The organism is Streptomyces showdoensis (assembly GCF_039535475.1).
Classification (GTDB): Bacteria; Actinomycetota; Actinomycetes; order Streptomycetales; family Streptomycetaceae; genus Streptomyces; species Streptomyces showdoensis.
In genome coordinates this window covers 1-57671 of sequence record NZ_BAAAXG010000004.1, presented here as the reverse complement: position 1 = coordinate 57671, position 57671 = coordinate 1, and the positions used below count along the sequence as shown (strand labels likewise).

The 57671-nt window shown below is 73.6% G+C and carries 45 protein-coding genes and 5 pseudogenes (1 of these 50 running past the window's edge); 25 read left to right on the top strand and 25 right to left on the bottom strand.

The window, feature by feature from the left end:
* Window positions 1-499, top strand: partial view of a GNAT family N-acetyltransferase gene (locus ABD981_RS02295; RefSeq protein ID WP_046908173.1) — the 3' portion only. 50 nt of this gene lie to the left of the window's left edge; the window shows 499 of its 549 coding nt (coding positions 51-549); its start codon lies beyond the left edge, outside the window; the stop codon is at window positions 497-499.
* Between the two features lie 45 nt (window positions 500-544).
* On the opposite strand, the gene ABD981_RS02290 is transcribed toward ABD981_RS02295, so the two are convergent.
* A complete protein-coding gene (locus ABD981_RS02290) occupies window positions 545-1690 on the bottom strand; it encodes a PP2C family protein-serine/threonine phosphatase (RefSeq protein WP_046908174.1) in 1146 nt (381 codons plus the stop codon).
* Window positions 1691-2105: 415 nt separating this feature from the next.
* On the opposite strand from ABD981_RS02290, the pseudogene ABD981_RS02285 reads away from it, so the two are divergent.
* A pseudogene (locus ABD981_RS02285) lies at window positions 2106-3321 on the top strand (S8 family peptidase).
* A 138-nt stretch (window positions 3322-3459) separates the two neighbouring features.
* On the opposite strand, the gene ABD981_RS02280 reads toward ABD981_RS02285, so the two are convergent.
* The 4 genes from ABD981_RS02280 to ABD981_RS02265 all read right to left on the bottom strand — a co-directional run bounded on the left by ABD981_RS02280 (window position 3460) and on the right by ABD981_RS02265 (window position 7332).
* On the bottom strand, window positions 3460-4068 hold the full coding sequence (locus ABD981_RS02280; RefSeq protein ID WP_046908176.1) for a GNAT family N-acetyltransferase: 609 nt from the start codon (window positions 4066-4068) through the stop codon (window positions 3460-3462).
* Between the two features lie 64 nt (window positions 4069-4132).
* Complete coding sequence (locus ABD981_RS02275; RefSeq protein ID WP_046908177.1) at window positions 4133-5404, bottom strand: sugar ABC transporter permease; 1272 nt, start codon at window positions 5402-5404, stop codon at window positions 4133-4135.
* Window positions 5401-6225: an ATP-binding cassette domain-containing protein gene (locus ABD981_RS02270; RefSeq protein ID WP_123954523.1), complete on the bottom strand. Its 825-nt coding sequence runs from the start codon at window positions 6223-6225 to the stop codon at window positions 5401-5403. The genes ABD981_RS02275 and ABD981_RS02270 overlap by 4 nt, the downstream gene beginning before the upstream one ends.
* Before the next feature lie 15 nt (window positions 6226-6240).
* On the bottom strand, window positions 6241-7332 hold the full coding sequence (locus ABD981_RS02265) for a sugar ABC transporter substrate-binding protein (RefSeq protein WP_046908179.1): 1092 nt from the start codon (window positions 7330-7332) through the stop codon (window positions 6241-6243).
* A gap of 352 nt (window positions 7333-7684) precedes the next feature.
* On the opposite strand from ABD981_RS02265, the gene ABD981_RS02260 reads away from it, so the two are divergent.
* The gene (locus tag ABD981_RS02260; RefSeq protein WP_046908180.1) at window positions 7685-9463 is read left to right on the top strand and encodes a B12-binding domain-containing radical SAM protein; all 1779 of its coding nucleotides are present in this window, start codon (window positions 7685-7687) and stop codon (window positions 9461-9463) included.
* Between the two features lie 15 nt (window positions 9464-9478).
* Here the strand turns inward: ABD981_RS02260 and yddG are convergent, their stop codons facing one another.
* Window positions 9479-10429, bottom strand: a complete 951-nt coding sequence (gene yddG / locus ABD981_RS02255; RefSeq protein WP_240495252.1) for an aromatic amino acid exporter YddG — start codon at window positions 10427-10429, stop codon at window positions 9479-9481.
* A gap of 164 nt (window positions 10430-10593) precedes the next feature.
* On the opposite strand from yddG, the gene argG reads away from it, so the two are divergent.
* The gene (gene argG / locus ABD981_RS02250; RefSeq protein WP_046908181.1) at window positions 10594-12048 is read left to right on the top strand and encodes an argininosuccinate synthase; all 1455 of its coding nucleotides are present in this window, start codon (window positions 10594-10596) and stop codon (window positions 12046-12048) included.
* Between the two features lie 133 nt (window positions 12049-12181).
* Here argG and fusA read toward each other — a convergent pair whose 3' ends face one another.
* The 3 genes from fusA to ABD981_RS02235 form a co-directional block, all read right to left on the bottom strand.
* Complete coding sequence (fusA, locus tag ABD981_RS02245) at window positions 12182-14215, bottom strand: elongation factor G (protein WP_046908182.1); 2034 nt, start codon at window positions 14213-14215, stop codon at window positions 12182-12184.
* A gap of 334 nt (window positions 14216-14549) precedes the next feature.
* Entirely contained in the window at window positions 14550-14990 is a 441-nt protein-coding gene (locus ABD981_RS02240) for a nucleoside deaminase (protein WP_046908183.1), read from the bottom strand.
* Window positions 14987-15784 carry an LLM class flavin-dependent oxidoreductase gene (locus ABD981_RS02235; RefSeq protein ID WP_046908184.1) on the bottom strand — a complete coding sequence of 266 codons (798 nt, stop codon included), beginning with the start codon at window positions 15782-15784 and terminating at the stop codon, window positions 14987-14989. Before ABD981_RS02235 ends, ABD981_RS02240 begins: the two co-directional genes overlap by 4 nt.
* Before the next feature lie 93 nt (window positions 15785-15877).
* Here ABD981_RS02235 and ABD981_RS02230 point away from each other — a divergent pair, with 93 nt between their 5' ends.
* The 8 genes from ABD981_RS02230 to ABD981_RS02195 all read left to right on the top strand — a co-directional run bounded on the left by ABD981_RS02230 (window position 15878) and on the right by ABD981_RS02195 (window position 25246).
* Window positions 15878-16324: an Lrp/AsnC family transcriptional regulator gene (locus ABD981_RS02230; RefSeq protein ID WP_046908185.1), complete on the top strand. Its 447-nt coding sequence runs from the start codon at window positions 15878-15880 to the stop codon at window positions 16322-16324.
* A gap of 147 nt (window positions 16325-16471) precedes the next feature.
* Window positions 16472-18751 (top strand): MMPL family transporter, encoded by a 2280-nt coding sequence (locus ABD981_RS02225; RefSeq protein WP_046908186.1) that lies wholly within the window; start codon window positions 16472-16474, stop codon window positions 18749-18751.
* A 173-nt stretch (window positions 18752-18924) separates the two neighbouring features.
* Window positions 18925-19833: an aldo/keto reductase gene (locus ABD981_RS02220; RefSeq protein WP_046905908.1), complete on the top strand. Its 909-nt coding sequence runs from the start codon at window positions 18925-18927 to the stop codon at window positions 19831-19833.
* A 50-nt stretch (window positions 19834-19883) separates the two neighbouring features.
* A complete protein-coding gene (locus tag ABD981_RS02215; RefSeq protein ID WP_046905753.1) occupies window positions 19884-20762 on the top strand; it encodes an N-formylglutamate amidohydrolase in 879 nt (292 codons plus the stop codon).
* Between the two features lies 1 nt (window position 20763).
* Window positions 20764-21009: a DUF6296 family protein gene (locus tag ABD981_RS02210; protein ID WP_046905754.1), complete on the top strand. Its 246-nt coding sequence runs from the start codon at window positions 20764-20766 to the stop codon at window positions 21007-21009.
* Between the two features lie 306 nt (window positions 21010-21315).
* Window positions 21316-21639, top strand: coding sequence for a hypothetical protein (locus ABD981_RS02205; protein ID WP_046905755.1), 324 nt, complete (start codon window positions 21316-21318; stop codon window positions 21637-21639).
* Window positions 21640-21689: 50 nt separating this feature from the next.
* On the top strand, window positions 21690-23861 hold the full coding sequence (locus ABD981_RS02200) for a protein kinase domain-containing protein (protein ID WP_046905756.1): 2172 nt from the start codon (window positions 21690-21692) through the stop codon (window positions 23859-23861).
* A 143-nt stretch (window positions 23862-24004) separates the two neighbouring features.
* The gene (locus ABD981_RS02195; protein ID WP_382747533.1) at window positions 24005-25246 is read left to right on the top strand and encodes a glycoside hydrolase family 64 protein; all 1242 of its coding nucleotides are present in this window, start codon (window positions 24005-24007) and stop codon (window positions 25244-25246) included.
* Window positions 25247-25347: 101 nt separating this feature from the next.
* On the opposite strand, the gene ABD981_RS02190 is transcribed toward ABD981_RS02195, so the two are convergent.
* Entirely contained in the window at window positions 25348-27171 is a 1824-nt protein-coding gene (locus ABD981_RS02190; protein ID WP_240495079.1) for a S8 family serine peptidase, read from the bottom strand.
* 222 nt (window positions 27172-27393) lie between these two features.
* On the opposite strand from ABD981_RS02190, the gene ABD981_RS02185 reads away from it, so the two are divergent.
* Window positions 27394-28359, top strand: coding sequence for an alpha/beta fold hydrolase (locus ABD981_RS02185; RefSeq protein WP_240495080.1), 966 nt, complete (start codon window positions 27394-27396; stop codon window positions 28357-28359).
* Window positions 28360-28393: 34 nt separating this feature from the next.
* On the opposite strand, the gene ABD981_RS02180 is transcribed toward ABD981_RS02185, so the two are convergent.
* Both ABD981_RS02180 and ABD981_RS02175 read right to left on the bottom strand, forming a co-directional pair.
* Window positions 28394-29047 (bottom strand): maleylpyruvate isomerase N-terminal domain-containing protein, encoded by a 654-nt coding sequence (locus ABD981_RS02180; protein ID WP_046905759.1) that lies wholly within the window; start codon window positions 29045-29047, stop codon window positions 28394-28396.
* Window positions 29048-29114: 67 nt separating this feature from the next.
* Window positions 29115-30110 (bottom strand): dihydrodipicolinate synthase family protein, encoded by a 996-nt coding sequence (locus ABD981_RS02175; RefSeq protein ID WP_123954121.1) that lies wholly within the window; start codon window positions 30108-30110, stop codon window positions 29115-29117.
* 71 nt (window positions 30111-30181) lie between these two features.
* Between ABD981_RS02175 and ABD981_RS02170 the strand changes: the two genes are divergently transcribed.
* Window positions 30182-31237 carry a LysR family transcriptional regulator gene (locus tag ABD981_RS02170; protein ID WP_046905760.1) on the top strand — a complete coding sequence of 352 codons (1056 nt, stop codon included), beginning with the start codon at window positions 30182-30184 and terminating at the stop codon, window positions 31235-31237.
* 79 nt (window positions 31238-31316) lie between these two features.
* On the opposite strand, the gene ABD981_RS02165 is transcribed toward ABD981_RS02170, so the two are convergent.
* Window positions 31317-32987, bottom strand: coding sequence for a phosphodiester glycosidase family protein (locus ABD981_RS02165; RefSeq protein WP_165590886.1), 1671 nt, complete (start codon window positions 32985-32987; stop codon window positions 31317-31319).
* Window positions 32988-33789: 802 nt separating this feature from the next.
* Here ABD981_RS02165 and mgtA point away from each other — a divergent pair.
* The 7 genes and pseudogenes from mgtA (at window position 33790) to ABD981_RS02130 (ending at window position 41727) form a co-directional block, all read left to right on the top strand.
* The gene (gene mgtA / locus ABD981_RS02160; protein ID WP_123954122.1) at window positions 33790-36528 is read left to right on the top strand and encodes a magnesium-translocating P-type ATPase; all 2739 of its coding nucleotides are present in this window, start codon (window positions 33790-33792) and stop codon (window positions 36526-36528) included.
* Window positions 36529-36607: 79 nt separating this feature from the next.
* A complete protein-coding gene (locus ABD981_RS02155) occupies window positions 36608-37393 on the top strand; it encodes a methyltransferase domain-containing protein (RefSeq protein WP_046905761.1) in 786 nt (261 codons plus the stop codon).
* Window positions 37394-37539: 146 nt separating this feature from the next.
* Window positions 37540-38304: a hypothetical protein gene (locus ABD981_RS02150; RefSeq protein WP_123954123.1), complete on the top strand. Its 765-nt coding sequence runs from the start codon at window positions 37540-37542 to the stop codon at window positions 38302-38304.
* Entirely contained in the window at window positions 38301-39488 is a 1188-nt protein-coding gene (locus ABD981_RS38740; protein WP_205628104.1) for a hypothetical protein, read from the top strand. The genes ABD981_RS02150 and ABD981_RS38740 overlap by 4 nt, the downstream gene beginning before the upstream one ends.
* A gap of 10 nt (window positions 39489-39498) precedes the next feature.
* Window positions 39499-40196 (top strand): annotated as a pseudogene (locus ABD981_RS02140) (ferritin-like domain-containing protein).
* A 13-nt stretch (window positions 40197-40209) separates the two neighbouring features.
* Entirely contained in the window at window positions 40210-40797 is a 588-nt protein-coding gene (locus ABD981_RS02135; RefSeq protein ID WP_046905762.1) for an SMI1/KNR4 family protein, read from the top strand.
* Window positions 40798-40968: 171 nt separating this feature from the next.
* On the top strand, window positions 40969-41727 hold the full coding sequence (locus ABD981_RS02130; RefSeq protein ID WP_046905763.1) for a dienelactone hydrolase family protein: 759 nt from the start codon (window positions 40969-40971) through the stop codon (window positions 41725-41727).
* Window positions 41728-41774: 47 nt separating this feature from the next.
* On the opposite strand, the gene ABD981_RS02125 is transcribed toward ABD981_RS02130, so the two are convergent.
* The 3 genes from ABD981_RS02125 to ABD981_RS02115 all read right to left on the bottom strand — a co-directional run bounded on the left by ABD981_RS02125 (window position 41775) and on the right by ABD981_RS02115 (window position 44174).
* Window positions 41775-42437 carry a helix-turn-helix domain-containing protein gene (locus ABD981_RS02125; protein WP_046905764.1) on the bottom strand — a complete coding sequence of 221 codons (663 nt, stop codon included), beginning with the start codon at window positions 42435-42437 and terminating at the stop codon, window positions 41775-41777.
* Window positions 42438-42669: 232 nt separating this feature from the next.
* Window positions 42670-43677: a hypothetical protein gene (locus ABD981_RS02120; RefSeq protein ID WP_046905765.1), complete on the bottom strand. Its 1008-nt coding sequence runs from the start codon at window positions 43675-43677 to the stop codon at window positions 42670-42672.
* Between the two features lie 89 nt (window positions 43678-43766).
* A complete protein-coding gene (locus ABD981_RS02115; protein WP_046905766.1) occupies window positions 43767-44174 on the bottom strand; it encodes a DUF5997 family protein in 408 nt (135 codons plus the stop codon).
* 58 nt (window positions 44175-44232) lie between these two features.
* Between ABD981_RS02115 and ABD981_RS02110 the strand changes: the two genes are divergently transcribed.
* On the top strand, window positions 44233-45075 hold the full coding sequence (locus ABD981_RS02110; RefSeq protein WP_123954126.1) for a LysR substrate-binding domain-containing protein: 843 nt from the start codon (window positions 44233-44235) through the stop codon (window positions 45073-45075).
* Window positions 45076-45116: 41 nt separating this feature from the next.
* Here ABD981_RS02110 and ABD981_RS02105 read toward each other — a convergent pair whose 3' ends face one another.
* Together ABD981_RS02105 and ABD981_RS02100 are read right to left on the bottom strand one after the other, a co-directional pair.
* Complete coding sequence (locus tag ABD981_RS02105; protein ID WP_123954127.1) at window positions 45117-45968, bottom strand: SDR family NAD(P)-dependent oxidoreductase; 852 nt, start codon at window positions 45966-45968, stop codon at window positions 45117-45119.
* A gap of 34 nt (window positions 45969-46002) precedes the next feature.
* The gene (locus ABD981_RS02100; protein WP_046905768.1) at window positions 46003-47457 is read right to left on the bottom strand and encodes an MFS transporter; all 1455 of its coding nucleotides are present in this window, start codon (window positions 47455-47457) and stop codon (window positions 46003-46005) included.
* 263 nt (window positions 47458-47720) lie between these two features.
* Between ABD981_RS02100 and ABD981_RS02095 the strand changes: the two genes are divergently transcribed.
* A complete protein-coding gene (locus ABD981_RS02095; protein WP_046905918.1) occupies window positions 47721-48140 on the top strand; it encodes a MarR family winged helix-turn-helix transcriptional regulator in 420 nt (139 codons plus the stop codon).
* 57 nt (window positions 48141-48197) lie between these two features.
* Here ABD981_RS02095 and ABD981_RS02090 read toward each other — a convergent pair whose 3' ends face one another.
* Complete coding sequence (locus ABD981_RS02090) at window positions 48198-49382, bottom strand: 4-hydroxybenzoate 3-monooxygenase (RefSeq protein ID WP_046905769.1); 1185 nt, start codon at window positions 49380-49382, stop codon at window positions 48198-48200.
* Window positions 49383-49583: 201 nt separating this feature from the next.
* Here ABD981_RS02090 and ABD981_RS02085 point away from each other — a divergent pair, with 201 nt between their 5' ends.
* Entirely contained in the window at window positions 49584-51236 is a 1653-nt protein-coding gene (locus ABD981_RS02085) for an IclR family transcriptional regulator domain-containing protein (RefSeq protein ID WP_046905770.1), read from the top strand.
* Window positions 51237-51393: 157 nt separating this feature from the next.
* Here ABD981_RS02085 and pcaDC read toward each other — a convergent pair.
* The 6 genes and pseudogenes from pcaDC to ABD981_RS02055 form a co-directional block, all read right to left on the bottom strand.
* A pseudogene (pcaDC, locus tag ABD981_RS02080) lies at window positions 51394-52509 on the bottom strand (bifunctional 3-oxoadipate enol-lactonase/4-carboxymuconolactone decarboxylase PcaDC); the annotation flags it as partial.
* On the bottom strand, window positions 52506-53909 hold the full coding sequence (gene pcaB, locus ABD981_RS02075; RefSeq protein WP_046905920.1) for a 3-carboxy-cis,cis-muconate cycloisomerase: 1404 nt from the start codon (window positions 53907-53909) through the stop codon (window positions 52506-52508). The gene pcaB and the pseudogene pcaDC, both read right to left, overlap by 4 nt.
* Window positions 53910-54040: 131 nt before the next feature.
* Window positions 54041-54616, bottom strand: coding sequence for a protocatechuate 3,4-dioxygenase subunit alpha (gene pcaG, locus ABD981_RS02070; RefSeq protein ID WP_046905771.1), 576 nt, complete (start codon window positions 54614-54616; stop codon window positions 54041-54043).
* 4 nt (window positions 54617-54620) lie between these two features.
* The gene (gene pcaH, locus ABD981_RS02065; protein WP_046905772.1) at window positions 54621-55397 is read right to left on the bottom strand and encodes a protocatechuate 3,4-dioxygenase subunit beta; all 777 of its coding nucleotides are present in this window, start codon (window positions 55395-55397) and stop codon (window positions 54621-54623) included.
* A 327-nt stretch (window positions 55398-55724) separates the two neighbouring features.
* Window positions 55725-56402, bottom strand: coding sequence for a CoA transferase subunit B (locus tag ABD981_RS02060; protein ID WP_046905773.1), 678 nt, complete (start codon window positions 56400-56402; stop codon window positions 55725-55727).
* 162 nt (window positions 56403-56564) lie between these two features.
* Window positions 56565-57185: pseudogene (locus ABD981_RS02055) on the bottom strand (CoA transferase subunit A); the annotation flags it as partial.
* Window positions 57186-57405: 220 nt separating this feature from the next.
* Here ABD981_RS02055 and ABD981_RS02050 point away from each other — a divergent pair.
* Window positions 57406-57671 (top strand): annotated as a pseudogene (locus ABD981_RS02050) (MarR family transcriptional regulator); the annotation flags it as partial.

Here is a 57671-nt window from a genome sequence, read left to right as displayed (position 1 = left end):
CCAGGACGAGTTCTGCGCCCTCGTGCGGGCCAGCGCCGAGCTGCACGGGCCCTGGATGCAGCTGCCCGGCACCGCGGAGGACTTCCGCGTGTGGATGCGCCGCTTCGACGACGACGCGAACCGGGGTTTCCTCGTCCGGGTGCGGGAGACCGGTGCGGCCGCCGGGATGGTGAACATCAACTCGATCATCCGGGGCCGCTACCAGGGCGCGTCCCTCGGCTACGCGGCCTTCGCCCCGTCCGCGGGGCGGGGGTACATGACGGAGGGCATCGCCCTCACCCTGGAGCACGCCTTCACCGACCTGCGGCTGCACCGGCTGGAGGCCAACATCCAGCCCGGCAACGAGCCGTCCCTGGCACTGGTGCGGCGGCTCGGCTTCCGCTACGAGGGGATGTCGCCCGGCTATCTCTACATCGACGGGGGCTGGCGGGACCACGAGCGCTGGGCCGTCAGCGCGCCGGAGCCGTGGACGCCCCACCCCTCGCTTCCCGAGGTCTGAGCCGTACGACTCGGCACTCGGTCGGGCGGGAGTTCCGGACACGGCCTACGGCTCGGGGGCGAGCCGTTCGACGGCGACGAGCGCCGCGTCGTCGCCGAGGTGGCCGCCCGCGTACGCCTGGAGGTCGGCGCGCAGCCGGCCGAGCAGGGTCGGCGGGTCGTCCCCGGTCCAGGCCTTCAGACGTTCCGTCAGCGGGTAGAAGGCGCGGGAGCTGTCGCGGGCCTCGACGACCCCGTCGGTGTAGAGCAGCAGCACGTCGCCGACGTCGAAGGGGAAGGTCTCCACGGTGACGGCCGGCGCGAGGACGTCGGACAGGCCGAGCGGCGGGCTCGCGTCGGCGGTGTCGAGGGGGATCACCCGGCCCTGTCGCAGGAGCAGCGGCGGCGGGTGCCCGCAGTTGACGAGCCGTACGACCGGTTCCCGGTCGGGGATGTCGAGGACCAGCGCGGTGACGAAGGCCTCGTCCGCGGTGTCGTCGGCCGCCTCGGCGCCGGCTCCCGTGCCCGGTTCGCCCTCGGTGACCTCGGCCGAGCCGACGCCCGCCTCCAGGTGTCCGATCAGGTCGGGCAGTTCCCGCTCGCGGCGGGCGGTGACCCGGAAGGCGCCGAGGACCAGGGAGGCCTCGCCGATCGCGTCGAGGCCCTTGCCCCGGGCGTCCCCGATGAGCAGCCGCGTCCCGTTCGCGGTGCGGGCCGCCGCGTAGAGGTCGCCGCCCATCTGGGCCTCCTCCTCCGCCGCGAGGTAGACCGAGGCGATGTGCAGCGGTCCGGCCCGGTGCGGCAGCGGGCGCAGGACGACGCTCTGTGCGGCGTGAGCGATGGAGCGGAGCCGCCGGACCCGGTTCTCGTCCCGCTCGCGCAGGTGGGCGAAGAAGGTCGCGATGACCGAGATCAGGACCAGCGCGATGATCTGGTACGTGTGGTTGAGGTCCGTGAGGCTGGTCCGCGCGACGGCCACGACGGACTGGGCGAGCACCGCGACGGCGCCCACGAAGGCGGTCATCCGCGCTCCCGCGAACGAGGCCGTCACGGCGGGGGCGGCGATCAGGAACGGCCCCAGGTGCACGTCGGGCGGCGACAGGACGTCCACGACCGTGATGACCGCGATGATCACGAAGGGGACGGCGAGCAACAGCCGGCCGCCGCGCCGGGTGAGGCGGGGGACGGCGGAGGCCTGCCGGTGGGGATCCATGTGAAAGGCATACATCAGGTGATGGGGTATGTCCCGTTTGCCGGGACCCACGGCGCGGCATGCGCCCGCGCCCTGTCGCCCGTCCCTCCCGCCCGGCCCGGAGCCCGGCCCGGAGCCCGGCCCGGGTTGCCGACGGAGGCCCGGCGGTCCCCGCCGCCTCCGGATCAGGCCATTGGCCGGGCTTCGACCTTTCGCTGTCCGGTTGATCCGCGTTCATCGCGAGTTCGATTGCGGCGGCATGGCGGATGCATGACAAGACCCCAACTCCCTTGAGCCACACCCCGAAGCGCGGCCAGGCTGCTGCTCACGCCGGGAACGGAACCCCCCGTCCCCGGCGATGCGTGCGAGCGCACGCAGCCCCCACAGTCGCGCCGCCCCGCCCAGGGCGCGCCGCCAAGAGGAGGACTCCCTCGTAATGGCACTTCTCAAGAACTCCAAGGCCCGCCTCGCCGTGACGGTCTCCGCCGCGACCGCGGCCGCCCTCCTGGGCACCTTCGCCGCCGTCCCCGCCCAGGCCGCCCCGGCCGAGGGCGTCGTGCTCGCCGCCGGTTCGGCCGACGCGGTGCCCGGCAGCTACATCGTCACCCTCAAGCAGGGCGCCGGGTTCGCGGCCGCCTCCGCCAAGGGCCGCGGGCTCATAGCCGGTTACGGCGGCACGGTCGGCAAGACCTTCGGCTCGGCGCTCAACGGCTACACCGCCCGGCTCGACGCCGCCGCGGCCCGCCGCCTCGCCGCCGACCCCGCCGTCGCGTCCGTCGAGCAGAACCAGGTGGTCCGCGCCGACGCCACGCAGACCAACGCCCCCTGGGGCCTGGACCGCATCGACCAGGCCGCCCTGCCGCTCTCCGGCACGTACACCTACCCCGACAGCGCGGGCGGCGGCGTCACCGCGTACGTCATCGACACGGGCGTCCGGATCAGCCACTCCGAGATCGCCGGGCGCGCCGTGAACGGCTACGACGCGGTCGAGGGCGACGCGGTCGCGCAGGACGGCAACGGGCACGGCACGCACGTCGCCACCACCATCGCCGGGAAGACGTACGGCGTGGCGAAGGCGGCGAGGATCGTGGCCGTCCGCGTGCTCGACAACAACGGCTCCGGGACCACCGCCGGCGTCATCGCGGGCATCGACTGGGTCACCGCGAACCACGCCGCGGGCGCGCCGGCCGTCGCCAACCTCTCGCTCGGCGGCGGCGCCTCCACCGCCCTGGACAACGCGGTGAAGACCTCCATCGCGGACGGCGTCACCTACGCGGTCGCCGCCGGCAACTCCGGCACGAACGCGTCCTCCACGTCCCCGGCCCGGGTGGCCGCCGCCCTCACCGTCGGCGCCACCGACAGCTCGGACGCCAAGCCGAGCTGGTCCAACTACGGCTCGGTGCTCGACCTCTTCGCCCCCGGCGTCTCGATCACCGCGGGCTGGAACACCGGTGACACGGCCACCAACACCATCTCCGGCACCTCGATGGCCACCCCGCACGTCGCCGGTGCCGCGGGCCGTCTACCTCGCCGGCCACACCTCCGCCACCCCGGCGCAGGTCGCCACGGCCCTGATCAACGGCTCCACGCCGAACAAGGTGACCAGCCCGGGCAGCGGCTCCCCGAACCGCCTGCTGCGGCTCGTCCCGTAGTCCCGCAGTCCCGGTAGCCGCACGACGGCCCGTCACCCCAGCGGCGCGCACGACGTGTCCGAGCCGGTGTACGGGAGCGCCCCGGAGGCCCACGAGGCCCCGGGGCGCTCCCCGTTCCCGCCGTTCCCGCCGTTCCGGCTACGCGCCGGCCGGGCGGCGCGGCTCGCGCCACATGCCCCAGAGCATCGGGCCGTCACCGGGCAGCGGCACCTCCTCGCGGACGGTGAAGCCGAAGTGCTCGTAGACCGGGATGTTGGACGCCTTGGAGGACTCCAGGTAAACCGGCATGCCCTCCGCGTCGGCCCGGGCCAGGCCCGAGCGCAGCAGCGCGGACCCGTGGCCCTGCCCCTGCGCGGCCGGGTCGGCGCCTATCAGCGACAGGGACCAGTGCGGCTCCCGGGGCGCGTGCGCGGCGGCGGTCTCGACGGCCGCGCCGAACTGCCCGACCCGGTCGCCGAGGATGCCCTTCAGCTCCTCGATGGTCTCCTCGTCGGGCACCGCCTTCTCCTGCGCCGCCGCGGGCACCCAGAACGAGACGGCCGCGTCGGTGCGCTCGCACACGCCGTGGTGGACGTACTGCCGGGTGAAGATCGTGGCGAAGTAACGGCCCAGCGAGGCCGCGCGGGAGGCGTCCTCCGGGAAGAACCAGCGCATCATCGGGTCGTCGTCGAAGGCGCGGGTCAGAATGCCGCCGATGAGTGCGGCGTCGTCGACCGTGGCCGTCCTGGGTGTGTTCGTCAGGGTCATACGGGTCATTCTGCACGCGATGATCTTGAACTCCGGGGCGGGCCCCCTTCCGGAGCGCGTCCCGTCAGGCCCGGCCCGCGGCCTTCTGGCTGCGCCGGGACAGCGAGTCGACGACCACGGCGGCGAGCAGCACCGAGCCGGTGATCATGAACTGGACGGCGTTGCTGACACCCATGATGTTCATGCCCGACTGGATCGAGCCGATGACGAGGGAGCCGAGCAGGGCCGACCAGACCGAGCCCCGGCCGCCGAACAGGCTGGTGCCGCCGATGACCGCGGCGGCGATGACGTTCATGAGCAGGTTGCCGCCGCCGGAGGTCTGGCTCGCGGACTGGATCTGTCCGGCCAGGAAGAGTCCGCCGACCGCGGCCATCAGGCCGGAGACCGTGAAGACGCTCATGCGGATGAACGGCACGCCGATGCCGGCCCTCCGGGCGCCCTCGATGTTCCCGCCGACCGCGAAGACCTGCCGCCCGTAGCGGGTGCGGCGCAGCACGAAGTCCACGACCACCAGCAGGATCAGGAAGACCAGCAGGGCCAGCGGGAGCCCCTGGTACTGGTTGAGGATGTACGCGGCGGCGAAGGCGATGGCCCCGATCACGACCGTGCGCAGCACGATCTCGGCGACCGGCCGGAACGGCACCCGGGCCGACCGGCGGCGCTTGGCGTCGAGCAGCGAGGAGAGCAGGAAGAGCCCGACGCCGACGCCCGCGGCCACGTAGGCGGCCGCGGGGCTGTGGAAGATCGTCGAGTAGAGCTTGGAGACGATGCTCTCGCTCGGGATGTTGACCGTGCCGCTGCTGCCGAGCACCTGGAGCATCAGGCCGTTCCAGGCGAGGTTGCCGGCCAGGGTGACGACGAAGGCGGGCACGCCGACCTTGGCGAAGAAGAATCCCTGGATGAGTCCGACGGCCGCTCCCCCGGCCAGGGCGACCAGCAGCGCCAGCCACTGGTTCATCCCGTTGATGACGTTGAGCACGGCGAAGAGGGCGGCGCACAGACCACTGACGGAGCCGACGGAGAGGTCGATCTCGCCGAGCAGCAGGACGAAGACGATGCCGACGGCGATCATGCCGGTGCCGACGATCTGCTGGCTGAGGTCGGAGAGGTTCTGCGCGGAGAGGAACGCGCTGTTGAGGCTGCCGAAGACCGTCCAGATGATGATGACGGCCACCACGACGGGCAGCGAGCCGAGTTCGCCGCTGCGCAGCTTGCGGCGGAACTCGCCCAGGTAGCCGCGCAGTCCCTCCTCGCGGACGATCAGACGGCTGTCGACGGCGGGCATCGCCTCGGGGGCGACGCGGTCGCGGTCGTCGGGGTCGCCGGCGCGCTTCATCGCTCCTCCTCCCGTCGCCCCGGGCCCCCGCGCTCGCCGCGGGCTTCCCGTTCCTCGCGGATACGGGCCTGGCGGCGGGTGACGGCGCTGTCGCTGGCGCCGGTGATCGCGGAGATGATCTCTTCGGTCGTGGTGGCGTTCTTGTCGAAGAACCCGTTGTTCCGGCCGAGCCGAAGGACCGCGATCCGGTCGGCGACGGCCATCACGTCGACCATGTTGTGGCTGATGAGGATGGTGCCCAGGCCGTGGCCGCGGAGCCGTTCGACCAGGTCGAGGACCTCGGCGGTCTGCTCCACGCCGAGCGCGGCGGTCGGCTCGTCCAGGATGACGACCTTGGGATCGCCGATCAGGGAGCGGGCGATCGCCACGGTCTGGCGCTGGCCGCCGGAGAGGGAGGCGACGGGGATGCGGACGCTCGGGATGCGGATGGACAGGGTGTCGAGCAGTTCGCGGGAGCGCTGCTCCATGCGGACCTCGTCGAGCACCCCGAAGCGGCGCAGTTCCCTGCCGAGGAAGAGGTTGCCGACCACGTCGAGGTTGTCGCACAGGGCGAGGTCCTGGTAGACGGTGGCGATCCCGAGGTTCTGGGCGTCGTGGGGACGGCCGATCGAGACCGGCCGCCCCTGCCATTCGATGACGCCCTCGTCGGGCGGGTTGACCCCGGCGATCGACTTGACGGCGGTCGACTTGCCGGCGCCGTTGTCGCCGACCAGGGCGACGACCTCACCGGCGTGGACCTCCAGGTCGAAGTCCGACAGGGCCTGGACCGCGCCGAACCGCTTGGAGATCCCCCGCAGTACCAGCACAGGTGCTTCCGGCAATTCCACCGCCTCCGACTACGTCAGGCCGGCTTGCTTGCACGCCGCCGCGTAGGCCGGGGTGCAGATCTCCTGGACGGTGTACATGCCGTCCTTGACGACCGTGTCCTTGATGTTGTCCTTGTTCACGACGACCGGCTTGAGCAGGTTGGACGGCACCTTCTCGCCGCTGCCGCTGGTCTTGGTGACGGGGACGAGGTCGGCGGGCAGCGACTTGCCCTGGGCGAAGTCGACGGCCATGGTCGCGGCGATGTCCGCCTCCGGCTTGTACGGCTTCTGGACGGTGATGGTCTGGGTGCCCAGCAGGATCCGCTGGATGGCGTCGAGTTGGGCGTCCTGTCCGGTCAGCGGCACCTTCAGGCCGGCCGCCTGGAGGGCGGTCGAGATGCCGGCGGCCAGACCGTCGTTGGCCGAGTAGACACCGACGATCTTGTCCTTGCCGAGCGCGCTGATCGCGCCGGACATCTGCTGGTTGGCGTTGTTCGGGTCCCAGTTGGGGGTGTCGTACTCCTTGCCGATCGTCACCTTGCCGTCGAGGACGGAGTGCGCACCGGCCTTGAACTCGGCCGCGTTCGGGTCGGTCGGCGACCCGTTGTGCATCACGATGTCGCCGCTCTTGGCCTTGTCGCCCAGGGCGGCCAGCAGGGCCGTGCCCTGGAGCCTGCCGACCTCGCGGTTGTCGTACGAGACGTAGGCGTCGACCGGACCCTGCGCGAGGCGGTCGTAGGCGACGACCTTCACGCCCGCGTCATGGGCCTTCTGCACGGAGGACTGGATCGACTTCGCGTCCACCGCGTCGAGGATCAGCACCTTGTCGCCCTTGGCGAGCGCGGTGTTGACCTGCTGCTGCTGGGTGGTGGCGCTCTCGGCGGCGTTGTAATAGTCGATCTGGGCGCCCGGCGCCAGCTCCTGGATCTTCTGCTCGATGTACGGCCGGTCGAATTTCTCGTACCGCGTGGTCTTGCTCTCCGGGAGGAGCAGCCCGATGCGGATCTCTTCGGCCTTGCTCTGCGCCGAACCCGGCTGGAGGGCCCCGCTCGTCGACACCACTCCGAGGGAGAGCGCCGCGGTCCCCGCCAGGGCTATCGCGGCGCGCAATGTTCGGGTCATGGGAGGCTCCTTTCGCACGCCGCGCGATTCCGCCTCCGAGACCGCGGGGGCGCGGGCGCACCTCTGGCCTATACCTCGACAGTAGCCCCAACCCCGGGCACCGACCATTCACGGCCGGGCGGCGGGCGAATCCGATGCCGGAGTTCCGTTTCACCCGGGGTGGCGAGGGCGTCACATCGCGTACCGGGCTTTCCGCCGGATCCGGACGCATTGCGCGGCGGGCGTGTGCATTCGCGCCATTGAGCGGGGAAACAGCGCCCGCGCGGTCCGTGCGGGTTCACGATCTGAGCTCATTGTCCATTCGCATCGGACAGATGGAGCGCTCGTGTCGCGAAACGTTTCCCCTTCGCCCGTGCTCATCGAGAACCCCACCGTCACGTTCTCCAGCGCCCCGCAGCGCCGGCCGCTGCGGCACCTGGGCCGCCCCTCTCTGCGCACGTCGGTCTCCGGCACCCGGCGGCGCGCCCGCGGCGAGGCGCCGCGGGTCCTGCTCCTCGTGCCCTCGTACACGCGGGTCGTGGAACCCTCCCCGGAACGGAGCAGCTTCCGGGCCCTCGGCCTGGACACCTTCGAGGTCATGAAGCGGGCCGGCACCCCGATCGGCCTGCTGCGCATCGCCACCAACGCCCGGCTCTCGGGCTTCGACGTGAAGATCGTCGACTCGCCCTTCGCCGGCTGGGAGCAGGAGCGCCACCTGGTCGACCTCGGCGGCGGCAGCAACCTGGTCCGCTACGGCCTCGACGACGCCCAATTACGGGCGGTCATCGAGGAGTACGAGCCGGACGTGATCGGCGTCCAGTGCATCTACACCGTCCAGTGGGGCAACGCCCGCGCCCTCGCCGATCTGGTCAAGGACATCGACCCGTCGATCGTCACGGTCACCGGCGGGGCGCACCCGAGCGGCGACTGGCGCTACTCGGTGCCCGACTCGCCGTTCGACCACGTGGTCATCAACGAGGCCGACCAGACCTTCACCGCCCTGCTGCAGGCGCTGACCGAGGAGGGCGGCGACATCGACGCCGTGCCGGGCATCGCGTACCGCCGCGCGGACGGCGCGGTGGTGCGGACGACGGCGTCCTCCCCTTACATGCGGATCCTGCCGAAGCGGCAGGGGCTCGACCAGCGGCTCGCCATGATGCCGCTGCCCGACTTCGGGCTGCTGGACATGAGCCAGTACGAGCAGGCGTACCACTCGTCGGGCAAGCGGGTGCGGGCGCACGGCTCGTGGGCGCAGATCTTCTCGACGATCGGCTGCAACGTCGGCTGCGACTTCTGCTACATCCCGATGGTGAACGGGCCGTGGCGGGCGCTCGGCACCGACTGGTTCGACCTGCACCTCGGCGAGATCACCAAGCGGGGCGTGACGGAGGTCCTGATCGAGGACGACCACCTGCTGCACGACCCGCTGTACGCGATGCGGGTCTTCGAGCTGCTCCGCAAGCACGACCTGCCGTGGGTCGAGGAGGGCGGCCTGAGCCTGTTCAACCTGGTGCTGCTGCACCTGGGCGAGAGCTTCGCCGCCACGATGGCCGAGTCCGAGCGGCGCAACCCCAACTTCCGGAACGTGCTCGCGGCGATGCGCGACGGGCTCACCTGCCGGGACCTCATCAGGGCGATGGCGGACGGCGGTTGCTACAGCGTGTACCTGGCGGTGGAGAGCGCCAACGAGGACAGCCTGGAGCAGTCGGGCAAGCCGCGGCTCAACGCCTTCCAGCAGGCCACGGGGGAAATCGTCGAGATGTTCACCGAGTACGGGATCCAGGTCACCGGCGGATTCATGCTCGGCTTCGTCAATCCGCCCGAGCGCCCCGGCGCCGAGCCGTACGTCGAGTCGCTGGAGCAGATCGAGAAGACCATCGACTACGCGGTGACCCTGATGGGCCACGGCATGGCGTACGCGAACCCGTTCATCGTCACCCCGCTGCCGGGCACGAAGATGTGGGACTTCCAGAAGGACTACGTCGTCCGGCACTACGACAACGGCTGGTCGCACGAGAAGGCGACGATGGCCACGGAACAGTGGAGCGCGGAGGACATCGAGCGGATGCGGCTCGAACTCCTCGTCCGGGCCAACGGCGCCGAGAAGGTGACCGAAATGGTCCGCCGGGGCACGTGGCCGGTGGACGCCTGACCGGCCGTCGGTCCCCTATCTCCGGCGGCGCGCGGCGCGCAGGGCCTCGGCCGAGGCGAGCATCGCGCCGCCGGTGATCAGCACACAGGCGACGGCGACGGGCCAGCTCGCCGCGGCCCGTCCCGTCGCCACCAGCAGGGCGGTGGACAGCAGCGGGGCGAAGTACGACACGGTGCCGAGCAGCCGGATGTCGCCGTGCTTGGTGCCGTGGTCCCAGACGTAGAAGGCGCCGCCGACCGGTCCGACGCCGAGGGCCAGCACGGCGAGCCACTGCCAGCCCTCGGGCCGGACGGTGGTCTCGAAGAGCAGGTGGGCGGCGGCCGCGAGGGCGGCGGTGGCCAGGCAGAAGAAGGCCACGGCGTCCGTCGGGACCTGCGGGTAGCGCCGGTTCGCGACCGAGTACACCGACCACACCACGGCGCAGACGGCGGCGGCGACGTAGCCGAGCAGGTACTCGCCGCGGAACTGGACGCCCTGTCCGCCGGTCACGAGCAGGAAGGTGCCGCCGAGGCCCAGCACCGCGCCGGCCGTGTGCCACCAGCGCAGCCGCTCGCCCGGCAGCAGCGCGGAGAACACCACGATGAGCAGCGGCCACAGATAGGCGATGAGGCCGGCGTCGACGGGCGGGGCGTTGCGCAGGGCCAGGAAGTAGAAGAAGTGGTAGCCGAACAGTCCGCCGATCCCGAGCACCCAGGCCCCGGCGGGCAGCCCGCGCACGAGCGCGGCACCGCCGCGCAGGGCCCGCGGCAGCCCGAGGAGCCCGCCGACGGCGAAGGCCATGGCGGTCAGCTGGAACGGCGGGATCCGCCCGGTGAGCGTGGTGAAGAGGGCGAGCGACGCCCACAGCAGCACGGCCACGCCGCCGACCGCGGTCGCTCTGAGGCGGCGTGCCGGGGTGACGACGGGGCCGCCGTGGGGCTCCGGCCCCGAGGTGATGACCTGCTCTCGCGCGTCCTGTGCGTCCACGTGCTCCCCAGTCCGTCGGGTCCGGCGCTGCTGCCCGTCGACGACTATCGGGGAGCCGTGCGGGGGCGCACCACCCGCACCCCCGCTTTCCGGACAGGCGGGGCGGACGGCGGGCTTCCGGAGGGGGCTTTGCATGACCATGCGTCTTCATGCATAATATTGCCATGTCTAAGGTCCTCACCTCCCTTCCGGTCGGCGAACGCGTCGGCATCGCCTTCTCCGGCGGTCTCGACACCTCGGTCGCGGTCGCGTGGATGCGCGACAAGGGCGCCGTGCCCTGCACCTACACCGCCGACATCGGCCAGTACGACGAGCCCGACATCGCCTCGGTGCCCGGCCGCGCCAAGGCCTACGGTGCCGAGATCGCGCGCCTGGTCGACTGCCGCGCCGCGCTCGTCGAGGAGGGCCTGGCCGCGCTCGCCTGCGGCGCGTTCCACATCCGCTCCGGCGGCCGCGCCTACTTCAACACCACCCCGCTCGGCCGCGCCGTCACCGGCACGCTGCTGGTCCGCGCGATGCTCGAGGACGACGTCCAGATCTGGGGCGACGGCTCGACCTACAAGGGCAACGACATCGAGCGGTTCTACCGCTACGGCCTGCTGGCCAACCCCCACCTGCGGATCTACAAGCCGTGGCTCGACGCGAACTTCGTGACCGAGCTCGGCGGCCGCAAGGAGATGTCGGAGTGGCTGCTCGCCCACGGCCTCCCCTACCGGGACAGCACCGAGAAGGCGTACTCCACGGACGCCAACATCTGGGGCGCCACCCACGAGGCGAAGACCCTGGAGCACCTGGACACCGGCGTCGAGACCGTCGAGCCGATCATGGGCGTGCGCTTCTGGGACCCCTCGGTCGAGATCGCCGCGGAGGACGTGACGATCGGCTTCGACCAGGGCCGCCCGGTCACCATCAACGGCAAGGAGTTCGGCTCCGCCGTCGACCTGGTCATGGAGGCCAACGCCATCGGCGGCCGCCACGGCCTGGGCATGTCGGACCAGATCGAGAACCGGATCATCGAGGCCAAGAGCCGCGGCATCTACGAGGCCCCCGGCATGGCCCTGCTGCACGCCGCTTACGAACGCCTCGTCAACGCCATCCACAACGAGGACACCCTCGCCCAGTACCACAACGAGGGCCGCCGCCTCGGCCGGCTCATGTACGAGGGCCGCTGGCTGGACCCGCAGGCGCTGATGGTCCGCGAGTCCCTGCAGCGCTGGGTCGGCGCGGCCGTCACGGGCGAGGTGACCCTGCGGCTGCGGCGCGGCGAGGACTACTCGATCCTCGACACCACCGGCCCCGCGTTCAGCTACCACCCGGACAAGCTGTCCATGGAGCGCACCGAGGACTCGGCCTTCGGCCCCACGGACCGCATCGGCCAGCTCACCATGCGCAACCTCGACATCGCCGACTCGCGGGCCAAGCTGGAGCAGTACGCCGGCCTCGGCCTGATCGGCACCGGCAGCCCCGCGATCGGCGCCGCCCAGGCCGCGGCGACCGGTCTCATCGGCACCATGCCGGAGATGCCCGAGGGCGGCGCCGAGGCGATCGCCTCGCGCGGCGAGGTCTCGGCCGCGGACGAGCTGCTCGACGCCGCCGCGATGGAGTCCGGCACCGACTGACCCGACCCCTCCCCCGAGGCCGGCCCACCCCCCGGGGCCGGCCCCGCCCCGAGGCCGGCCCGACGCCCCTGGCGCCGGGCCGGCCTTGCGGTGTTCCGGGGTGCTCCGCGCCCCCCGCGGGCCGCGCTGCCGCTCAGCCGGCCGGGGCGTACCCCGACGGACGCGTGGTGAAGGTCCCGCGGCCCTGGGTGCGCCCGCGGAGCCGGGACGCGTAGCCGAAGAGCTCGGCCAGCGGCACCGTGGCCGTCAGGACCGCCGTACCGCCCCGGGTGGTCGAGTCGGTGACCCGGCCGCGCCGGGCGGACAGGTCGCCGAGGACGGAGCCGACGGCGCTGTCGGGCACGGTCACGGTGACCTCGGCGACCGGTTCGAGCAGCGCCAGCTCGCTCGTCCGGAGCGCCTCGCGGAGGGCGAAGCGGCCCGCGGCCCGGAAGGCGAGCTCGGACGAGTCCTTCACATGGGTCGCCCCGTCGGTGAGCGTGACGCGCACGCCGGTGACGGGATGGCCGCCGAGCGGGCCCTCGGCGAGGGCGTCGCGGCAGCCGGCCTCGACCGCGCGCACGAACTCCTGCGGGACGCGGCCGCCCGTGACGGTCGACCGGAAGACGAAGTCCGGCGCCCCCGGAGCCTCCTCCCGGTCCGCCCCCTCCAGCGGTGCGAGGTCGATGACGACGTGGGCGAACTGGCCCGCGCCGCCGTCCTGTTTGACGTGCCGGTACGCGAGTCCGGTGACGCCCCGGACGACGGTCTCCCGGTACGCCACGCGCGGCCGGCCCACCGTGACCTCCAGGCCCTGGGCGCGGCGCAGCTTCTCCACCGCCACCTCCAGGTGCAGCTCGCCCAGGCCGGACAGCACCGTCTGGCCCGATTCCGGGTCGGTGCGCACGACCAGCGACGGGTCCTCCTCGGCGAGGCGGGCCAGGGCGGCGGCGAGGCGTTCGGTGTCGAGGCCCCGCCGGGCCTCGACGGCCACGGAGACGACCGGGTCGGCGGAGACGGGCGGTTCGAGCAGCATGGGCGCGTCCGGGGCGCAGAGCGTGGCACCGGCGCGGGCGGCCTTCGGGCCGACGACGGCGACGATGTCGCCGGCCACGGCCCGGTCCGCCTCCGTGGTCCGGTCGGCCTGGACCCGCAGGATCCGGGCGATCCGTTCGCTGCGGCGCGCGGTGGTGTCGAGCACGGTGTCCCCCTTGCGGATCGTTCCCGCGTAGACGCGGAGGTAGGTCAGGCGGCCGGTGGGCGTGGCGCTCACCTTGAAGGCGAGCGCGGTGAACGGCGCCTCCGGGTCGGCGGGGCGGTCCCCGCGGACCGGCGGCAGGTCCGTCGGCGCGGGCAGGTAGGCGACGACGGCGTCGAGCAGCGGTTCGATGCCGCGGTTGCGGTAGGCGGAGCCGCAGAGCACGACGACGGCCTCGCCGGAGAGGGTGAGGTCGCGCAGCGCGGCGGCCAGCGTGGGCTCCGTGAGCGTGCCGAGCTCGCAGTACTCCTCCAGGGCGGCGGCGTGCAGTTCCGCGACCGTCTCCGTCAGCCGGCGCCGGCGGCGTGCGGCCTCGTCCCGCAGCTCCTCGGGCACGGGACCCTCGGTGCAGGTGTCGGCCCCGTCCGGCCACGCGTACGCCCGCATGCGGACCAGGTCCACGACGCCGGTGAAGGCGGCTTCGCTGCCGATGGGGAGCTGGACGGGCAGCGGTACGGTGCCGAGCCGGGTGCGCAGGGAGTGCACGGCGGTGTCGAGGTCGGCGCCCGCGCGGTCGAGCTTGTTGACGAAGGCGATGCGCGGGACCCCGTGCCGGTCGGCCTGGCGCCACACCGACTCGCTCTGCGGCTCGACGCCCGCCACGCCGTCGAAGACGGCGACGGCGCCGTCGAGGACGCGCAGCGCGCGTTCCACCTCGTCGGAGAAGTCGACGTGCCCGGGCGTGTCGATCAGGTTCAGCCGGTGTCCGGCCCAGTCGCAGCTGACGGCCGCGGCGGAGATGGTGATGCCGCGGTCGCGCTCCTGCGGGTCGAAGTCGGTGACGGTGGTGCCGTCGTGGACCTCGCCGCGCTTGTGGATGGCACCGGTGAGGAAGAGGAACCGCTCGGTGAGGGTGGTCTTGCCGGCGTCGACGTGGGCCAGGATGCCGAGGTTGCGGACGGCGGTGCGGGCGTTTCCGGTGGTACGCATGATGGTGGTCTTTCGCGTGCGAAGCGGTGGCTGGGCAGCGCGATTGCCGTGACGGCGGGCCGGGCACGCGGAAGTCGGGAAAGGCGTGCGTGGATCCGTCCTCGTCGCGGGTCAGCGGTGCCGGCCGCGCAGCCGGCACCGGACGGACGAAGAGGCCAGGATCACGTCGTACCGGGCGCGGGAGACGACGGCGGCGGTGGTGACGTGGGCACGCACGGTCGGCTCCCTTCGTGGCTCTGCGGTGGTGACGGGTCGGGCCTGTCGGCCCGCTTCGGGGAGTCTAGGGAGAAGCGGGCCCGGGTGGACAACGCTTTTTCGGCGGGCGGTTCGCGCGTCAGCCCTTCGCCCCGTAGTACGACTCGATGGGGCCTCGGGCGGCGTCGAACAGGGCCGGGCCGTCCTGCGGCACGGTCGGCCAGGCGCCCGACTCCGGGTTGAGCGCGACCAGTTGTTCCGTGGAGAGCGCGAAGACGACCCGGCCGAGGCCGGAGCGCACCAGAGCGCCCGCACACATGCCGCAGGGCTGGCAGCTGGTGTACATCGTGGTGCGGGCGGCGGTCTCGCGGTCGAGTTCGCTCGCCGCCCAGCGGGCCAGCTTCAGCTCCGGGTGGGCGGTGATGTCGTCGTCCCGGCGCACCGTGTTGTGCGCCTCGGCGAGGACGGTGCCGTCGGGTGCGGCGAGCAGCGAGCCGTACGGTGCGTCGCCGAGGGTGACGGCGCGGGCGGCGAGGTCGACGGCACGGCGCAGCAGCTTCTCGTCGGCGGGGGTGATCACGGTGCGGTCCTCCGGTGTGCGGCAAGGGTGGTGAGGTCCCGCCAGGCGGTGTGCGGCCGGCGGGTGGCCTCCGGGTCTCCGTGGTAAGGGTCGAGCACGACGGTGCCCGCGCCGAGCAGGCGCAGCTGTTCGAGGTCGTCGAGGACCTGTTCGAGGGAGCCGACCCCGGCGAGCCGCTCGGGGTCGTCGACGGGCGCGTCGGTCAGCCGCAGCGCGATGCGGGGCGCGAACCCGGGCAGCGCGTGGCTCCGCACGACCGAGCCCATCCAGGGCAGCGTGCCCCGCAGCGGGTGCCAGGCGTCGCCGAACCGGACGGCGCGGCGGACGCCCGCCTCGCTGTTGCCGCCGACCCACAGCGGTACGGAGCCGATGCCGGCCTCGCGCAGGGCGGCCAGGTGCTCGTCGGTGACGCGCCCGCGCCGGGCGAAGGGCACGCCGAGCGCCTCGAACTCCCGGCGGGCCCAGCCGACGCCCACGCCGAGCACGAGCCGTCCACCGCTGAGCGCGTCCAGGTTGGCTGCCATGCGGGCCACCAGGAGGGGGTGACGGTAGGGCAGCACGAGCACGGTGGTGCCGAGCCGCACCCGGGTGGTGACGCCGGCCAGCCAGGACAGCGTGGTGAAGGGCTCGTAGAACGGCTCCGGGTAGCGCTCGGCCACGTCCGGGGTGACGGCCACGTGGTCGGAGACCATGAGCAGGTCGAAGCCGAGACCCTCCACGACCCGCGCCCAGTCGCGCAGCGTCCCGGGATCGGTGCCGGGTCCGAAGTTCGGTACGTTGACGCCTAGTTGCATGGTCGGAGGCTATCCCGGCGATCATGGACGATTGAAGAGCGAACTCCCTTTTCCGAAGCCCTTCTCCCGTGGATTTCCCGGTAGGGTCGCCTCATGACCGCGAATCTCGACGACGTCGACTGGGCGATCATCGCCCGGTTGCAGCAGGAAGCCCGTCTCTCGCTCAGCGAGTTGGGGCGGCGGGTCGGCCTGAGCCCCTCGGCCACCACGGAGCGGGTGCGCCAGCTGGAGGCCCTGGGGGTCATCACCGGCTACCACGCGGCGGTCGACCTGTCGAAGGTCGGCTATCCGGTGCTCGCCGTCGTCCGGTTGAAGTACCCGGGCAACCGGCACCAGCCGCTGCGCCGGCTGCTCTCCGAGCGGCGGGAGATCCTGGAGTGCCTGCGCACCACCGGCGACGACTGCTACACCCTCAAGGTGGCCGCGACCTCGATGGGCCACCTTGAGGCGCTGATGGACGAACTGGCCGGCCTCGGCTCCACGACCACCAGCGTCGTCTACAGCCAGACGCTGCCGTTCCGGGGGCCCGACCGGCCGTGAGGCGGACCTCCGCGGCCCCGAGATGCCGACCCGCCTGCGAGGGCGAACAATTGGCTGAGGAGGCACGAGCCAGGGAGGCCGTACGGCAAGACGCGCTGTAGCCGCCGCCTCCGCTCGGGGACTCCCCTACCGGAACGTGGCCACGTCATGAGCGCAAAGGACCCCGCCACGGGCGGGCTCGCACCGCGTAAGAGTGCCCTCTACCGGCTCGGGCACTGGTGTGCCCGACGGTTCGTCGTCGTCATCGTGCTGTGGCTGGCGGCCCTCGTGGGCCTGCAGTTCGCCAATCGGGCGGTCGGCGGGCAGTACTCCGACAACTTCACGCTCCCCGGAGTGCAGTCGGCCGACGGGCTGGCCGTCCTGAAGGCGCACGACCCCGCCGCCGGCGGGTACGGCGCCCAGATCGTGCTCAACGACCCCTCGAAACCGCTTACCGACGAGGCGTCCGCCGTGAACTCGGCGGTCGCCTCGCTGCAGAAGCTGCCCGACGTGCTCAGCGCCCAGAACCCGCTGCCCCCGCCGGGCACTCCCCCGCCCACGACCCCGTCCTCGGTGCCCAACACCGGGCCGCTGTCCACCGACGGCAAGACCGCGTACATCACCGTGCGGTTCAGCGTCCCGCCGTCCACCCTCGGCACCGAGTACCTCGACGGCGTCGACTCGGCGGTGCAGCCGCTCCGCGACGCGGGCGTCACCGTCGAATACGGCGGCACGCTCGGCGAACTGGCCCGGCCCGCCCCCGACGACCGCACCAGCGAGGCCATCGGCTTCGCGGTGGCCATCGTCGTCCTCCTGATCGGCTTCGGCAGCGTCATCGCGGCCGTCCTGCCGCTGGTCACCGCCCTCATCGGAGCGATCTGCGGGCTCGCCCTGCTCGGCCTGACCGCGGCGGCCTTCACCTTCGGCACGGTCTCACCGACCCTCGCCACCATGATCGGACTGGGCGTCGGCATCGACTACGCCCTGTTCCTCATCACCCGGCACCGTCAGAACATCATGGACGGCCACGATCCCGCCGACTCCGCGGGCCTGGCCACCACCACCAGCGGCCGGGCCGTCCTGGTCTCCGGCTGCACCGTGATCATCGCCCTGTCCGGCCTGTGGGTCTCCGGCGTGACCTTCATCGGCAAACTCGGGCTCGCGGCGGCCTTCACCGTGGTGACCGCCGTGCTCGCGGCCCTCACCCTGGTCCCCGCGATGCTGGGCCTCGTCGGCCGCCGCATCGACCGCTACCACGTCCGCAAACCGGTCGCCGAGACCGACGCCGAGCCGGGCGCGACGGCGCACGGCACCTGGCACCGCTACGCCCAGCGGGTCGAGCGGCGCCCCTGGACCTTCCTCACCTGCGGAGTCGTGACCCTCGTCATCCTGGCCATCCCGCTGTTCTTCATCCAGCTCGGCCACATCGGCGACGGCGCCGACCCCAAGTCCTTCACGGACCGGCGCGCCTACGACCTGATCTCCACCGCCTTCGGACCGGGCGCCAACGGCCCGCTGACCCTCGTCGTCGACCAGACGAACGTGCCGCAGGCGGACCGGGCCGCGCTCGCCACGCAACTCCAGAAGTCCCTCACCGACGTCCCCGACGCGGCCTCCATCACCCAGCTGAAGGCCACCCCGGACGGCGACGTCCTCATCGGCACGGCCTACTCGGTCGCCGCCCCGCAGGACGAGCGCACCACCCAGCTCACCGACCACCTCGTCGACGACGTCCTCCCCCAGGCGGTCGCCGGCACCGACGCGCAGACCTACGTCACCGGCACCACCGCCGCCCAGGTCGACTTCCTGGACATCGTCTCCAGCCGCCTGCCGCTGATCATCGCCGTCGTCGTCGGCCTGGCCTTCCTGGTCATCCTCACCGTGTTCCGCGGCCTCCTCGTCGCGGTCAAGGCGGCCGTGCTCAACGTCCTGTCGATCGCGGCCTCGTACGGGGTCGTCGTCGCCGTCTTCCAGTGGGGCTGGGGCGGTCCGGCGCTCGGCGTCTCCGGCAAGGTGCCCGTCGAGAGCTACGTACCGATGATGATGTTCGCGATCGTCTTCGGCCTGAGCATGGACTACGAGATCTTCCTGCTGTCCCGGGTGCGCGAGGCGTGGCTGCGCACCGGCGACTCCAAGGCGAGCGTCGCGCACGCGCTGGAGATCACCGCCCGGGTGATCACCTGCGCCGCGCTGATCATGGTCAGCGTCTTCGCGGCCTTCATCGTCTCCGACAACATCGTGGTCAAGATGCTGGGCCTCGGCCTCGCGGCGAGCGTCCTCATCGACGCCACGATCGTGCGCCTGCTCCTGGTGCCCGCGGTGATGACCCTGCTCGGGGCCCGCGCCTGGTGGACCCCGCGCTGGCTCGACCGGGTGCTGCCGCACCTGGACACCGAGGGCGAGGCCGCGCTGGAGCGCGACGCAGAGACGCCCGTCCGGCCCAGCTGAGCGGCCCGGCCGGACGGGTCGGGGGGCGGGGGGACGGGGGGCGTGCGGAGGGGTGGGAGGGGGCGGAGGAGCGGGGCCGGGCCGCCGGTGCGGCCGACGCCCTGTGGCAGGCTGGCCCCGTGACCGCACATCAGACGTCCGACCGCCGCACCGACCGCCTCGTCCTCGGCTGCATGGGCCTCGGCGGGAGCTGGGACGAGAGCCCCTACACCGCCGCCGACATCGACGCCGCCGAGGCGACCGTCCACGCCGCCCTGGACAGCGGCATCACCGCCTTCGACCACGCCGACATCTACCGGCACGGCAAGGCGGAGGCCGTCTTCGGCGAGATCCTCGACCGTACGCCGGGGCTGCGCGAGCGGATCACCCTGCAGTCGAAGTGCGGCATCCGGCTCGCCGAGGGCGGCCGGCCCGGAATGTACGACCTGCGCGGCGACACCATCGTGCGGAAGGTCGAGGAGAGCCTCACCCGGCTGCGCACCGACGTCCTCGACGTGCTCCTGCTGCACCGCCCCGACCCGCTCGCCGACCCCGCGGACGTCGCGGAGGCCCTGGAGTCGCTCCACCGGCAGGGTCTGGTGCGCCGGTTCGGCGTCTCCAACATGAACGCGCCGCAGATCGCCCGCCTCCAGGAGCGGCTGAGCCTGCCGCTGACCGCCAACCAGCTGGAGATGAGCCTGCTGCGCCGGGACTGGCTGGAGGACGGCGTGCTCGTGAACACCCCGGCGTCGGCGGCCAACGGCTTCCCCGCGGGCACGATCGAGCACTGCCTCACCCACGGCATCGGCCTCCAGGCCTGGGGACCGCTGGCCCAGGGCCGCTACACCGGACGCCAGGAGACCCCCGAGGAGCACGCGACGGCCGCGCTCGTCGCCGAACTGGCCGAGGCCAAGGGCACGACCCCGGAGACCGTCGTCCTGTGGTGGCTCCAGCGGCACCCGGCCCGCGTCGTCCCGGTCGTCGGCACGACCGACCCGGCCCGCGTCCGCGCCTGCCGGGACGCGGCGGCCGGCGAGCCGCGGCTGACCCACGAGGAGTGGTACACGCTCTGGATCACGGCCCGGGGCTCGGCACTCCCGTAACCCCGGCGCCGACTTCCCACGCGCCGGCCCACCGACCGAGGAAAGGCCAGATGACCGACCGCCCGCCGCAGCCCACCGCCTCCTACCGGCTCCTCCCGGGCGCTGCGCACTCCCCCGTCCTGCTGCACGTGCCGCACTCCTCGCGCGTGATCCCGGACGCGGTCCGCGCCGGCATCGTCCTCGGCGACGAGGAGCTGGAGCGCGAACTGGACCACATCACCGACGCGTACACGGAGGACATCGCCGCCGAGGCCGCGGCGAGCGCCGGCACCACCCCCTGGCGGTTCGTCAACCGGCTCTCCCGGCTGGTCGTCGACCCCGAGCGGTTCCCGGACGAGCGCGAGGAGATGCTGGCCGTCGGGATGGGCGCGGTCTACACCCGCACCACGCACCGGGCCGAGCTGCGGCCGGACGGCTTCGACCCGGCGCCGCTCCTCGACCGCTACTTCCACCCGTACGCCAGGGCGATGGCCGACGCGGTCGCCGAACGCCTGGAGACGGCCGGCCGTGTGGTGATCGTGGACGTCCACTCGTACCCGACGAGGACCCTCCCGTACGAACTGCACGGCGAAGGCCCCCGCCCGTCGGTCTGCCTCGGCACGGACGCCTTCCACACGCCGCCCGCGCTGCTCGCGGCGGCCCGGAATGCGTTCGCCGGGTTCGGCGAGGTCGGCACGGACAGCCCCTTCGCGGGCACGTACGTGCCCCTGGCCCACTACCGGCGCGACCCGCGGGTCGGCGCGCTGATGGTGGAGATCCGCCGCGACGGGTACATGACCGAACCGGGAGGCCCGGCGGGTCCGGGCGTGCGGGCCCTGGGCACCGCCCTCGCCGAGCTGGTCGACGCGCTCGGCGGCCAGGACCCCCAGGCGTCCGGAAACCCTCCCACGGAGGCCGTCGGAAAGGCCCCGGCCTGCGAGGAAGCGTAAAATGAGCCGGGTGAGCGCACGCAGGTACGAGCTGGTGTTCTCCGGCGGCGACGGCGCCGCGGAGGACCTCGTGGTCGTCGCGCGGACCGCCGCCAAGGGGCCCGGCGGACACCCCGTGTACGCCGATCCGACCGGCATCATCCGCGCCGAGATCAGCGACCGCGACGAGGTGCGCGTCCTCGCCTCCGGCGGCCACCAGGAGGCCCCTCAGGGGGTCGTGGCCCGGCCCCTGTCCGACCCCGGCTGAGCCGCGTCCGGCCGCGTGGCCGCGAGGAAGAAGCCCCCGAGCGACCCCGGACGGGTCCGCTGCGGATGCCGCGGCAGCCTCCGCACCGGGACACGGCGTCCGTACGGCGCCGTCTCCACGTCGAAGTCCGTCCCCGGGCCTCCCCGCTCCATCGCTCCCCCGGATCCCCTGGGCCGTGTCCTTCGGACCGGCCCGGGCCCGCCCACCGGGAGAGCCGCCACCGATCGTACGGTCCCGGTGCCGGACCTTCGAACGGAGGGACGCCCGGGGGGCGCGCGTGCGGCTCCCGTCGCCTAAGCTGCCCGGATGACCAGCACCGACCCTTCCGAGTCCACTCCGCGCTACGTGCGCGTCACCATCGAACTCGTCGCCGAGATCACCGACGAGGAGGCGCTCAAGGCCGCCGCCCTCACCCAGGTCAAGGACGACGAGTACCTCGAGGAGGACGAGCGCGCCCAGGCCGTCGAGGCCATCGACGTGGACCCCTCGGGCTCCCTCGCCCACTTCATCGACCCGGTCGCCCTCCTCGGCGCCGTCCCCGGCGTCGAGCTCGCCTCGGCCACCTGGGAGTCCGCGCACACCGAGTTCGACCCCGACGACGAGACCTGGGAGGAGCACTCGCTGGACTGATCGCCCCGCCGGGCGCGATCCTGTCCCGGTACATCGCGCGAGGGGGCAGCATGAAGCCGCTGGAGTCGAACGACCCGGAGTCGGTCGGCGGGGGCAGATACCGACTGGTCGGGCGCCTCGGCCAGGGCGGCATGGGCGTCGTCTACCTCGGCCGTTCGCAGTCCGGCCGGGCGGTCGCCGTCAAGGTCGTCCGCCCCGAGCTGGGCACCGACCCGGAGTTCCTGCGCCGCTTCGCCCGTGAGGTGCAGGCGGCCCGGCAGGTCGGCGGCTTCCACACCGCCCCCGTCGTCGACGCCGACCCGCACGCCGACCCCGCCTGGCTGGTGACGGCATACGTCCCCGGGCCGACCCTGCGCGCGGTCCTGGACCGGGTGGGGCCCCTCCCCGAGGACAGCCTCACCGTCCTCGCCGCGGGCCTCGCGGAGGCCCTGGAGGCGATCCACCGGGCCGGGGTGGTCCACCGCGACCTCAAGCCCGCCAACATCATCATCGCCGAGGACGGCCCCCGCGTCATCGACTTCGGCATCGCGCGGGCCCTGGACGGCACGGCCGCCCTGACCCAGACGGGGTTCCAGGTCGGCACGCCCGGCTATCTCGCGCCCGAGCAGCTCATGGGCGGTGCCATCACCCCGGCCGTGGACATGTTCGCGCTCGGGGTGGTCCTCGCCGAGGCGGCCGGCGGCTCGCCGTTCGGCGACGGGCCGTCGGCCGCCCGGCTGTACCGGGTGGTGCACGAGGAGCCCGACCTGAGCGCCGTCCCGGCGTCGCTGCGCGCCCCCGTCCTGGCCTGCCTGTCCAAGGACCCGGGGGACAGACCCGCCCCCACCGCCTTCCTCCAGTCGCTGACCGTCCGGCACCAGGCGGACGGGGGCTGGCTGCCGGCCGAGGCCACACGGCTGCTCGGCGGGCCCCAGAGCGCTGAGCGGGGCGCCGACGAGGGCGCCGAGCAGGGCGTTCCGTACGGCGCCGGGCAACGTGGCGAGCGGGGCGCCGATCAGAGCGCCGGACACGGTGCCGAGCACGGATCCCCGTACGGAGTCGGGCACGGCGCGCAGCAGGGCGCTCCCGACGCCCGGCCGGAGCCGTCACCGGAACCCGCGGTGACCGTCGCGGCCCCGGAACCGCCCGTCACCGTCCCCGTGCGACCCGCGGACGGCACGGCCGGAACGGAACCCCTCCCCGCCCCGACCCCCACGCTCCCCGGCTCCGGCTCCGGCTCCGGCGGGCCGCGCGAGGGGCGGCGCCCGGCCCGGCGCACCGCCGTCGTCGCCGCTCTGCTCGTGTGCGGCGTCGGCGCCACCGCGGGCCTCCTGGTCTGGCAGCCGTGGACCGGCGCCCCGGGCGGCGGGGACAAGCCGAAGACCGGCGCGTCGTCCGGAACCCCGGGACCCGCCGCGTTCCCGACCGCGCCGCTGCTCGTACGGCAGGACACCGCACCCGGCTGGCCCAAGGCCTGCCACGGGGCGATCGCCGTCCGGCCCGCGGCGACGGACCGGCCCCGGCGCCTGCTGCCCGACGGGACCTGCGACGTCCTGCCGCAATGGGCTCCCGACCGGCGGTCGTTCGCCTTCACCCGGGTCACGCCCGGGGGCACGGCCGTGTGGACGGCGAACGCGGACGGCTCCGGCGAGCGCCGGATCGCGGAGATCTCGGGCGGCCGCGTCTCCTGGTCCCCCGACGGCTCCCGGCTCGCCGTGCTGCGCAAGAAGGACGGGGTGCAGCAGCTGTACGCGGTCGACGTGGCCGACGGCTCCGCGCGGCAGCTCACCAGCGGCACCCGGCGCGTGGAGGACCCCGCCTGGTCGCCGGACGGGACCCGGATCGCGGTCTCCCTGGAGACCACTCCGGGCGACTGGCAGATCCACGTGGTGGACCCGTCCGCCCCCGACGGGGCCCCGCGCCAGGTGACGCGCCTGCCGCACCCGGCACTGGACGCCGTCTGGTCGCCGGACGGCCGTACCTTCGCGTACACGGCGGGCACGTACCAGGGCGGCACCAAGGGCGACATCCGCCTGGTGGGCACGGACGGGACGGGCGACCGGCCGCTGGTGGTGACCGGGGCCCACGAGATGGATCCGGCGTGGTCGGCGGACGGACGCTGGCTGGCCTTCGTCCGCGGCCCGTACGAGACGCCGGCCGTCTGGGCGGTGCGCGCGGACGGAACGGGCGAGCGCAGGCTGACGACCGGCAGCGCCCCGGAGGGCCATCCCGCCTGGCGCTGATCACACAACCTCCGTGCGGGGAGGGGAGGTTGAGCACCCCTCCTCCATCCCGGAACCTTGACAGGGCGAGGGTGACGCTCACATTCTGAGAGCGCTCTCACAGCGGATTCCCCCCACTCGGTCCGTCCCCCCAAGGAGCCCCCGTGCCCTCCCCCACCCGGCGCAGGACCGCCCTCGCCCTCCTCACCCCCGTGGCCGCCGTCGCGGCGCTCGTCGCGCCCTCCCCCAGCGCTCGGGCCACCGCCGAGACCGCCATCGGCCGAGCCGTCACCGGGGCGGCGGCGGCCGTTCCCGCCACCATCCCCCTCACCGTCACGAACGACTCCCGCCGCACCGAGCCGGTCTACCTCTACAACCTCGGCACCGAGCTCTCCACGGGCCGGCAGGGCTGGGCCGACGCGGCCGGTGCCTTCCACCCCTGGCCGGCCGGCGGCCCCGTCCCCGTACCGGCGCCCGACGCCTCCATCCCGGGCCCGGCGGCGGGGCGGTCCCTCACCCTGCGGATGCCCAGGTTCTCGGGGCGGGTCTACTTCAGCTACGGGAAGAAGCTGGTCTTCCAGGTGGCCACGGGCGGGCTCGTGCAGCCCGCCGTCCAGAACCCGAGCGACCCCAACCGGGACATCCTCTTCAACTGGTCGGAGTACACGCTCGACGGCGGCGGGCTGTGGATCAACAGCACCCAGGTCGACATGTTCTCGGCGCCGTACGCCGTCGGCGTGAAGCGGCCGGACGGCGCCGTGGCGACCACCGGGCACCTCAAGCCCGGCGGCTACCGCGGCTTCTTCGACGCGCTGCGCGCCCAGCCCGGCGGCTGGGCGGGGCTGATCCGGACGCGGTCCGACGGCACCCCGCTGCGCGCGCTCGCGCCGGGCCACGGCATCGAGGCGGGCGCGCTGCCACGGGACGCGATGGCCGGCTACGTCGACCGCGTCTGGGCCCGGTACGCCGGAACGACGCTGACCGTGACGCCCTTCGCGGACCGCCCGTCGCTCGCGTACCACGGCCGGGTGTCCGGCGACACGATGAACTTCACCGACGCCTCGGGCGCGGTCGTGACCTCGTTCCGCAAGCCCGACTCGGACAGCGTCTTCGGCTGCCACAAGCTCCTGGACGCCCCGAACGACCAGGTGCGCGGTCCCATCTCCCGTACGCTCTGCGCGGGTTACAACCGCTCGACCCTGCTGACCAACCCCCGCCAGCCGGACACCTCACCGGCGGGCTTCTACCAGGACGCGGTGACCAACCACTACTCCCGCGCGGTGCACGCCCAGATGGCCGACGGCAAGGCGTACGGCTTCGCCTTCGACGACGTCGGCGCGCAGGAGTCGCTGGTCCACGAGGGCGATCCGCGGCAGGCGTTCCTCACGCTGGACCCGCTCGACTGAGCTCCGGGAACGGCGAACGCCCCGCCCCTGCCGTGGTGTTCACGGCGGGGGCGGGGCGCTGCTCGATTCGGCCGCTGCTGCGACCGCGCCCGTTCAGTGCCTCAGAAGGTGAGGTTCCAGGCGTCGATGCGGCCGGTGTCCTGGCTGGCGACGTCCTGGACGCGCAGCTTCCAGGTGCCGTTGGCCACCTCGGAGGAGGCGTTGACGGTGTACGTCTTCAGGACGTCGTCGGCGCTGTCGCTGTTGGAGAAGTCCTCCAGCGGGTACACCGTGCCGTCCGGGGCGACGAGGGTGAGCACGAGGTCGCCGCGGTAGGTGTGCTTGATGTCCACGCCGACCTTGAGGGTGGCGGGGGCGTTGCCGGTGACGCCGGAGACCGCGATGGAGCTCTCGACGGTGGCGTTGTCGACGATGGTGACGTCGTTGAGGTTCTCGAAGTACGGGCCGGTGGGGGGCGTGGTGCCGCCGCCGACCGCCTTCAGGGCGTCGACCGCGCCTTCACCGAAGAAGCCGTTCTTGGCCGTGGTGCCCTGGCAGCGGGTGTCGGACGGGCAGGCCTTGTCGTTCGCCTGGGTGGCGAGCGCGGCGCGGATGTCCGCCGGCGTGTAGGTCGGGTTGGCACTGGCGATCAGGGCCGCGACGCCGGTGACGTGCGGGGAGGCCATCGAGGTGCCGCTCATGTTGCCGTACTTGCCGCCCGGCAGCGTCGAGTAGACCTGGGTGGCGCCGTCGCCGCCCGGCGCGGCGACGTCGATGACGCCGTTGCCGAAGTTGGAGTACGAGGCCTTGGCGCCGCCGCTGGCCTGCGCGGCGACGGTCACGACGCCCGGCAGCTCGGTCGGGATGTCGATGCAGGCGTTGGTGATGGTGCGGGTGACCGGGGTGGAGTCGTTGGGGCTCTCCGAGTCGGTCGTCTTGTTCGCCAGGTCGTAGTTCGAGTTGCCGGCGGCGGCGACCTGGAGCGAGCCCTTGCCCTCGGCGTACGCCTGGGCACGGCGGACGCCCTCGATGATGGCGGCCTGGTCCACGTTGTCCGGGCAGTTGAACTGCCACGGGTCGGTGTAGTAGCTGTTGTTGGTGACCTTGAAGCCGTGGTCACCGGCCCAGACGAAGCCGCAGATGGTGTTCTCGGCGAAGAACAGGCTGCTGGTGGGCTCCGCGATGCGGACCGAGGAGATCTTCACGCCCGGCGCGACGCCGATGACGCCCTTGCCGTTCTTCGCGGCGGCGATCGTGCCGGCGACGTGGGTGCCGTGGGTGCCGACGTCACGCCAGGCGCCGGCGCGGGTGTCCGCCTTGCCGTAGGCGCAGGAGGCGGAGTCGGCGGCGTTGAAGTTGGGCGCGATGTCCTGGTGCTGGTCGTCGACGCCGGTGTCCAGCACACCGACCTTGACCGAGGAGGAACCGGTGCTGACAGCCCAGGCCTGGTCGGCCTTGATCTGGGTCATGTCCCAGCGGTTGGACTCGGTCAGCGTCGTCGTGGCCTGCGTCGGGTTCGCGGGCAGCGCCGGGGAGTAGGCGTCGGCGGGGACGTCGGAGGTACGGGTCGCGCCGACCTGCTGCACACCGGAGACGCCGCGCAGGGTGGCGGCGAAGGAGGCGCTGGTGGAGTGGGCCACGATGACGCCGATGGCGTCGTAGACGGCGAAGTTGGTGCCGCCGTTGGCGGTGACGGCCGTCTGCGCGGAGGCGGTGGCACCGGGGGCGGTGATCACCAGGTAGGCGCGGGTGCCGGCGGCCCAGGCGCCGGCGGCGGTCGCGGTGGTCTGCGGGGCGGTCGCGGCCCGGGTGCTCGCCGTGGCGGCGGGGACCTCGGGTCCGGTCGCCTGCGCGGCCTGGGCGGGGGTGGCGAGGGCGACGGCGGCGCTGACGACGGCAGCGGCCGCGATCGGGAGTCTCAGCCTGCTGGATATGTGGGAAAACAATGCGTCCTCCGATGGCCCGGAGACGCTGGTGGCGCCGTCCGGGTCCTGTGATGTGTGGGGTGGACGCAAGATCCCAGGCCACAGGTACCGGAGGGAAGGATTCTGCCCGGCAAGACCCTTTTCGTTACACGTTGTTGATCTGACGTGACAGCAATCCGACAACATTGGCCCGCACTTGGCGCGGAATGACCCACCCTGGGGCCGCTCCGGGCCCTGCTCGCCGTGGCGGCCCTCACCGCGCCCGTCGCCGCGCCCGTCACCTCACCCCTCACCTCTCCCGTCGCGGCGGGCGCGGGGAGGGGCGTCATGGCGGGCGGGCGCCGAGGGTGTCACGACGGGCGCGGGCAGACCCGTCGGCGGGACCCGAGCCTCCGCCGCGTCCGTCGGGCGGGGGCCCTGGCGCTCCTGCTGACCTCGTCCGCGTGGGCCGCCGGGCCCGCCGCGGCGAATGAAGGTTCGCCCGCCCCGCGGAGCCACGGCGCCAAGCCGACGGTGGTCCTCGTGCACGGCGCGTTCGCCGACGCGTCGGGGTGGAACGACGTGGTCGACCGGCTCCAGCACGAGGGCTATCCGGTCGTCGCCCCGCCGAACCCGCTGCGCGGCCTGAGCAACGACTCCACGTACGTGGCGAGCGTCCTCAAGAGCATCGAGGGCCCGATCGTCCTGGCCGGACACTCCTACGGCGGCGCGGTGATCAGCGGCGCCGCGGCCGGCAACGCCAACGTCAAGGCGCTCGTCTACGTCGCCGCCTTCATGCCGGACAAGGGGGAGTCCCCGGCCGAGCTCTCCGAGAAGTTCCCGGGCAGCGAGCTGGGGACGGCCATCAGGCCCGTCCCGTACACCGACGGCACCGGCAGCGGGACGGACCTGTACATCCAGAACGACAGGTTCCACGGCGTGTTCGCCGCCGACCTGCCCGAGGAGCAGACCCGGATCATGGCGACGGAACAGCGCCCCGTGACGGCCGCGGGGTTCGCCGAGAAGGCGACCGCGGCGGCGTGGAAGACGATTCCGTCCTGGTTCCTGGTGGCCCGGCAGGACAAGGCGATCGCACCCGACCTGGAGCGGTTCGAGGCCGAGCGGGCCAAGTCCCACACGATCGAGATCGACTCCTCTCACGTGGCGATGATGTCCCACCCCGACGTCGTCGCCCACCTGATCCGGCAGGCGGCCGGAGCCACCTGCTGACCTCGGGACGTCCCCCGGACGGCCCGGCCCCCGCTCAGCCGAGGACGAGCGGGAGCCGCGCGGCGAACGGTCCGAGGGCGCTCGCCTCCGCGCCGGTCGCGGTGCGGCGACCGGTGCCGACCAGCAGCGCGTCCTCGTCGGTGAAGGTGGCCGGGAACACGGTCCCCGCGATCCGCTCCAGCGAGGCGCGTGCCGCCGCGAGCGGCGCGGCGGGGGGCCGCGCCGCCGACGGCAGGTGGGCGGTCAGGTCGAGGTGGTGCAGGGTCCATTCGAGGACGTACGCGGAGAGGTAGTCGCCGACCGTCAGCACCTCGTCGCGGGTGCCCACGCGGGCGTCGGGGTCGGCGAGTTCCGCGGCCCGGCCCGCCGCGGACCCCACGTCGTCCAGGTGGAACCTGAGCAGCCCGGGGTCGCCGTAGGCGGCGGCCAGCCGGGGGATCAGGGCGTCCAGCGGATCGTCGCCGGTCGGCGGTTCGACCAGCTTCCAGTAGGTGTACGCGTCCACGGTCGGCGCGGTCGCGGCGGGGGTGGCCAGGGTGATGAGGACGTCCTGGGCGTCGATGACCAGGTGGCACACCAGGTCCCGCACGAGCCAGCCGGCACAGCCGGAGGGCCGCGCGAAGTCCTCGTCCGGGGTGTCGGCGACCGCCGAGAGCAGGGCCGACCAGGAACGGGAGAAGAGGTCCACGTCGGCACGGTAAGGGCGGCCGGAGGGGCGGACAAGCAGGCCGGGCGGGACGGCCCGGTCCGCGCCGCTACCTCCTGGCGGCCGGCGCGGCGGCGGCCGTCCCCTCGGCGCCGAGGCCGGGACCCGGATCGGCAGGCGGGACGAGGCCACGTCCCAGCGGCTCCACCGCCTCCACCGCCTCCCTCAGGGCCGCCGCGACGGACTCCTCCCCGGCCGGGAGCAGCGGCAACCGGACGTCCGGGGTGGGGATGCGCCCCTGGGCGTGCAGGACGCCCTTGACGACGGTGGGATTGGGCTCGGCGAAGAGCAGTGCGGACAGCCGGGCCAGCCGGTGGCCGAGCCCGCGGGCCCGTACCGTGTCGCCCGTCCGCCAGGCCTCGACGAGCTCCGCGAAGCGGCCGGTGGCCAGGTGCGCCGAGGCGAGGATGCCGCCGCTCGCGCCGAGGGCGAGCATCGGCGAGGCGAAGACGTCGTCGCCGGCCAGTACGGCGAAGTCCGGCGGCAGGTCGCCGAGGAGGGTGACGGCGTCCTCGTCGACGGAGCCGGTCGCGTACTTCACCCCGACGACACCCGGCACGCTCCCGAGCGCGCGCAGGGTGGCGGCGTCCAGCGGCCGGCCGGTGCGGTACGGGATGTGGTAGGCGACCAGCGGTACGGGGCTGTCCGCGGCGAGCCGTGCGAAGTGGGCCAGCACTCCTTCCGGCGAGGGCCGCACGAAGGCGGGCACGGTGACCAGGGCGGCGCGGGCCTCCGGCCACCGCCCGAGGCCGGCGAGGTCCCGGCCGACGGCGGCCGTGGCGCCGCCGGACGCGCCGACCACGAGCTGGGCGCCGCGCTCGCGGCAGACCCGCGCGCAGGTGTCGACGACGGCCCGGCGCTCGTCCGCGTCGAGCGCGCCCGCCTCTCCGGTCGTGCCGAGCGCGACGATGCCGGCGGCGCCGTCGTCGAGGACGGAGCGGGCGAGGCCGGCCAGGGCGTCGAGGTCGGGGCGGCCGTCGCGCGCGAAGGGCGTGATGAGGGGGACGTGGATCCCGTAGGGGCTGAAGTCCTGTGCATGTGCCATGGAACGAGGGTGGGCGCGCCGGACCCCTCAGGTCCAGTTCGCTTTTCCGATCCGAAACGTAAGCTGAGCTGATGCTCGATGTACGACGCCTGCGCCTGCTGCGCGAACTGGCCCTGCGCGGGACCATCGCCGCCGTCGCGGAAGCCCTGGCCTTCACCCCGTCCGCCGTGTCGCAGCAGCTCGGCACCCTGGAGCGGGAGGCCGGGGTGCCGCTGCTCGAACGGACCGGGCGGCGGGTGCGGCTGACGCCCGCCGGGGAGAAGCTGGTCCGGCACGCCGAGGCGGTGCTCGAACGCCTCGAACTGGCCTCCGCCGAGCTCGCCGAGGCGCGCGGCGGTCCGGCGGGGCCGCTGCGCATCGGCGCCTTCCCGACCGCGACCCGTGCCATCCTGCCGGGGGCGCTGGTGCTGCTCGCCGCCCGGCACCCGGCGCTCGAACCGATGGTCTCGGAGGTGGACCCGGCCGGCGTGGCGCACGCCCTGCGCGCGGGGGACCTGGACGTGGCACTCGTCCACGGCTACGACCTGGTGCCGGCGGCGCTCGAACCGGGGCTCGCGGAGGAGCCGCTGTGCGAGGAGGCCATGTTCCTCGCCACGCGCGAGCCCGGGGCCGAGCCTGGGGCCGAGCCCGGGGCCGGGGCCGAGCCCGAGCCCGGGGCCGAGCCTGGGGCCGAGCCCGGGGCCGAGCCCGGGGCCGAGCCCGGGGCCGGGGCGGACTCCGGCCGGGCCTCGGGAGGTCCGGGCGACCTCTCGGCCCTCACCCCCTGGCGGGACGCGCCCTGGATCGTGTCGGCGCCGGACACCCTCTGCCGCGCCGTCACCGAACGGGTCTGCCGGGCCGCCGGGTTCGCGCCCCGGGTACGGCATCAGGTGGACGAGTTCGCCACCGTGCTGGCCTTCGTGGCGGCCGGCCAGGGCGTGGCGGTCGTCCCGCAGTTGGGGGCGCTGGCGCCCCCGCCGGACGTGCGCCTCACGCCGCTCCCGGTACGGCGGCGCACCAGGGTCGCCTTCCGCGGCGGCGCGGCCCCGCACCCCGCGGTCGCCGCCCTCACCCGGGCTCTGCGCGACTCCGTACCGGCGGTGCTGGGCGGCGCACCGGCGCCCGGCGCGGCATCGCGTTCCGTGTGACCGCGTGGCCCCGATGGGGCGTTGGCCTCAAGGCCCGTGACGGCGAGGGCCCGTAACCCCGTGACCGCGTGCCGCGAGGTCAGCGCGGGACGACGACGACCGCGTTGCCGACCTTGCGCTCGACGGACGCGGCCGCCTGCCAGCTGTCCATGGGGCGGTTGTAGAGGGTGCCGTTGATCAGCAGGGTCGTGTCGCCCCCGGAGCCGAGGCTGAGCGCGTCCTTCGCGCCGAGCCACTTCATGACGGCCGCGGCTTCGTGGACGGTGACGCCGACGCTGGTCTGCGGCAGCCGTCCGTCGACGTTCACGAGGAGCAGCTCCCCCGAGGCCGTGACCCCGGCGAGGGTGCGGGGATGGCGCTGCACGACGCCGCTCGTCACGACGTTCGTGTCGGGGTTGAGCATCCCGTTGGCGTCGGCGTTCACCAGGATCTCCCCGTCGCGGACGAGCGCGGGGCCGCCGCCCGCCACGGCGGACAGGGCGGACCCGCTCACCGACGCGCCCTGGGAGTCCGTGATGCTCGTACCCGGCTTGAACGCCTTGCCGACCGTGCTGTGGGCGCGCAGCCAGTCCGCGCCCGCGCCGATCCCCTGCATGACGCGGCCGCCCGCGGGGACGGGGCCGCCGGCGGGCTGGCGGAGGCCGGTGACGACCCAGTTGCCGTCCATGACGACGTCCACGCTGTCGCCCGCCGCCGGAGAGGGCGTGTCGGTGCCCCATTCCGGACGGAAGACGACGATCTCGTCGGGGTCGACGCACAGCGTGTTGCGCACCGGCCGGAGTTCGAGGACGAGTTCGTCCTTCGCGTTCCTGCGGCGGTCGTCGCCGACACCGCCGCAGCCCACGTTGCGTCCGGTCGCGCGGTTGATGCCGTCGATCACCTTGACCGCGCCGTCGTGCGCGGTCACCTGGGTCCGCGTGCTGACCTCGTCGACCCGGACCCGGGCACCCGTTCCTTCGAGGAGCAGCGCGGTGCGGCCGTTGTTGGCCTCGCTGAGCAGGTCCTTGCTGCGCACGTAGAGACCCTGCGGGTCGCCGTCGTAGTCGGAGAAGGCGGGGTTGTTCGGGGAGTCGATGTCGAAGTCGGAGCCGTTGACCGCGACGAGGGCGCCGGCCGCCGCGCCCATGTCCCGCACCGTCTCCGCGCGGGCGACGTCGCTTCCGTGGACAGCCTTGAAGGTGAGGGCGGCCGACGGGTCGACCCGCACCACCCGCACCTCCCACGGGCCCGTGCTCGGGTTGCCGTCCTGCGCCGTGTAGACGGTCCGCCCGGTGAATCCGGCCGCCTGCAGGGACTTCAGCAGTGCCGCGGCGTCCGCCGAGCGATCGGGGGCGAAGGCGCCCACGCGCACCGTGTACTGGCGCGGCAGGCCCGCCCCGACGCCCGGTCCGGCCGGGAGCTCCCACGTGTCCACCCGGGCGGCGAACTGCTTGGCCTGCAGTGCGGCGACCACGGCGTCGGCGTTCTCCTTGCGGCCGGCCGACCAGGTGGAGGGCTGCTTGATGAGCACCTCGACCGACCACACGTCGGTGGCCCGGCCCTGGGTGTACTTCTCGTACGTGATCCCCTCCGCCGGCGTCTGCGCGGGCTTCGCCACGGTCACCAGGTCGTCGGGCCCCAGCGGCATGCGGCCCACCGGGGCGGTCGCCGCGGCGTCCGTGGACGCGGCATCCGTGGCGGTCGCGGGCGCAACGGTGACCAGTGCGCCCAGCGCAACGGTCAGGGCCGTGATGCGGCGTATGCGTCTCACTCTCGGAACTCCTCGAACAGGCAGGTGGAAGGGAGGCGGCAGGGCCGCGGTCGACACATGATCGACTAGGCCCGAGCGCATCCTACGAAGCCCCACCGACATGCCCACATCACCGCCATCGGTAGAGGACCGACCATTCCGTGACGGTTCCTCAGCACCGCCCCGGCCACGAAGCCGCTGGTCAGGCGCCCGTCGCGGACGTACGACCCGGTCCGTGCGGGACTTTGGTCCCGATCGGTGCCGCTTCGGCATGGGGTACGGTCGAGGTGTCGCCGCGAGGTAGAGCCTTCGGGCTCCCGGGCCGCACGTCACGTGCGGTGGGGCGACGGTCGTGTCGGTGCGAGGCGAGGAGGTGTTCGGGATGAGTCCCGAAGGAAGTCCTTGCCGCACCCTGCCGGTCGGCTGACCCAGGCGTCTCGACGCCCCTCGGGGCCCGGCCGTTCCCGGCCCGTTCCGGCAACTCCCCCGCGCCGCTCCTCCGCGACGCCTTCCCGTACGTGACCCTCTGACGGGCACCCACGCGTGTACGGGTGTGCGTGGATCCGCACGTATCGCCTTGCGCATCACCGTACCCATGGCCATGCGTACCGACGCGTGCACCGCCCGCCGTGCGTGACGCGCGTCTGCCGACGCGTGTGCCGACCCGCGCCCCGAAGCCCGAGTCGACCCGTGCGTCGACCGCGTACCCACATCACCCGTCCCTATCCGTCGCCCGGGCGCTTCGCGTCGTCCGTGCGTCCACGACCGCTCCGTGTCCCGGCGTCGCTTCGGCGTGCCCGGGGACCCGGAGGGAGGATTCGCCATGACCATGCTCACCCCTGAGAAGCTCGCTCCGCCGGGCCGGGGCACCCGTACCCGCCGCGAGCGCAAGGCAGCCGAGCTGGAGGCCCGGACCCGCCGGGTCGGCGCCCGGCTCGTCGAACTCAGCGTCCACCCCGGCGACCGCGTGCTGCGGGACCTCGGCGCCACCCGCAACGGCCTCAGCCGGGCCGAGGCCGCCGCCCGCCTGGAGCGCCACGGTGCGAACACGGTGGCCCAGGAGCGCGCGCCGCGCTGGTACGTCCAGCTCGCGAAGGCGTACGCCAACCCCTTCATCGCCGTGCTGGTCTTCCTGGCCGCCGTCATGTACTGGCAGGACCCCGCCGACCCGGGCGTCGTCATCCTGTCGGTGATGGTGCTGATCAGCGGGGTGCTGCGGTTCTGGCAGGAGTACCGCTCCGGCCGCGCCGCCGACGCGCTGAAGCAGCTCGTCACCACGACCACCGCCGTGGTGCGGAGGGCCGGCCGCAGCAGCGCGCCCACGCCCTGCGAGGTCGGCATGGACCGGGTCGTCCCCGGCGATCTCGTGAAACTGGCCGCCGGCGACCTGGTCCCGGCCGACCTGCGGCTGATCGCCGCCAAGGACCTGATGGTCTCCCAGGCCGCCCTGTCCGGCGAGTCGTTGCCGGTCGCCAAGGACGACATCCGGGGCGTCGACCACGGACAGCCGGGGACGACCGACCCGATCGGGGCCGGCAACCTCTGCCTGATGGGTACGTCGGTGACCTCCGGCACCGCCACCGGTGTCGTCGTCGCGACCGGCTCCGACACCTACTTCGGCTCGATGGCCGGCTCCCTCGTCGGCGAGCGCCCGCAGACCACCTTCGACACCGGCGTGCGCAAGGTCAGCTTCCTGCTGATCCGCTTCATGCTGGTGATGGTGCCGGTCGTCTTCGCGATCAACGGTCTGACCAAGGGCGACTGGGACGAGGCCTTCCTGTTCGCCATCGCCGTCGCCGTCGGCCTGACCCCCGAGATGCTGCCGATGGTCGTCTCCGCCAACCTGGCGCGCGGCGCCGTCGCCATGGCGAAGCGGAAGGTCGTCGTCAAGCGGCTGAACGCGATCCAGAACCTGGGCGCGATGGACGTGCTGTGCACGGACAAGACCGGCACCCTCACCGAGGACCGGATCGTCCTCGACCGCTACCTCGACGTCCACGGCGACGAGGACCGGGAGGTCCTGGAGTACGGCTACCTCAACGCGCACTTCCAGACGGGGCTGAAGAACCTCATGGACCAGGCGGTCGTCGACCGCGTCGACGAGGCCGAGGAGGTTGTCGTCGACGCGCGGTTCTCGATGGTCGACGAGATCCCCTTCGACTTCGCACGCCGGCGCATGTCCGTGGTCCTCAACCGCAACGGCCTCCTCGAAACGGACGGGCAGGACGGGCCCGCCGGGGCCCCCGAGCACATCCTGATCACCAAGGGCGCCGTCGAGGAGGTCCTCGCCCTCTGCACCCGCGTGCGGGACCGGGGCGAGACCGTCGAGCTCACGGAGCGGCTGCGGGCGCAGGTCACCCGCATCGCGCAGGACGACAACCGCCAGGGCCTGCGGGTCCTCGCGGTGGCCACCCGTACGCTGTCCTCGCCGCGGAGCGCGTACACCGTGGCGGACGAGTCGGACCTCACCCTGGTCGGCTTCCTCGCCTTCCTCGACCCGCCGAAGGCCGACGCCGCGGCCGCCCTGTCGGGTCTCGCCGACAAGGGCATCGCGGTGAAGGTGATCACCGGTGACAACGAGCTGGTGGCCGCGCGGGTCTGCGCGGACGTCGGCCTGGACGTGGGCCACGTCGTCACCGGCGCGGAACTGGACGGCCTCGACGACGCGGAGCTGCGCGAACTGACCACGCGCACCGCCGTGTTCGCCAAGGTCAACCCCGTACAGAAGGCGCGGATCGTCCGTGCCCTGCAGGCGGACGGCCACACGGTCGGCTTCCTCGGCGACGGCATCAACGACGCCGCCGCGCTGCGCGACGCCGACGTCGGCATCTCGGTCGACACGGCCGTCGACATCGCCAAGGAGTCCGCCGACATCATCCTCCTGGAGAAGGACCTCACCGTCCTCGAACAGGGCGTGATCCAGGGCCGCACGACCTTCGGCAACACCATCAAGTACATCAAGATGACCGCGTCGTCGAACTTCGGCAACGTCTTCTCGGTGCTCGTCGCCAGCGCGTTCATCCCGTTCCAGCCGATGCTCGCGATCATGCTGCTGGTGCAGAACCTGGTGTACGACATCGCCCAGCTCGCCACCCCGTGGGACCGCATGGACGAGGAGTACCTGCGCAAGCCGCGGAACTGGGACGCCAAGGGCATCGGCCGGTTCATGGTCACCATCGGCCCGATCAGCTCGATCTTCGACATCGCCATGTTCCTCGTGATGTGGCACGTGTTCGCCGCGAACACCCCGGCCGAGCAGGCGCTCTTCCAGTCCGGCTGGTTCGTCGAAGGACTGCTGTCGCAGACCCTGATCGTCCACATGATCCGCACCCGCAAGATCCCGTTCGTCCAGTCCCGCGCCTCCTGGCCGGTCATGGTGATGACGGTCCTCGCGGTGCTGACCGGCCTCTACCTCCCGTTCTCACCGCTCGCGGAGAGCCTCGGCTTCGTGGCCCTGCCGGCCGGGTACTTCCCGTGGCTGATCGGCGTACTGCTCGCGTACTGCGCCCTCACGCAGCTGGTGAAGACGCTGTACATCCGGCGCTTCGGCACCTGGCTGTAGGCCACCTCCCCGCCTCTCCCCCCGTCCCCCGCCCTCCGGAAGCCGACCCCTTCCGGAGGGCGGGGGATAGTGTCGGCGGATGGCTGACCACGAGAAGTTCGATACGGCGGTCCCCGCCTGGCAGGAGTGGCAGGACGCGCCGTGGGGGCGGCTGCGGTACGCCGTGGCCGAGGCCGACCTCGGCCGCCACCTCGACGAGGACCGCCCCCTGCGGGTCCTCGACCTCGGGGGCGGCGACGGCGGCGACGCGGTGCGGCTCGCCGCGCGCGGCCACCGGGTGACCGTCGTCGACCACGCCCCGGTCATGCTCGCGACCGCGACCCGACGCGCCGCCGCGGCGGGCCTGACCGACCGGATCACCTGCGTCGAGGCGGATGTCGCCGCGCTGCCGGACCACTTGGCGTACGGCGCCTTCGACGTCGTCCTCTGCCACAGCGTGCTGCCCTACACGCCCGACACCGAGGGAACCCTCGGCGTGGCGCTCGGCGCGCTGCGGGAGGGCGGTCTGGTGTCGGTGATCGCCATGAACCGCCACTCGGAGCCCCTGCGGGCGGCGGTGCGGACGATGGACCCCGAAGCCGTCCTCACCGCCCTGCGGGCCGACACCGTCCACACCGAGATGTTCGACGCCGAACTCCGGCTGCACACCGCGGAAGAGCTCGGCGACGCGCTCCGCGTCCTCGGCTGCTCGGAAGTGCACCACTACGGGATCCGGGTGTTCTGCGACTACATCCCGGACGACACGCTCAAGTACGACCCCGCCTACTACGCCCACCTGGAGCGGCTGGAGATCGAGACGGCCGGCCGCACCCCGTACAAGCACACGGCGAGACTGCTGCACCTGATCGGACGCCGGGGCGACTGACCGAGGCCCAGGACAGTGGCCGGGGCGTGGCCGCTCCCGCCCCGGCGCACATCAACTCCCTTCCCCGGGGCGGACCGGCGGCTCTACGATCACCCCGTGACCGGAAGCTCTCCACCAGGCGTCAGCGCCGACATCCAGAGGAGACCGTGGACGTCCCGACCTTGATCCTGTTAGGGGCGGCGGGAGGCCTGCTGCGCGGCGCACTGGACCTGTACACCCGGTTCGTCTCCTGGCAGGGCGACCGCCGCGCCTACCGGCAGTTGACCCCGGCGGAGGCCGCAGAAGGAGAGGCCCCGCGGTTCAAGGCCTACTTCGACCCCGCCGTCGACACCGCCGCGGCCCTCGTGCACAGCGTGATGGGCGCCGGGGCGGCGGTGCTGTTCGGGACCACCGGGCAGATCACCGGCGGGTACGCCGCCCTCGTCGTGGGAATCTCGGCCCCCATGCTGCTCACCCAACTGGGCCGCATCCAGTCGGTGAACGAGGCGGTGACCGGCGAACGGCAGCCCGCCGGGGCGGTCGCGGAAACCGAGGCCCCGACGGCCGTGGCCGGCGGGGCGGTGGGGGCGGGCCCCCTGAGCGACCCGGGCACCCTCGGCCGGCCGCCCCGACCCGCGTGGTCGTCCGCACTCGCCGAGGAACAGCCGGCCCCGCCCACCGCGCCGCGGGAAGGACCGCACTCCCCCGCCCGTGGCATGCGTTCGCCGGTGCGGCCCGCCACGGCGGACTCCCAGCCCCCGGCGCCCCCGAGCGGCGAACTCCCCGCGGAGCAGCCGCAGCTCCCGGACCCCCGGCGGACCGGTGACGTCCCCTTCCGCGCCGACCCGTCCGACGGAAGGGGGCCTGGCCTCGACGGTCGAGGCGCGCCACGATGGCAGCAGGGGCCGGCACTCGGGGAGGAGGGCCCGTGAACAGCCACGTACACCTGTTGAGGGAGGACCGCCCCGAGTACGAGCGCCTCCTCGACGACGTGCTCCTCGCCGCCCGGGAACGGCCGGAGCTGCGGGCCGTCGGAGAGAGGCTCGACACCGACGAGCTGCGCACCATGGCGCTGGCCGCCACCGGCCTCATCACCTCGACCGCGGCGGCCGAGTACGCGCACTACGTGAAGGTCCGCGAGGAACACCGCGACCAGGCGTCCCGGTCCGCGGCCTCCGCTGCCGCGCCGTCGTCCGGGAGGCGACGCTCGGCACCCGCCTTCCCCCGCTCCGGCGCCGGGGCCGCCGAGCGCCGCTCTGCCGCGCCCGGTCCGGGCCACCGCTTCGGGGCCGCCGTGCTGGGTGCCGGGGGCCGCGGCGTCGGCGTCTCCCCCCTGCGCTGGGCCGGGATGTCCTTCCGCCGCCGGCTGCTGGCGGCCCTGCTCGGGCTGCACGTACGCCCGGAGGAACCGAAGACGCCGAAGACGCCGAAGACCACTGAGACACGCACACCGCCCGCTTCCGAGCGGCGTGCGGTCGGCCGCACGCCCCATGCCGCGCGGCCGGCCGGGCGCGGGACCCCGGACCCCGAGGCGGCCGGAGCGGGTCTGCTCGCCGTGGCCGCGGTCCTGGTGCCGGTGCTGTCGGGTGCGGCGGCACTGGTCTTCCTGCTGATCGGCTACGTGCTGACGCTGCTCGACCCGCGGTCGTCGTTCGCGGGCGCCCTGACGGGTGCGGGCTGGTGGTTCGCGGCGCTCGCCGGGGCGGGCGTCCTCTTCGCCGCCGCCGGACTCGTCGTCACGGCCCTGCGCGCGGGCCGGCCGCCGGCGGACGACGACGAGGAGGAGGCCGAGGAGGAGGCCGAGGACCTTGAGGACGACGTGTCACGCGCCAGGGAGGCGTGGCGGAACGCTCTGCTGGAACGCGGCATCGTGCCGTTCCTGCACACCGCGCTGGATCCCCCGGACACCGGTCCCGCCCGGCACATGACGTACCGCTCGTCCGACCGCCTCCCGAATCTCGGCTACACGAGGCCGAACTTCGCGAGCGCGGGCCTGACCAGCCCGGACTTCACGAGCCCGGACTTCGCCGACACGACGGACGGGTCCCGACCCGCCTCGCCCGGGCCCGACTTCACCACGCCGGACTTCGGAGGCTCGGAACCCCGCTCGGAGTGAGGCGCTCGAAGTGAGACGGCGGCCAGGCGGCACCCCTCAGCTGGCCCACCCGAGCACGGCCCCGGCGTATCCCGGGCCGCTGCCCGGCGGGGTGCGGCCGGGACTCGTCGTGTCACTGAGCGGACTCTCGAGGGAGTCCGCGGAGCTGTTCTCGCGGATCGAGGAGCCCGACGCCCCCTGGCGAGGGCCGCCTCGCCGGGTCCGTCCATCGGCGCGTTCCACACGGCGATCCGCGACGCGTTCCGCACGCACCCGGACGTGATCTCGGGGCAGCGGCAGCTCGTCCGCACGATGGCGCCGTCGCACGGCGCGGGCAACGACGTCGTGGCGATCACCACCCTCGGCGCGGCCGAGAAGGCCATCGGCGTGATCGAGGAACAGGGCGAGGGAACCACCGCCTCCCCGGAGAATCCGCATCCCGGACCCGACGGCGAGCTCGCGCACTCCTACGTGTTCCGCGAGATCCACCACGGCCGCAAGCTGGTCAGGACCTCCGAGACCCCGCCGCACTGGGACTTCGTGGGGGACCCGGTCCCCCTCCCCGCCACTCGCCCCATGGCGACCGTGCCGCCCGGCGGCTGGGCCGCCTCGGGCGCCATCGTCCCCGAGAGCGAGACCCGGGAGCGCCTCACCGAGGCCAAGTGGAAGCACCGGAGGCGTAGCCCGGCGCCCCGCCCGGGCCCGAGCGGTAGATTGGGGGCGACTTGAGAGAAGAGCCCTCATGGACTCCCGCATCCCGCGGCTGCGCCGCAAGTTGGCGCGCATCCCCTACGCACCCCACCGGAGCCACTCCTTCGGCGAGGAGCGGCACGCGTTCCGGCTCGGCCGCCGCCTGTCCGACGCGCGGGTGGACGCCTTCGAGGCCGAGCACGACGTGGAACTCCCGCCCCCCTACCGAGACTTCCTCACCCACGTGGGCGGCAGCGGCGCATCCCCGTACTACGGTCTGATCCCACTGGAACGCTGCGGCCTCTTTACGATGGCCCCCGCGGCCGCCGCAGACGGCCCGAGGGGCTTCCACCGCGCCTACCGCCCCACCCGCGCCGGTGACCTCTTCCTGCACGTCATCGAACGGGGCTGCAGCGATCTCACCCTCATCGGCGTGACCGGCCCCCTCACCGGCCGCGTGATCATCGGCAACGCGGACGGCTTCTGGGGTCCGAACGTGTCCTCGGCCGCGGACTTCCTCGCCTGGTACGAACGCTGGCTCGACCAGATGGCTGCCGGCCGGGACAACCGAGCCCTGGAGCTCACCTCGCCCCGACTCCGGCGCCACCCGCACGAGTACCGTCTCGCGCCCAAGCTCTGACCTCACGTCCCGCGGTCTGCCCGGGCCGGTGATCCGGGAGCGCAGCCGCGTGGGCGGGCTTCGTGTCGGCTTCCTGTGGACCCTCGCCGCACTTCAGAGGGCTCCCGGCACGGTTCTGCCCGGAGCAGAACACCGCCCGCACCGGGCTCGACGATCACTACGGTCCAGTCCATGACGACGAAGACGACGGTGACGACGCGTACGGTCGAGTATCCGGCCGACGGTTTGACGATGATCGGGCACCTAGCGCTCCCGGCCGGCGTCGGCCGCCGGCCCGCGGTGCTGCTCGGGCCCGAGGGCACGGGGCTCAGCGACGTCGAGCGCCGACGGGCCGACGCCCTCGCCGAGCTGGGATACGTAGCGCTGGCCTTCGACCTTCATGGCGGGCGCTATCTGGACGACCCCGAGGAGATGCTGGCCCGTTGCCTGCCGCTGCTCGCCGATCCCGGGCGGATGCGCGGCATCGGCCACGCGGCGCTCGACGTGCTGCGCGCCGAGCCGCGGACCGATCCCGACCGGATCGCCGCCGTCGGCTACGGCACGGGCGGCGCCGTCGGGCTGGAACTCGGGCGCGACGGCGTCAGCCTGCGCGCGATCGGGACGGTCAACGGACTGACCACGGGCCGACCGGGCGAGGCGGCGCGCATCAGCTGCCCGGTGTGGGCCGGGGTCGGCTCGGAAGACCCGATCATGTCGCCCGCGCAACGGAACGCGTTCACCGCCGAGATGCAGGCCGCGGGCGTCGACTGGCGCCTCACGGTCTACGGCGGCGCCTTGCACGCCTTCCACCACCCGACGGTCGACCACCCGATCGTCCCGGGCGTCGGCTACCACCCGCGGCACGCGCAGCGCGCCTGGCGCGACGTCGTCGACCTGCTCGCGGAGTGCCTTCCCGTGACGGAGCAGGCGCACGCACAACTCCCCCGGTAGGTACCGGATGTACTGCGACAGAGCACTTGCCGCGATCGCCGCGCCGCCTACCCTCCCGAGCAGGGTCCGTCACCTGTTCGTCGCTCCTCCGAACTGCCGTCGTCGAGTCCGGCGATGACCCTGACGTCCGCTTCGGACATGCCCAGGACCCTGGCGATCTCCCGAGTGAGAAGCGGATCCGGATTGTGTCGGCCACTGCGCAGCATGTGGATGGTGGACATGGACCGTGCGGTTTCCCTCGCCATCGTCCGGACCGGGATCCCGCGCAGGTCCATCAACCCGGTGAGCACCCTTGCGAACGGGTGCGGCTCCAGCCGCCCGGCGGGGGTGACGGCAGGAGCCAGGACCACCTCGCCGACCTTGGCGTGGAACCGGATCAGCCGGTCACCGGCGAATCCGACCTTCGCGACGAAGGGCAGGCTCTCGCCACCGGCGGGACCGACCGCGCCCGGCACCGACACCTCGGTGAAAGGCGAAGGGTGGCCGTGATGGCCGGTGCCGATCTCCAGAGGAACACCCGGTTCGACGTGGCTGATCCGCCAGTCGCGGTTCCACCAGGGAAGCTCCTGCAGCACCTCGTCGAAGAAGGGCGGCAGCACCGTGAGATCCACCGGGTCCGGAGGGTTCTCCTGACCGCCCCAGATGATTCCCGGCCAGTACGTCAGTGCCGCGATCACGTCCACCGTCAGCGTGCGGTCGGCAATGTCCATGCCCGCACTCTCCCACCGGCCGACCGGGCGGCGGCCTGCGCGGCGCCCCGGGGATCCGGGGCGGCCGGTCGACCACCACCTCCGGTGGGGAGCTCCGGCGAAGAACAGCTGCGCTCGCCACTGTTCCTGCCAGCGGCGCAGAAGAGCCGCGTCGTCAACGGGAGTCAGGCACCGGCTGCCGTGCCCGGGCCAGCGCTGATCGGCGTACGGACGGGGAAGGGGTACGGGGCCTCTAGACGACCGTCGATTCGGCGAACAGCTCGCCCACCCAGTACGCGCTCGCCTCGTCCCCCTCGCCGCGCGGGGTCCCGGGGAAGAGGCGCTGCCAGGAGACGGCTCGGCTGAGGGTGGCCAGGCGGGTGGCCAGGGTGACGGCGCGGCGGAGGTCACGGAGGGGTGTGGCGGGGGTGGTCCAGGGGTCGAGGTACGCGTCGCGGAGGCGGGGCAGCACCTCGGGGCCGTAGCGCCGGCGGGCGGCGCGGGCGGGGACCAGGAGGCTGGTGAAGGGGTGGGCCACGGCGGCGTCGCCCCAGTCGAAGAAGGTGTAGCGGCCGGGGGCGGGGGCGAAGAGCTGGGCGTCGTGGAGGTCGCTGTGGTCCAGCGAGTCGGGGATGCCCGTGGCCGCGAGTTCGGCGCACCAGCCGGTCAGGCGCGGGCGCCCGTCCCTCAGCGCTCGGCGGGTGTCCGGCCCGAGCCGGGGATTGTCCTCGACGAGCGCGTCGAAGACGTGCGGCAGGTCGCCGTGGCCCGCGCCGGGGACGCCGAGGGCCGTGAGGCGGTCCGCGTACGGGGTGAGGGCCCGCTGCATCATGGCGTACTGGCCGAGGGCCGCCTCCCAGGACTCCGGGCCCGCCGCGCCCGCGTCGAGCGCCTGGCGCAGGAGCGGGCCGCCGTCGGGGAGGAGGGACCAGCCGCGGCCGGCGTCGACGGCGAGCGGGGTCACCACGTGCTCGGGGACCCAGTCGGCGAGGGCCCCGCCCAAGGCCGCCTCGAAGGCGCTTCCGGGCGGGTTGGCCTTGAACCAGACCGCGTCGCGCTCCCCCGTACCGACGCGGAAGCGGACCAGGACCGACCAGGGCCGGATCCGGACCTCGCGCGGGCCCCGTTCCCGCAGCCCGTGGCGGGCGAGCGCGCGCTCCGCCCAGCCGAGGGCGGACGCCCGCCAGACGGCGTCGTCCCAGGGGGTCACCGCGTCGGCGTACTGCCCCCGGTCGACCGTCGTCCCCGCGTCATCCCGCATCCGACGATTGCATCACCGGGGGTGGCGCGGCCGCACCCGAAATACGCCCGACCGGCGCCGAACGACGGATGCGGAGGATGCGGAGAGGCTCAGGCGTCCTGCGCCTTGGCGGCCTTCGCGGCCTTCTCGGCGTTCATCTCCTTGATGCGGACGGTCTCCTTGCGGACCTCGGCCTGGGTGGCGCGCTCCTTCTGCAGCCACTCCGGGTTCTCGTCCTTGAGCGCGTCGATCTGCTCCGTGGTCAGGGCCTCCGTGACACCGCCGCGGGCGAGGCCGGAGATGGAGATGCCCAGCTTGGCCGCCACGACGGGGCGCGGGTGCGGGCCGGTGCGGCGCAGCTCGCGCAGCCACTCCGGCGGGTCGGTCTGGAGCGCGTTGAGCTCGGCGCGGGATACGACGCCCTCGCGGAAGTCGGCGGGGGTGGCGTCGAGGTACACACCCAGCTTCTTCGCCGCGGTGGCGGGCTTCATCGTCTGGGCGGTCTGGTGCTGCGTCATGCTGACAAGAATATCGGGCGGGTGCGCCGCCGCCGACCACGGCCGGTAATCTGGGCAGGTGACAGGCTCGGACGCAACCCCCACCCCCGCCCCTTCCGCCCCCGCCTTCCGGCTCGCGTACGTGCCGGGGGTGACGCCCTCGAAATGGGTGCGGATCTGGAACGAGCGACTGCCCGACGTCCGGCTTGAGCTGCTGCAGGTCGAGGCCGCCGAGGTGGCCGGGCTGCTGCGCGAGCGGAAGGCCGACGCGGGTTTCCTGCGGCTGCCGGTCGACCGTACGGAACTGAGCGCGATCCCCCTGTACACGGAGACGACGGTCGTGGTGGTCCCCAAGGACCACGTGGTGGCCGCGGCGGACGAGGTCGGCGTCGAGGACATCGCCGACGAGATCGTGCTGCACCCGCTGGACGACACGCTGGAGTGGGAGCGGCCGCCGGGCCGTCCCGCCTTCGAGCGGCCGGCGACGACGGCGGACGCGATCGAGCTGGTGGCGGCGGGCATCGGCCTGCTCGCGGTGCCCCAGTCGCTGGCCCGGCTGCACCACCGCAAGGACCTCACGTACCGGACGCTGCACGGGACCCCGCAGTCGCAGATCGCGCTGTCGTGGCCGGAGGAGGCCACCACCGATCTGGTGGAGGACTTCATCGGGATCGTGCGCGGGCGGACGGTGAACAGCTCACGCGGCCGGCGCCCCGACGAGAAGGCCCAGAAGGCCGAGAAGGCCCAGAAGACGCAGAAGGCCGCCGGGGCGGCGAAGCCCAAGCAGGGCCAGCGGCAGGGGCAGAAGCAGGGCGGCCAGAAGCAGGGGCAGAAGCCTCAGGGCGCGGGCGGGCGGCGCAAGCCGGCCGGGGGCGCGGCCCCCAAGAGCGGACGCTCGGGGAAGCCGCGCCGCCGGCCGTAGCTCCGGCGTTCCGTCCGACGTCGGCAGTCGGATGTCGACGGTCAGACGGCCGACCAGCCGCCGTCCACGGGCAGCACGGCGCCGTTGATGTTGCTCGCCGCGTCGGAGGCGAGGAAGACGATCGCCGCCGCCTGGGCCTCGGCCTCGGCGGGCTGCCCGACGTTGCCCATGTAGGCGCCGAGCGCCTGCGGTCCGGCGGCCTCCGGGTCGACGTCGAAGCGGATGTTGGTGATCGTTCCGCCGGGCGCGACGGCGTTGGCACGGATGCCCCGGTGGCGGTAGGTCACGGCGAGCGACTTGGTCAGGCCGACGATCCCGTGCTTGGCGGCGGTGTAGGCGGCGCCCGCCGCGGAGCCGCGCAGCCCCGCCTCGGACGCGGTGAAGACGACGGCGCCGCGGCCCGCCGCGAGCATGTGCGGCAGGACGGCCCTGGTCAGCAGGAACGGCGCGGTGAGGTTGATCCGCAGCAGCCGCTCCCACTCGGCGTCCGTCACGTCGGCGACGGCGGACATGCTGTCCATGATCCCGGCGTTGTTGACGAGGACGTCGATGCCACCCTGCCCCTCGGAGCCGGGGTGCGTGAGGGCCGCGGCGACCACCCGGTCGACGACCGCCTGCTCGCTGAGGTCGCCGATGACCGCGACGGCGGCGCCTCCGGCCTTCTGGATCAGGGCGGTGACCTCGGCGGCGGACTCGGCGTTCAGGTCGGCGACGACGACCCGGGCGCCGCGTTCGGCGAAGGCGAGGGCGGTGGCGCGGCCGATGCCGGAGCCGGCTCCGGTGACGACGGCGGTGCGCCCGGCGAAGTCCTGGACGAGGCCGTTCTGGGGGCGGGTGGCGCGGAGGTCCTGGGCGTGGGGGTCCGCGGCGTGGGGGTCCTGGGCGTGGGTCATGGGGTGTTCTTTCCGTTCGTGGGTGCCGGGCCGCTCAGGCCGCGGTGCCGGCCGCCGGGGCGGGCCGCGGCTCGGCGACGGGGGCGGCGAGCGGGCGTACGGGGATGAGGGCGGCCACGGCCGCGGCGACGAGGGCCACGCCTCCGCCGATCAGCAGCGCCAGCCGGAAGCCGTTCTCGGAGGGCAGCGCGTGGCTGCCGAAGTCGGTGGTGAGCTGGGCGAGGACGACGCCGATGACGGCGGCCGACACCGAGCTGCCGATGGAGCGCATGAGGGTGTTGAAGCTGTTGGCGGACGCCGTCTCGGCCTGCGGGACGGCTCCCATGATGAGGGCGGGCATCGCGCCGTACGCGAGACCGACACCCGTGTTGCAGACGAGGGTGACGGTGAGCAGGCCCCAGGTGGTGCCCATGAGGAGCAGCGAGGAGAGGTAGCCGACGGCGATGACGAGGCTGCCGACGGCGAGGGTGACCTTGGGGCCGCGGGCGGCGGAGAGCTTGGCGCCGAGGGGGGCGAGGGCCATCATCATCAGGCCCGCCGGGGCCATCCACAGACCCATGGCCATCATCGACTGCCCGAGTCCGTAACCGGTCGCCTCGGGCAACTGCAGGAGCTGCGGGATGACGAGCGACTGCGCGTACATGGAGAAGCCGACCAGGACCGAGGCGGCGTTGGTCATCAGGACCTGCGGCCGGGCGGTGACGCGCAGGTCGACGAGCGGGTCGCGGGTGCGCAGCTCCCACCGGCCCCAGGCGAGCAGGACGACGACCGCGGCGCCGAACAGGCCGAGCGTGGTGGCGCTGCCCCAGCCCCAGCCGGAGCCCTTGGAGACGGCGAGGAGCAGGGCGACGAGTCCGCCGCCGAGGCCGAGGGCGCCGAGGACGTCGAAACGGCCGGCGGCGGGGGCGATCCGGCCGGTCGGGGCGACCAGCCACACGAGGACGCCGACGAGCAGGCTGAGGGCGGCGGCGACCCAGAACAGCACGCGCCAGCTGGCGTGCTCGGCGACGGCGGCGGAGAACGGCAGGCCGAGGGCGCCTCCGACGCCCATGGAGGCGCTCATCAGGGCGATCGAGGAGCCGAGCTTCTCGGGCGGCAGGACGTCCCGCAGGAGGCTGATGCCGAGCGGTACGACGCCCATGCCGAGCCCCTGGAGCCCGCGTCCGACGACCATCGGGGCCACCGAGCTCGACAGGGCGCAGACGACGGAGCCGGCGACGAGCGGGACGGTGGAGGCGATGAGCAGGCGCCGCTTGCCGTACATGTCGCCGAGGCGGCCGGCGACGGGGGTGGCGACTGCGGCGGCGAGCAGGGTCGCGGTGATCACCCAGGAGGCGTCGGAGGCGCTGGTGCCGAGCAGTGCGGGCAGGTCGCCGATGAGGGGGACGACGAGCGTCTGCATCAGCGCGGCGACGATGCCGGCCAGCGCGAGCACGCCGACGATGCCGCCGGCGCCTCCGGGGCGGGCGGCTGGGGTGGGGGCGGACATGGCTTCTCCTCGATCGGCGTACGCCGTGCGGCCGGACGGACGGACCACAGGCAATGTGCAACGTACACACCATATGCATCATGCACAAGCAATGCAGGCTGCATATGCTGTGTGATACGCCCCTGGAACGACCGCCCCGCCCCGACAGGACCCGGATGAACGAGATGGCTCCGAAGGCCCCCGAGGACCGGCACGACCCGAAGGAACCGAGGGACCTTCGGGACCCGAAGGACAAGCCCACGCACCTGATCGAGTTCGAGACCATGCTCCTCGGGCGCCACTCCCACCTCTACGCGCCCCGCTCGCGCGCCGCCGGATGGCACCTCGACCGCAGCGCGTACGTCCTGCTCAGCCGGATCCGCATGGACGGCCCGATGTCGATCAGCCAGCTGACCGAGGCCTTCGGCCTGGACGCCTCCACGCTCAACCGGCAGACCGCCGCGATGCTCCGCGCCGGCGTCGTCGAGCGCATCCCCGACCCGGACGGCGGCATCGCCCGCAAGTTCCGCATCACCGAGGAGGGCGAACGCCGCCTCGCATCCGACCGCACCTTCAACGTCCAGGGCCTGGAACGGGTCCTGGAGCACTGGACCGCGGAGGAGGTGGCCGCCTTCGCCGCCGCCCTCCAGCGCTTCAACCAGGACATCGAGCGCCTGGACGGACGCCCTTGGCCACGCCCCTGACGCGGTACGGCGCACCCGGCGCGGTCCGGCGCGCCACGCACGGTACGGCCGGGCGCCCTACGGGGCGAGCGGCAGCCCCGTGTAGTTCTCGGCGAGTTCGGCGGCGGCGTGCGGTGAGGTGGCGATGCGGTCGAGCTGGGACTGCTGGAGGCGGGTGTCGAGGGGGGACTGCGCCGGGTCGGTGTGGAGGGTCGTCGTCATGAAGTACGAGAAGTGTTCGGCGCGCCAGACGCGGCGGAGGCACGTGTCGGAGTAGGTGTCGAGGAGTTCGGTCGAGCCGGTCTCCTTGAGGTGGGCGAAGGCGCGGGCGAGGACGATGACGTCGGCGGCCGCCAGGTTGAGGCCCTTGGCGCCGGTCGGCGGGACGATGTGGGCCGCGTCGCCGGCGAGGAGGATCCGGCCGTAGCGCATCGGCTCGGTCACCGAACTGCGCATGGGGAGAACCGACTTCTGTGTGACGGTCCCGCGCTTCAGGCGCCAGGCGGGGTCGGCGCGGAGGGAGAGGCGGGCGTCGAGTTCGTCCCAGACGCGCTCGTCGGGCCAGTCGGCCGGGTCGGTCCCGTTGGGGACCTGGAGGTAGAGGCGGCTGACGGAGGGCGAGCGCATGCTGGCGAGGGCGAAGCCGCGTTCGGAGTGCGCGTAGATCAGCTCGTCGTACACGGGCGGGGCGTCGGCCAGGATCCCCAGCCACGAGTAGGGGTACGTGCGCTCGTAGGTGCGCCGCTCGCCTTCGGGGACCGCGTTGCGGGTGACGCCGTGGAAGCCGTCGCAGCCGACGACGTAGTCGCAGGTGAGGGTCTGCTCGCGGCCCTCGTGGGTGTAGCGGACGAGGGGACGGTCGGTGTCGGCGCCCTCGACGGCGGTGACCTCGGCCCCGAACAGGAGCGGGCCGCCCTCGGCGAGCTGGAGGGCGACGAGGTCCTTGACGACCTCGGTCTGCGCGTAGACCCAGACCCGTCGGCCGCCGGTGAGCCCGGGGAAGTCGATGCGGGCCGCGCGGCCTTCGTAGCGCAGCTCTATGCCGTCGTGGGGAATGCCCTCGGCGTCGAGGCGGCTGCCCGCGCCCGCCGCGCGCAGGGCGTCGACGGTGGCCTGTTCGAGGATGCCGGCCCGCTGGCGGCGCTCGACGTAGCCGCGGTCACGGCTCTCCAGGACGACGCTGTCGATGCCCGCCCGGTGCAGCAGCCGGGCCAGGAGCAGGCCGGAAGGGCCTCCGCCGATGATGCCGACGGTGGTGTGCATGGGTTCTCCTCGTCGTCGCGCTGGTTCTCGCGTGCGTTCTCGCGTTCGAGAGCGAAGCTGTTCACGTTGTTCGCATAGTGAAGATCTCTTCACTATGCTGCTGGGAGTGTGGGTGCGGCCGGGTGTCGGTGTCAACGGCCCGCCGCACCCCGCCGTTGCCGTGTTCACTACGGTGGACCGAAGATCCACGACGGAGACCGCATGCCACCGACGCACGACCCGACAGCAGCCCCGCCGCCCGAGGCCGTCACCCCGCTCCTGCGCGGGGTCGACGTGCTGCGCCGGCTCACCGACGCCGGCGGGCGGATGCCGGTGGGCGAGCTGGAGCGCGCCGCCGGGCTCGCCCGGTCCACGGTCGACCGGATCACCGCGACGCTCTCCCGCATGGGATACGTACGGGCCGAGGGCCGGGACGTCGTCCTCGCCCCGCGCCTGCTCGAACTCGGCAACGCCTACCTGGCCTCCGTACGCCTGCCGGACCTGCTCGGCGGCCGGGCCGACGCGCTCGCCGACGCGCTGGACGAGTCGGTGTCGCTCGCAGTGGCCGACGGGGACGGCATCCGGTTCATCCATCAGGCGACCCGGCGACGGGCGATGTCCGTGAGCTTCCGCATCGGCGATCTGCTGCCGGCCGAGCGCACCGCGCCGGGTGCTTTGTTCGCCTCCGAGTGGAACGAAAGCGCCTGGGAGGGGTGGCGGGAGCGGCGGACCGTCGATCCGGACGCGCTCGGGTTTCCCGCCGCGCCCCGGCCGGCCGGCCTGCCCGACGCCTTCGACGTACGGGTCGCCGAGGCGCGGGAACGCGGCTGGGCGCTGGACGACCAGCTGATCGAACCCGGACTCGTGGCGCTCTCGGTGCCGGTGCGCGACCACGCGGGGCGGATCGTCTGCGTGCTGAGCACCGTCAGCCACACCAGCCGCCACGACGCCGCCTCCCTGCCCGAGGCCCTGCTGCCGCACCTGCGGGACGCGGCCGCGGAGATGGAGCGGGTCCTCCGGGACGCACCGACGGCGGCTCCGGCCGCGGCGACCGGGCTCGCCTCCTGGACCGGGGCCTCCAAGCAGGAGCTGGGCCGGGAGTTCGTCGAGTCACTGGCGCGCGGGCTGACCGTGCTGACCGCGTTCGGCGAGGGCCGGCAGGCGCTGCCCCTGACGGCGGTCGCCGAGGCGACCGGGCTCGCCCGGGCCACCGCGAGGCGGGCCCTCATCACACTGGAGCACCTGGGCTGCGTGGCGCAGGACGGGCGGACGTTCCGGCTCACCCCGCGGGTGCTGTCGCTGGGCTTCCCGCCGCTGTCGCGGACCACGCTCACCCGCGTCGCCCAGCCGCATCTCGCCGACCTCGCCTCGCGGGTGCGCGAGTCCACCTCGCTGGCCGTGCTCGCGGGCGACGAGGTGCAGTACACGGGCCGGGTCGAGACCAGTCGGATCATGAACGTCCACATCACCATCGGCACCCGCTTCCCCGCGTACGCCACCTCCATGGGCCGGGTCCTGCTCGCCGGGCTCGCCCCGGAAGAACGCGCGGAACGGCTCGCACGGACCCAGCCGGCCCCGCTCACTCCGTACACGGTGACCGGCCGCGCGGAGCTCGGCGCGCTCCTGGAGGAGGTGGGACGGCAGGGGTACGCGCTGGTCGACGAGGAGCTGGAGGTCGGCCTGCGCTCGATCGCCATGCCGGTGCGCGACCGGGCGGGCTCGGTCGTCGCGGCGGTCAACGTCGCCCTGCACAGCGCCCGCAGGTCCCGCGAGGAGTGCGTGGCCGACGTCCTCCCGGAACTCGCCGCGGCGATCCGCGGCATCGAGGCGGACCTCCACGTCACGGAGCGGTTCGCCCGGGTTCCGGCGTACTGAGCGGCGCGCCGGGCGACGCGTCGTGAGGGGTCCGGGAAGGGGTGCCGGGCGGCGAAACGTGAGAGGTTCGGGAAGGGGTGCCGGGCGGCGAGACGTGAGAGGTTCGGGAAGGGGTGCCGGGAGGCGTGCCGTTCGGCGTGCCGCCGGCGGCACCGGGTTCCTCCTCCAGGACGCGCTGGGCGACGGCGAAGGCCGCGTTCGCCGCCGGGACGCCGCAGTAGACACCGGCCTGGAGGAGGGCGGCGGCGATCTCGTCGGGGGTGAGGCCGTTGCGGCGGGCGGCCCGTACGTGCAGGGCGAGTTCGTCGTGGTGGCCGTGGGCGACGAGGGCGGTGAGGGTGATCAGGCTGCGCTCGCGGCGGGAGAGGGTGGGGTCGGTCCAGATCTCGCCCCAGGCGTAGCGGGAGATGAAGTCCTGGAAACGGGCCGTGAACGGAGTCTGCCGGGCCTGGGCGCGGTCCACGTGCGCGTCGCCGAGCACGTCGCGGCGCACTTTCATTCCGCTCCGAGCGGAAGTACCGGCGAAGTGGGCACGCAGCGCTGCCAGCACCGGTTCGGGCCGTTCGGCCGGAGCGAGGTGGGAGGCGCCGGGCAGTTCGGTGAGGGCCGCGCCGGGGACGGCGTCGGCGATCTCGCGCAGGTGGGCCGGGGGCGTCGCCGGGTCCTCGCGGCCGGCGATCAGCAGGGTCGACGCGGCGATGTCGGGCAGGCGTTCGCGCAGGTCGAAGGCGGCCAGGGCGTCGCAGCAGGCCGCGTAGGCGTCGGGGTCGGCGGCCCGGTGGTCCTCGACCAGGCGCGGCACCGTGAAACCGGGCGTGAACCAGCGGGCGTCGGCCGTCGCAGCCAGCCCCGCCAGGCCCTCGCGGCGCACCGTGGCCGCCCGCTCGGTCCAGGGGGCGGAGCCGCCGAAGTGGGCGGAGGAGCAGAGGACCGCGAGCCGTTCGATCCGCTCCGGATGGTGGGCGGCCAGGTGGAGGCCGACCGCGCCGCCGAGGGAGACCCCGGCGTACGAGAAGCGGTCGGCGCCCAGCGCGTCGGCCAGGTCGAGGACGAGCCGGGCCAGATCGGCGACGGTCGCCCCCGGTCCGATCAGCCCGGCGGGCGAACGGCCGTGGCCGGGCAGGTCCCAGCGGACGACCCGGTGGGTGAGGGACAGCTCCGGGGCGACGGCGTCCCACAGGGCGGTGGAGGTCCCGAGCGAGGGCCCGAGGATCAGGACGGGCCCGGAGGCCGGGCCTTCGGCACGGTGGTACAGGCTCGCGGTGGGGGTCAACGTCGCTCCAGGGCACGGTCGGTGAGGTGTCCGGCCAGGCCGGTGGCACGGGTGGGATCGGTCAGCTCGGCCAGGTCGACGCCGGCCAGTTCCGGTACGCCGGCGGCGGCCTCGGCGAGCAGTTCGGCCAGGCCGCGCCCCTCGGCGCGGGTGCGGGCGGCGAGTTCGGTCAGCAGCGCGCGGGCCCGGGCCCGTCCGAGGAGCGGGGCGAGGACGACCGAGAGGCGTTCGGAGACGAGGAGTCCGCCGGTGACGTCCAGGTGGGCGCGCATCGCCGCCGCGTCGACGCGCAGCCCTTCGGCGAGCGCGGCGGTGTGGTGGGCGGCACCTCCGGTGAGCCGCAGCAGTTCGCGCAACGGCTCCCATTCGGCGTGCCAGGCGCCCGCGGGCCGCTCGTCCTCGGCCGGCAGACAGGCGTAGAGGCTCGCCGCGAGGTGCGGGGAGCGGCGGGCGGCCGAGGCGACGAGGATCGCGCGGACGGGATTCGCCTTGTGCGGCATGGCGGAGGATCCGCCGCCCGTCCCTTCGGCGAGTTCGGCGATCTCGGTGCGGGAGAGCGTCAGCACGTCGGTGGCGATCTTGCCCAGAGCACCGGCGGTGAGCGCGAGCGCGCCCGCGAGGTCGGCGACCGGGGTGCGCAGGGTGTGCCAGGGGATGAGGGGTACGGCGAGCCCGAGCTCGCGGGCGTACGCGGCGGGCAGCGCGGCCGCGCCCTCGGCCCCGCTGTCGGCGTCGGCGTCAATGGCGTCAATGGCGGCACAGGCATCGGCGAAGGCCGCCAAGGTCCCGGCCGCGCCGCCGAGTTGGGCGGGCAGCCCGTCCCGTACGGCGAGCAACCGGTCCCGTGCGTCGAGGACGAGCGAACGCCAGCCGGCCGCCTTCAGACCGAAGGTGGTGGGGACGGCGTGCTGCGTGAGGGTACGGCCGGGCATCGCGGTGTCGCGGTGCGCGGCGGCGAGGCCGGCCAGCGCCGATTCCGTGCGGGCGAGGTCGGCGAGGACGGCCCCGAGGGTGCGGGCGGCCACCAGCATGGCGGCCGTGTCCAGGATGTCCTGGCTGGTCGCGCCCCGGTGCACGTACGCACCCCACTCCCCCGCCGTCGCGGTGAGGTCCGCGACGAGGGGGATCACGGGATTGCCTCCGCCGCGGGCGCGCAGGGCGATCGACCGGACGTCGAAGCGGTAGGTGTCGGCCGCCGCCTCCGTGACCGCGCGGGCGGCCTCGGCGGGCGCCGCCCCGACGGCGGCCTGGGCGCGGGTGAGGGCCGCCTCGGCGTCGAGGAGGGCCCGCAGGAACGCGGCGTCACCGGTGGCGGCCTCGGCGGGCGAGCCCGCCCGCACGGGGTCGAGGAGCCCGGCGTCGAGGTCCGGCTCGGCGGTCGGGCCGGTCGGGTCGGTCACGCCAATCGGGCCGGTCGGGTCGGTCGGGCCGGTCGGGCCGGTCGGGCCGGTCACGCCAATCGGGCCGGTCGGGTCGGTCGGGCCGGTCGGGCCGGTCACGCCAATCGGGCCGGTCGGGTCGGTCGGGTCGGTCACGGGAACTCCAGGAAGACCGTCTCGCCCTCGCCCTGGAGGTGGATGTCGAAGCGGTGGGTGCGGTGGGGCTCCTCTGCGGCGATCAGCGTGGCGCGCCGCTCGGCCGGGAGCCGGTCGAGCAGGGGGTCGGGCCCGTCGGCGAGGTACGCGCGGGTGTGGAGGTGGTGCAGGAGCCCGCGGGCGAACACGACGAGGGCGATGTGGGGCTGACCGAGACTGCGGGCGGCGCCGGAGCTGCCGGGCGCCAGGGTGTGCACGGTGTAGTGGCCGTCGGCGTCGGTGGCGACGCGTCCGAACCCGGTGAAGTCCGTGCCGTTGCGGCCGAGGAACCCTCCGGTGACCGGGTCCCGGCGCAGCGATCCGGGCGCCCCGGACAGGGAGCCGTCGGGGGCGGCCTGCCAGAACTCCAGGAGCGCGTCGGGTACGGGGTCGCCCGCGCCGTCGCGGACGTATCCGTGGAGGGTGATGCGCTCGGGGTGCCCCTCGGGCGCGATCCGTTCGCCGCCGGGGAAGGGCAGGGCGTAGCCGTAGAAGGGTCCGACGGTGCTGGAGGGGGTGGGCGGCAGGGTCATGAGGTCAGCGTCCTTCCTCGGTCCAGGTGGCGGCGGGCCCGTCGAGGACGATGTCCCAGGCGTAGCCGAGGGAGAACTCCGGTGCGGACAGGCCGTGTTCGTAACGGGCGACGAGCCGTTCGCGTGCGGCGCCGTCGGTGACCGAGCGCATGATCGGGTCGTGGGCGAGGAGCGGGTCCCCGGGGAAGTACATCTGGGTGACGAGCCGCTGCGCGAACGCCGTGCCGAAGACCGAGAAGTGGATGTGGGCGGGGCGCCAGGCGTTGGTGTGGTTGCGCCAGGGGTAGGCGCCGGGCTTGATGGTGGCGAAGGCGTACCGTCCCTGATCATCCGTCAGGGTTCTGCCCACCCCGCTGAAGTGCGGGTCGAGCGGCGCCGGGTGCTGGTCGCGGAGGTGGGCGTACCGGCCCGAGGCGTTGGCCTGCCAGATCTCGATGAGCTGGCCCCGGACCGGACGGCCCTCCCGGTCCAGGAGGCGGCCGGACACGGTGATCCGCTCCCCCAGGGGCTCGCCGGTGTGCGCCCGGGTCAGGTCGCTGTCGGTCTCGGTGACGTCGGTGACCCCGAAGACGGGCCCGGTGAGCTCGACGGCGTCGGGGTCCCCCGCGCCGTCCACCGCGACGAGCGGCTGCCGGGGGTGGCGCAGGAGCGAGCTGCGGTAGGGGGCGTAGTCGCGCGGCGGGTGGTGACGGGGCGCGCCGCCGGCGGCGAGGGCCTTGTCGTAGGCGTCCTGGTGGGCGTCGATCTCGGCGTCTATGTGCGCCTGGGTGAGGTCGGCCATGGAGGCTCCTGGGGGTGGATCGGGGGCGGGGTGGTACGTGGCGGGACCGGTCGGTCCAGGGGGTTCGGGAAGTCCGCCGGGACCTGTCGGCCAGGAAAGCCCGGGAGATCCGGGAGGCCGAGGAAATCCGGGAGGCCGGGGGAAGCCGGGGCGGCCCGGGGGGGCCGGGGGAACCCGGGCGGCCCGGGAGGCCGGGGCGCTTGGGCCGGGCCCGGGTGGGGCCGGGTGGGTCCGGGTGGGGCCAGGTGGGGCCCGGCGGTCAGTCTCCGGGCCTCGGGGCGGTCGGGTTCCGGGCGTCCAGGCGGTCGGGTCCCGGCGTCGGGGAGGTCAGTCTCCCGGCGTCGGGGCGGTCAGGTCTCCCCGCGTCGGGGCCGACGGGATCCGCACCGGTGCCGCCGTCTTCTCCGCGACCTCCTGCGCCGTCACGCCCGGGGCGGTCTCGACGAGGACGAGCCCGTCGCCGGTGACGTCGAGGACGCAGAGGTCGGTGACGATGCGGTCGACGCAGGCGCGCCCGGTGAGGGGCAGATCGCACTCCTCGACGACCTTCGGGGTGCCGTCCTTGGCGGTGTGGGTCATCACGACGATGACCGTGCGGGCGCCGTGGACCAGGTCCATCGCGCCCCCGATGCCGGTGACCATGCGGCCGGGGACGGCCCAGTTGGCGAGGTCGCCGCGGGCGGAGACCTGCATGGCGCCGAGGACGGCGACGTCGATGTGACCGCCGCGGATCATGCCGAAGGAGAGGGCGGAGTCGAAGAAGGAGGCGCCGGGGAGGACGGTCACGGTCTCCTTGCCCGCGTTGATGAGGTCGGGGTCGACGTGGTCGTCGGTGGGGTAGGGACCGGTGCCGAGGATGCCGTTCTCGGATTCGAGGACGACCTCGACGCCTGCGGGGAGGTGGTTGGGGATGAGCGTCGGCAGGCCGATGCCGAGGTTGACGTACTGTCCGTCGCGCAGTTCGCGGGCGGCTCGGGCGGCCATCTGCTCGCGGTTCCAGGTCATGCCGGGCCTACTCCGTCTCTCGTACCGCGGGCGCGGAGACCGTGCGCCGCTCGATGCCCTTGGCGGCGGCCTGGGCGGGGGTGAGGGCGACGACCCGTTGGACGAAGATCCGGGGAGGTGGACCCGGTCGGGGTCGATGGCGCCGGGTTCGACCAGTTCCTCGACCTCGGCGACCGTGATCCGGCCGGCCATCGCGGCGAGCGGGTTGAAGTTGCGGGCGGAGGCGTGGAAGACGAGGTTGCCGTGCCGGTCGCCCTTGGCGGCGCGGACGAGTGCGAAGTCGGTGCGGATGGCGCGCTCCAGGACGTGCGGGACGCCGTCGAACTCCCGCACCTCCTTCGCCGGGGAGGCGAGCGCGACCCCGCCCTCGCCGTCGTAGCGCCAGGGCAGTCCGCCGTCGGCGACCTGGGTGCCGACGCCAGCGGGGGTGTAGAAGGCGGGGATGCCGCAGCCGCCGGCCCGGAGGCGTTCGGCGAGGGTGCCCTGCGGGATCAGCTCGACCTCCAGTTCGCCGCCGAGGTACTGGCGGGCGAACTCCTTGTTGGCGCCGATGTACGAGCCGGTGACGCGGGCGATGCGGCCCGCGACGAGCAGGACGGCGAGGCCGGAGTCCATGGCCCCGCAGTTGTTGGAGACGACGCCCAGGCCGCTGACGCCGCGTTCGTGCAGCGCCTGGATGAGGGACGTTCGGTACGCCACTGAGGCCGAAGCCGCCACGGCGAGCGACGCCCCGTCGGGGACGTCGGCCACCGCTTCGGCGGCGGTGGCGACCACCTTGTCCATGGGGAGGCCCTTCGTTTCGATCCGAGCGGAAGCAATACGGAAGATCGGGCGGTCGATGTCGTCGACCGTCGCAGAATTTAGTCAGTGCACTGACTAACTGCCCCGACCGGGCCATGCTGGCACCCGAACACCCTTCGTCAACGGGTCCGAACGCCGGAGCACGGCAGCGCGGGGTATCGTTCCGTGCACCCGACGACGAAAACGGCACAGGAGGCGCACCATGGCCGCGGTGGACATGACCACGCACCCCGGCATCTCGCCCGGCGACTCCAGCAGCGCGCATCACTGCTGTGACGACCATGGTCTCGGAGGAGGATCACTCCCCCAGTTCCGGCGTCCTCAACGCCCTGCTGGCCGAGCGGGCCTGGACCAGCGCACCGTGGGCGAACGGGTGGGCCTGGACCGCTCCACCATCGCCGAGGTCGTCCAGCCGGCTGACCCGCCGTCGGTCTCCTCGACAAGGTGCGCGATCCTGACGACGGCCGC

Coding starts and splice junctions, on each gene's coding strand:
- ABD981_RS02060 (WP_046905773.1), bottom strand. CDS start 56,402: ATGACCTGGAACCGCGAGCAGATGGCCGCCCGAGCCGCCCGCGAACTG.
- argG (WP_046908181.1), top strand. CDS start 10,594: ATGTCTAAGGTCCTCACCTCCCTTCCGGTCGGCGAACGCGTCGGCATC.
- ABD981_RS02085 (WP_046905770.1), top strand. CDS start 49,584: ATGCCACCGACGCACGACCCGACAGCAGCCCCGCCGCCCGAGGCCGTC.
- ABD981_RS02090 (WP_046905769.1), bottom strand. CDS start 49,382: ATGCACACCACCGTCGGCATCATCGGCGGAGGCCCTTCCGGCCTGCTC.
- ABD981_RS02105 (WP_123954127.1), bottom strand. CDS start 45,968: ATGACCCACGCCCAGGACCCCCACGCCGCGGACCCCCACGCCCAGGAC.
- ABD981_RS02265 (WP_046908179.1), bottom strand. CDS start 7,332: ATGACCCGAACATTGCGCGCCGCGATAGCCCTGGCGGGGACCGCGGCG.
- ABD981_RS02230 (WP_046908185.1), top strand. CDS start 15,878: ATGACCGCGAATCTCGACGACGTCGACTGGGCGATCATCGCCCGGTTG.
- ABD981_RS02115 (WP_046905766.1), bottom strand. CDS start 44,174: ATGACGCAGCACCAGACCGCCCAGACGATGAAGCCCGCCACCGCGGCG.
- ABD981_RS02205 (WP_046905755.1), top strand. CDS start 21,316: ATGACCAGCACCGACCCTTCCGAGTCCACTCCGCGCTACGTGCGCGTC.
- ABD981_RS02235 (WP_046908184.1), bottom strand. CDS start 15,784: ATGCAACTAGGCGTCAACGTACCGAACTTCGGACCCGGCACCGATCCC.
- ABD981_RS02200 (WP_046905756.1), top strand. CDS start 21,690: ATGAAGCCGCTGGAGTCGAACGACCCGGAGTCGGTCGGCGGGGGCAGA.
- ABD981_RS02120 (WP_046905765.1), bottom strand. CDS start 43,677: ATGCGGGATGACGCGGGGACGACGGTCGACCGGGGGCAGTACGCCGAC.
- ABD981_RS02280 (WP_046908176.1), bottom strand. CDS start 4,068: ATGACCCTGACGAACACACCCAGGACGGCCACGGTCGACGACGCCGCA.
- pcaH (WP_046905772.1), bottom strand. CDS start 55,397: ATGGCCGACCTCACCCAGGCGCACATAGACGCCGAGATCGACGCCCAC.
- ABD981_RS02210 (WP_046905754.1), top strand. CDS start 20,764: ATGAGCCGGGTGAGCGCACGCAGGTACGAGCTGGTGTTCTCCGGCGGC.
- ABD981_RS02215 (WP_046905753.1), top strand. CDS start 19,884: ATGACCGACCGCCCGCCGCAGCCCACCGCCTCCTACCGGCTCCTCCCG.
- ABD981_RS02220 (WP_046905908.1), top strand. CDS start 18,925: ATGGGCCTCGGCGGGAGCTGGGACGAGAGCCCCTACACCGCCGCCGAC.
- pcaG (WP_046905771.1), bottom strand. CDS start 54,616: ATGACCCTGCCGCCCACCCCCTCCAGCACCGTCGGACCCTTCTACGGC.
- ABD981_RS02100 (WP_046905768.1), bottom strand. CDS start 47,457: ATGTCCGCCCCCACCCCAGCCGCCCGCCCCGGAGGCGCCGGCGGCATC.
- ABD981_RS02130 (WP_046905763.1), top strand. CDS start 40,969: ATGACGACGAAGACGACGGTGACGACGCGTACGGTCGAGTATCCGGCC.
- ABD981_RS02170 (WP_046905760.1), top strand. CDS start 30,182: ATGCTCGATGTACGACGCCTGCGCCTGCTGCGCGAACTGGCCCTGCGC.
- ABD981_RS02095 (WP_046905918.1), top strand. CDS start 47,721: ATGCTCCTCGGGCGCCACTCCCACCTCTACGCGCCCCGCTCGCGCGCC.
- ABD981_RS02275 (WP_046908177.1), bottom strand. CDS start 5,404: ATGAAGCGCGCCGGCGACCCCGACGACCGCGACCGCGTCGCCCCCGAG.
- ABD981_RS02135 (WP_046905762.1), top strand. CDS start 40,210: ATGGACTCCCGCATCCCGCGGCTGCGCCGCAAGTTGGCGCGCATCCCC.
- ABD981_RS02225 (WP_046908186.1), top strand. CDS start 16,472: ATGAGCGCAAAGGACCCCGCCACGGGCGGGCTCGCACCGCGTAAGAGT.
- ABD981_RS02125 (WP_046905764.1), bottom strand. CDS start 42,437: ATGGACATTGCCGACCGCACGCTGACGGTGGACGTGATCGCGGCACTG.
- fusA (WP_046908182.1), bottom strand. CDS start 14,215: ATGCGTACCACCGGAAACGCCCGCACCGCCGTCCGCAACCTCGGCATC.
- ABD981_RS02175 (WP_123954121.1), bottom strand. CDS start 30,110: ATGGCACATGCACAGGACTTCAGCCCCTACGGGATCCACGTCCCCCTC.
- mgtA (WP_123954122.1), top strand. CDS start 33,790: ATGACCATGCTCACCCCTGAGAAGCTCGCTCCGCCGGGCCGGGGCACC.
- ABD981_RS02155 (WP_046905761.1), top strand. CDS start 36,608: ATGGCTGACCACGAGAAGTTCGATACGGCGGTCCCCGCCTGGCAGGAG.
- ABD981_RS02290 (WP_046908174.1), bottom strand. CDS start 1,690: ATGGATCCCCACCGGCAGGCCTCCGCCGTCCCCCGCCTCACCCGGCGC.